This window comes from Nitrospirota bacterium, from assembly GCA_040752355.1.
Lineage (GTDB): Bacteria > Nitrospirota > Thermodesulfovibrionia > Thermodesulfovibrionales > Dissulfurispiraceae > JBFMCP01.
Genome location: JBFMHE010000013.1, coordinates 57,672 through 108,547, shown reverse-complemented (window position 1 = coordinate 108,547; position 50,876 = coordinate 57,672). Strand labels below are relative to the sequence as shown.

The following is a 50,876-nucleotide window of genomic DNA, read 5'->3' as shown; positions in this document are numbered from 1 at the left end:
GCTCGACTCAACTGTACCCCAAAGATCATACGATCTTCGGGGACCCCGTTCTCGGTCGATGCGACCTCCGAGGAGGCTCGCCATTTATCAGATAAGGGGGACATCCCTGTCCTCCTGCAAGCTCACCATACCGCTCGCATACCATACCCCGCCCCCTCCCCCAGTGCTCTCTCTAGTACTCAGCTTTATTTCTTTACTCATCACTTACTCCGATCGTCCTATGTACCTCGCGGGGTTCCCGGTGATAAAGTCCATCGCCGCGCTGCGCCCGCACCCGAGCGCCACGAGCCGCTCGGCAGCTTCGGTAATGCTCATGCTGCCGCCGATAAGGCTGCCGTGCCGGTCTGCAACCGCCTCCGTCCGCGATGAGGATTTCGACTCCCTGACCATGTCGGAGACGAGAATGACCCTGTCTGGACGTTTCGCCTTCAGCACCAGCTCGAGCGCCCCGGGATGGAGGTGATAGGGATCGGCGATCACCTCGACATAGACTTCGGGGTTCATGAGGCCGAACCCGGCGAGCCCGGGCTCACGATGATGAAAGCCGCGCATCGCATTGAAGAGGTGGGTGATGCCCTTTGCCCCTGCGTTGAATCCTGCTTCGGCCTCGGCATAGGTCGCATCGGAATGGCCCATGCTCGCAACGATGCCGCGGTCCGCGAGAGCCCTGATAAGTCCTGCCGCCCCTTTCAGCTCAGGAGCGACCGTCACGATCCTGACCATATCCTCGAACCCCTCGAGCAGTTCCTCCAGTCGATACTCCGCCGGCTCGAGGAAGGTCATCGCATTCAAGGCGCCGCACTTGGCGGGATTCAGGAACGGCCCTTCGAGATGGACGCCGACAATCCGCGCCGCATTTGAAGACCGTGATGAGTGATGCGTAATGCGTAATGCGTCCAAGGATTCTTCCTTATTCTTTAACTCATCACTCGTTACGGATAACGCGTTACCGTCTTCTTGTCTCTCCATCGCCCTTTTGACGACCCTCATCTGCTCGCGCATCACCGGAACGGAAGAGGGATAGAGGGTAAGGACGATCTCGTCGACCCCTGCAGCCGCCTGCAGCTCCGCTATCCTGAGGAGATGCTCCTCGTCGGAGGTCCGGACGTCGTACCCTCCGAGCCCGTGGACATGGATATCGATGATGCTCATTGAGCTATGATACCACGCTTGAAGGTATGGCTAAAAGCGCGGCGAATGCAGCATAATGTCAAGGGGAAGAAAAGTGAGAAGTAAGAGACGGGAAGTGAAAGGCAAGAAGGAAATAAGCATCAATTTAGGCCCTTGGACCGAAGCATCGTTGGAAGGCCTGCTCCGCGCCTCCTCCGGAATAAGGGATACCGGCGACCGGATCGTCTCTCTCTCCCGCCCCTTTATCGGCACGCCCTACCGGGAATCGACGCTGACCGGTTCTGCCTCGGAGCCGGAAGTCCTGACGATCGATCTCGCTGGCGTCGACTGTTTCACCTTCATCGATTACATCGAGGCCCTGCGGCGGGCGCGCTCCTTTGAGGAGTTCACGGCGATGGTGAGGGAGGTGCGGTACCGGTCGGGGATTGTCGCGTACAGCAACAGGAACCATTTCTTTACCGACTGGTCCGTCTTCAATGCCGGCTCCGTCAGCGATGTCACGGGCGTTATCGGCGGAGAAAAGGCCCGGAGCGTCCGGAAATGCCTGAACCGGAAGGAGGACGGGACCTCCTTTCTGCCCGGCATGCCGCCGGTCGAGCGGGACATCACCTATCTGCCTTCCGGGCATGTCGATAAAGCGGTGCTCGATGCCTTGAGGAACGGAGACTATATCGGGATATACTCCCCGCAGCCGGGCCTCGATGTCTCCCATGTAGGCATTCTCGTAAGAGAGGACACCTCCCTCCTTTTACGCCATGCGTCGTCAGCGCAGACCAATCGGAAAGTGGTCGACCAGGAGTTCAGCGGCTACATCGCCGGCAAGCCGGGAATCGTCGTGCTCAGGCCGAAGTAAATTACGCTGTCTCCCGTACCAGCCGGGCAACGGTGGCGCGCATCTGCCAGAGCAGCCAGAGGCCCGGCAGGGCGGCGAGGGTGGTGATGAAGAAGAACGGGGCCCACCCGATCGACTCGACCAGGAAGCCCGATGTCGGCGCGATCACGATGCGCCCCAGGGCGGCGAGGGAAGAGAGGAGCGCGTACTGCGTCGCGCTGTAGCGCTGGTTGCAGAGCGACATGAGCAGGGAGACGAAGGCCGCGGTGCCCATACCGCCGCTCAGGTTCTCGAAAGCGACGGCAAAAATCATCATCGGGTAGCTCTTGCCGATCCAGGCGAGCAGCATGAACGAGAGGTTCGAGACCGCCTGGAGCGCGCCGAACAGCAGGAGCGACCGGAGGAGCCCGAGCCGCACCATGAGCGCGCCCCCGAACATGGCGCCTATCACGAGAGAGACCAGGCCCAGCCCTTTATTGATAGTGCCCACATCGGTAGCGGTAAACCCCAGCCCGCGTATGAGAAAGGCCGTGGTCATCGTACCGGCATAGGCGTCGCCGAGCTTGTACAGCACGATCAAGAGCAGCAGCACCAGGGCCGAGGAGCGGGAGAAGAAGTCCTTCAGCGGCCCCCCCACCGCTTCCTGCAGGCTCTTCGGAGGCGCCACCGCCTGCTCCGGCTCCGGTCCCCATAACGCAGAAACCATCCCGAGCGCCATCAGGACCGCCATAACGAGATAGGTGTTCTGCCACCCGATAGTATCCGACATGATGAGCGCCAGGGCGCCGGAGACGAGCATAGCGATGCGATAGCCGAGCACGAATACCGCCGCGCCCACACCCCGCTCTTTTTCGTGGAGCACGTCCGTTCTGTAGGCGTCGATAACGATATCCTGCGATGCGGAGCTGAAGGCGACTGCGAGGGCGAGGATGCCGAGCAGCAGGGGCGCCTGCTCCGGCGTGCTGAACGCCATTGCCGCGATACCGGCCATGAGGGCGATCTGGGTGATAACGATCCAGCCGCGCCTTCTCCCGAGCAGCGGAGGGACGAAACGGTCCATGAGCGGCGACCAGAGGAACTTGAGGGTATACGGCATGCCGACCAGCGCAAAGACGCCGATGGTCCTCAGGTCGACGCCGGCCACCGCCATCCATGCCTGGAGGGTGCCGCTGGTCAACGCAAGGGGCAGGCCGGAAGAGAAGCCGAACAGCATGATCGCGGAGATGCGGCGGCTCCGGAAGACTTCGAGGTACGGGGCAACGTCACGATGCATAACGGTTCTGATACTTCCTCAATCGATGGGATGTCATGGTGTGCGGCGCCGGGGTAGTATGGCCAGGGGGCTGAAGGCTTTTTCTAGGAGGCCTTTCTCCTTTCCGAAAAGAGGTGCTGCAGCACCGCCTCTATTTCCTTGTACGTCATCCATCCTTTCTCGAAAAAGATGCTGCCGATAATCCGGTGAGGGTTATGGGCGATATCGTCGTCCACCTGCTCTGCCAGAGCCTGCCTGAGCTGCTCCGGGGTTATAAACCCCATCTCGACGGCGATCTCGCCGAACCGGGGACAGCATTTCCCGGAAAGCGCTTTGAAGCTCTTATCCTCCTCCATGGCACGTTCCCCCGAACTTGTATAGTGCGATCACCCCGGATAAAGGGCGACCGGAAGCTCCCCTCTGAATACCGCCTCCCCTGTGAGGCAGGTGACCACCGCACTCTGCGCCTGCCTGGTTCCCTCGTACGCCGCAATTAGTATATCAGCTTCATCAAAATAGCGCAAAACGTAGGGGCTCCCGAAGGAGATGACGATCGATTTCCGGGCCCCTTTTATCAGCTCCGAGAGATAGTGCCGCTCCCGCTCCTCGATGCCCGAGGTCCCCTTCCATGCGGTAACGCTCGTAAAGAGGGCGATTATCACCCGCTCTCTCCGGGGCGGATAGTCCGAAGAGAGGGGTGCAACCGTTTCGAAATAAGCCCTCAGCGGCGCGATATCGTAGAACTTATCGCCGCCCAGGATAAGACATTCCCGGTCCCCGGCAGAGAGGGGCAGGCACCCGGGAGTACCCTTTACCAGGGTGATCGAACGCTCCGTGAGCTCTCGCGAGAGCGCCTTGCTCTTCTCGCTGTCGACAACACTTCCATAGCTGCTCTTCGCGGCATAGCGCTCCTTTGACGCGATAATCCGATCCACCGCCTTGTTCACCGTCTCTTCCGGCAGCCTGCCTGCTTCGATGGCACGCGCAAGGTCCGGAACGGTCGAATCCGCATCGTGCGGGTGGAGGAGTATATCGGCCCCCGCAGTAAGGCACTCGACCGGCACATCGCCGAAGTCGCGGAGCGCGCTCATATTCAGGGCGTCGGTAAGGACCAGTCCCTCGAAGCCGAGCTGCTCGCGCAGCAGCTCCGTGACGATCCGGCGGGAAAGGCTCGCCGGCCTGGTATCGAGCGCAGGGATCGCCAGGTGCCCGACCATGATGCTGCCTGCTCCGGCCCTGATCGCCTCGACAAACGGGGCGACATCCGTATCCCTCAGCTCCTCATACCTCTTCCCGATGACCGGCAGCTCAATATGTGAATCGGTGGCGGTATCGCCGTGCCCCGGGAAGTGCTTGGCGCAGCTCAGGAGCCCCGATGCCTCGAGCGCCCGGATATAGCGCGCGCCGAACCACGAGACGACGTCGGGAGAATCTGAAAAGGCCCTGGTGCAGATGATGGGATTATCGGGGTTGCGGTTCACGTCCATGACCGGGATGAGCGGCATCGTGATGCCCACCTCATGAGCTTCGGCGGCAAACGCCCTGAGCGCGTCCTCGAGCAGGATTACCTCATCCTGCCGCTCACGGCGGACCGCCGCTGCCATCGCCATGGGGCAGGGGAACGGGGTCGCTCCCCTGATCTGCTGCTCCACCCCCCGCTCGACATCGGAGGCGATGAACAGGGGTATTCGGGCGCGTGACTGGAGCTTCCGTACGAGCTCTGTTACCTCTTCCCGTTCGCCCCCGAAGATAATGAAGCCGCCGATGCCCTTCGCGACAAGCGCCTCGAGGCGCTCTCGATACTCCTCGGTCGCCAGGTCAGCACCGTTGAGCCTGCTGATAATGAGCTGGTAGAGCTTTTCCTCTGGAGTAACAGGAGCAGGTATGGTGCTGTATGGCATAGGGAAGTCTATCAGATATCGCGACCAGGAGACAATAGAACAGGCAGGAGCTATTCTCCGAGGCTTTTATCGTAGAGCTCCTTCTTGCCGAGCCCGTACTCCTCAGCCACTATCCTGACCGCCTCTTTGCGGCCCTTCCCTTTTTTCATGAGCAGCCTCACCTCTTCCAGCGCCTCTTCCATGCCCGCCCGTTCCCGGGCGCTGCCCTCCACCATGATCACATATTCTCCCGCTATCGTGGCTCTGCCGAGCTCGTCGAGAATGCCGGAGAGGCGTCCCCGCAGCATCGTCTCATGCATTTTGGTCAGCTCCTTCGCGACGACCGCCTGCCGGTCGCCGAAAACAGCATACAGCGCAGAGAGCGTATCGACCAGCCGGTGGGGCGCCTCGTAAAAAATCAGTGTCCTCGGCTCATGCTTCAGCTCGTCGAGTTTTTTCCGGCGCTGCATATCCTTGGGCGGCAGAAAGCCGATAAAGGTGAATTCATCCGTGGCGAGGCCCGATGCCGAAAGCGCGGCGATGAGGGCGGAAGGGCCGGGGACCGGCACCACCGGTATCCCCTCCCCGATCGCGCTCCTGATCAAGACCGCGCCGGGATCGGAGATGCCGGGCGTCCCTGCATCCGAGATGAGCGCCACCGAACGGCCGCTCCTGAGCGCCTCGAGTATCCGCACCGCCTGTATCTTCTCGCGCTCGGACCAGTAGCTCATGAGCGGCTTCGTAATGCCGTAGTGGTTGAGCAGTTTGAGGGAGTGCCGGGTATCTTCCGCGGCGATGAGGTCCACCTCCTTCAGAACCCTCAACGCCCGTAGCGTGATATCCTCGAGGTTGCCGACCGGCGTTGCGACGATGTAGAGCGTTCCTATCGCCATTCCTCCTCATTCATGGAAACTGACGGCAGGGGGGCTGCAGAAAAGCCTCTCCCAGCGATACCTTGAAGTATTAGCTAACCACATCTATAGCTTTACTGGAAAACCAGATATGCACCTTTAGCGATTAGCCTTTAAGGCCAAGTGATAAATATTTTCATCGCTTTGGAGAGGCTTTTCTGCAGCCCCCCTGCCGTCAGTAAAAACATCTCCGAACTATTCTTTCGAGAGGGTGCTCTTGAAGGCATTGAGCCACATGATATGACTCTTCTCCTCGTTGATGATCTCCTCGACCAGCTCCTTTTCTTTCACGGCATCCCTCACTCCGTAAAAATAGAGGAGCGTCTCCTTTTCGAAGCCGATGGCGAAGTCGACGGCGTCACGGACGCTCTTGATATGCTCCATCGACGGGAGCGACTTGTTCTTCCCGAGGAAGAACTCCGACTCGATGATCGCCCGCAGGTATTGAGCGACCTCGTCCCATCCCTCGGGCACTGCGTCTCCTACCATGCCCATCAGCTCACGGTAGGTCTTTTCATGGCGCACCTCTTTCTCGGCAAGAGTCCCGAAGAGCTTCGCCAGCCCTTCATCCTTTTTAAACCTTTCGGTCATCGCTGTATAGAATTGATACCCCAGCTTCTCCGTCTGTACCGCCTGTTCGAGCACCTCGCTGATCGTAAATCTCTCCATGAGTCCTCCTCGAAATGAAAAGTTAAAAGTAAGAAGTGAGAAGTGACAAGTAAGAAGTGGGAACCGAGAAGTAGGAAGTAAAAACAGGAGCCAGAATAAAAGAGCTCCCGTAAGCTCCCCCTTCTCCTTACTTCTTACTTCTTACTTCTTACTTCTTACTTCTTACTTCTTACTTGTCTTTATTATCTTCTACTTTCAATAATTTCCTCAAGCGCTCGTCGGCCCTGACGATATCATCCGGGTTGTCACCCGAGATATCCCACTGGTACTCGCCCTTCCCGTTGCGGTGAAGCTTTATCTTCACCGGCTTTCTCGGTTTTACCTGCTGTATCTGAGGGTTCTTGCTGAATTGGAAGGCAGGAGCCTTCGTATCCCCAGCTGAGGCAATTTCCGATGAAGCGAGTACAACCGAGAGACATAAAACGACAAAGAACCTCGCACGCGCTCTCGGTGCTGCCTCCATCTTCTGCGCTCTTTCTTCCGGTTCCTGATCTTTGACGCTCGACACGTGACGCCCGGCTTCCATAGCTAATAGCTCTTGTACCTGCTGGTTATCGGAAATCTCCTGTCCCTGCCGAAGGCACGGGGGGTGATCTTGACGCCGGGAGGCGCCTGCCTCCTCTTGTACTCGCTCGTATCGACCATCCGTATCACTCTCGCTATCCTGTCGGCGCTGAAGTCAGGGTTCAGGCCGACGATCTCGCCGAAGCTCCTGTCCTCTTCGATGTACGCTTTGAGAATGGGGTCGAGGATGTCGTAGGGCGGCAAGCTGTCGGTGTCTTTCTGGTTCGGCCGCAACTCGGCGGTCGGCTCTTTGACGAGAACGCGCTCGGGGATAACGTCACGCCCCTCCTTCCGGTTCTTCCACCTGCAGAGGCGGTAGACCAGCACCTTGGGAACATCCTTTATCACCGCAAACCCGCCCGCCATATCGCCGTAGAGCGTTGCGTAGCCCACGCTCATCTCCGATTTATTGCCGGTGGTCAGCACGAGCCAGCCGAATTTGTTCGAAAGCGCCATCAATATATTTCCCCTGATGCGCGCCTGCAGGTTCTCTTCCGCCTCATTGGCCGGCATATCCCTGAATTCCGGCTCGAGCATCGCCAGATAGGCCTCGAAAGCGGGCGTGATCGGCACCTCGAGCATCCTTATCCCGAGAGTGCGGGCGAGCGCCTCGGCATCCTCCCTGCTCTCCCTTGAGGAATAGGGAGAGGGCATGAATATGCCGGTCACGTTCTCCGCGCCTGCGGCATCGACGGCAACGGTCGCGACGAGGGAAGAATCGACGCCGCCGCTCAGCCCTATGCAGACCTTTTCAAACCCGTTCTTCCGCACATAATCCCGGGTGCCGAGGACCAGGGCCTGATAGACCTCTTCCTCGACCACGCTGCCCGGATGCGGCAGGCTGGACAGCGGGATGCGGGCAGGGCACTCCGGCCTCTCCCCGCGGGGCTTTCCGGCGGCCCTTTCGACCGTTATCCTTTCGACCATCGAATGCGGCAGCGCCCTCACCTGCTGCCTTCTCCGCGGGTCGTGGAGCCGCCGCATGAAGACCGCGTCGAGATCGAGATCGACAACGACCATGTCTTCTTCGAATGCCCTGCCCCTGGCGATGATATCGCCGTTCTGGTCTGCAACGAAACTCTGCCCGTCGAAAACCAGCTCGTCCTGCCCGCCCACGGTGTTCAGGTAAGCAGCAATGACACTGTTGTCCGCAGCGCGGGTGGCGATCATACGCTCCCTGAACGCGGGCTTGCCGATACTGTAAGGAGAGGCATTGATATTGATGATCACCTCTGCGCCGGCCAGCGCCTGCACCGCTGCCGGGCCCTCGGGAAACCAGATGTCCTCGCAGATAGTGAAACCGAAGGTAATGTCTTCCATCCGGTAGACGGGACACCGCGTTCCGGACTGGAAGTAGCGGTACTCGTCAAAGACGCTGTAGTTGGGGAGGTGTATCTTGTGATAGATGTCGACCACTCTCTTCCGGTGGAGGAGGGCCGCTGCATTGTATATATCATCCCGCCGGTCGACGAAGCCCACGATGACCAGGGCGTCCCCGGCGCTCTCCCGGATCTCTTCGAGGGCGCTCAGGTTGTCCCGGATGAACTGCGGCTTGAGGAGCAGGTCTTCCGGGGGATAGCCGGTGACCGCGAGCTCGGGGAAGGCGATGATATCGGGGCAGTACTTAGCCGCATGCCCGATATGATCGATGATCTTCTCCGTATTCCCCCTGAGATCGCCCACGGTGGGGTTGATCTGGCACAAGGCGATTCTTATTGATTTCATTTAACCATTTTACTCGCCGGCAGGATTCTTTGTAAAGGCGGGGAAGAAAGAAAAGGGCGGCAGCCCGTTCACGCCGGCTTCCGCCCCCCACTGCCTGCTTCTGCTCTATTGTATCGTTACGGTAACCGTCTTATCTCCATCGAGAGACACGGTTGCCGAGCCGCTCAGGCCGCCGCTGGCAGCGGTGACGGTGTGCGGTGTTTTGATGTCCTTGATCTCTCTGCTCACTACCACCCCGTTCTCCACGTTTGTATGGAAGTACTGGATTGTTCCGGGGGTAGTGCTTACTTTTCCGCTGCCGTCCGCAGTTCCGGTGAAGACGACGGCGCTGTCGACATCCCGGACCGTCACTGTGGCTCCGGCTGCCGGAGCGCCTCCACCGTCCTTTACGAAGACAGTCAGGTGCCAGCCTGCCTTGATCTCTTTCTTCTCTGTCGAAGAGAACTGCAGATTGATGCTATCCATGGAGGCGCCGCCCTGCATGTCGTTACTGATAAAAGCCCCGGTGCTCACATAATAGAGATAATCGCTCTTGATGGTCCGGTAGCTGCCGCAGCTGTCCTGCTTCACCAGGATGTTGTCGATGAACAAGGGATAGCCTTTTGAATAGCCATAGCTGTCGGAAAGCAGGGCATTGGCCCAGTTGCTGGTTACGGTATTGTTTCTGAATATGAGGTTCGGGGATTCATTCAGGCAGACCACGGCTATACCGGCCGCCTTCCCGACTCCGTCATTGTTATTGGCGACGATAACGTTGTCGTGGAATTCGGCCTTCTGTGTAGAAACAGGGAGGCCCACCCACAAAGCCCTCCCCCAGCTGATAAAGCCGGTGTTATTGTAATTTCCGGCTTTGACGACGAAGGTGTTGTACATGACTTCGATGTTGTCGGCGCCCCATGTCGTCCTGAACCCCGCCGACCCCGCATTGCCGTATTCTGCGCTCGTCTTCGTGTTCTGTGTCTCGGTGTAGTTCGAGTATATCGTTCCATTGCTGCACGCTGCCGGGGGTGTAACGCTCTGATCGCCGAGGCAGGCGATACCGATAGGATGCTCGCCCATACCAGCTATCTTATTGTGGTACACGACGAAATTGCTCACCGGACCGCATACTACCCCGAAGGAGTTGGTAGCGCAGCTGTCAATGGTGATTTCATTATTGTACGCTTCGGAACTGTTGCCCAGCCCTATCCCGATATGTCGGGTCCTCTTGATAAGGTTGTGGTGGATCCTTGACCCGATGATCGTTCCAGCCCTTATGGCTGCGACTCCCTGGTGGCGGTTCGTAACCACCGTACCCTGGTCGTTCAGGGTATTATGGTGCACATGGGCGCCGCCTATCGAGCCGCCCCAATGCAGATAGATGCCCCCGGTATCTGCCGCCCTCCAGGTAATATCGAGACCACCGACTTCAATAAAGAAGGTCTCATAGGCGTAGAGGGGGTTGCAGCCGTAGCCGTTCTGATTGCCGGAGCAGCTGCCCGCCCCCTGCTGAATCGTACCGTTGAGGATGGCGACATTGCTCCGGCTGTAGCCGTCGATGTGGACGCCGTAGGCGGTCGAGGCATTGGCGTTGAGGTAGGTGACCTTCTTGCCGTTGAGGTTCAGGGTGATGTTGGAGCCCTGGATGGTGAAGGCGGTGCCGTTAGCCACGACATCGTTCATCAGGACGTATTCGGTGTTGGACTGGTTCAGTACGCCCGGTGCGGTGATCTGTTTGGTGTAGGTGCGTGCGGGTTTGGGAACAGTGGCTGCCCCTGCCCCGGTGACCATCTCCTTGGTCCCTAGCTCATATCCCGTGTTCAGCACGATTGTATCGTGGGAGGGAGCTGACGACCAGTTTCCCATACCATCCTGAAACATCGCATATACGGTCTTTGTGCCATCACCGGGCAACAGAATCCATGTCCTCGAATCATCGTACGCCTCGGGTGTCGACCAGAATACCGCATCATTGCTGAATCTCATCCGTAAGCAGCCATTCGTGCCACTGCAGCTCAGAGTCAGGTCCACCGATGTGCTGTCGGTGGAAGCCGCATCGCCGTTGATCACTAGTGTACCCACCGGTGAAGGTGAAGGCGGAGGAGGAGCATCGCTGACCATCGAGATGGTATCGAAGTAGGCATTCTGCTGCGATACCTCGACCGAAAAGCTGCCGACCATAATGCTGCTGGTGTCCCCCTGTAACGTGAGCACTTGGCCAAAGGCCTCCACTATTGTCGATTCCGGGCTGAAGGTGATCATAACGGTATAGTTCATATTCTGGATGTACCCGTTCGTGAAAAGAGCCTTGTCCACCTCCTGGCCGTTGACCCGCTTGCTTATCCAGCCGGGAGCATATCCGTCCGAGTTGTACAGCTCATAGAAGGTATGCTCGTCTTGAATCAATCGTATATATATCCGCCCGCCGAGAGGAAACTTCTCAGCAGGGAGGAAATCCATGGTGAAGATACCGCTGTCGACCGTCGGCACGGGATGGGAGAACTGCAGCCCGATGTTATCTCCCGTCAGGACACGCATCCTCTGATTGGTGAGGTCATGGAGAACGCTGCCGGTCCCTCCCTCTGTCCAGGTGTTCACAATCGTGTAGTGACTGATCGTGTTGGTACTGAAATCATCGCTGAAGGTTACAGGAGCCGTCGGAAAAGGATCGGCTGCTGCAAGCGATACCGTCATATACAACAGGAAAAAAATTAAGAGTCCCGGCATCATAATCACTCGATGCGGTCTTTTCTTGCTCATCGCTTCACCTCTCCTGTGAGCACTGTTCATACGTTCGGACACCGGAAAGAGCATTCACCGGCAGCGTGGCGCATCTGATGTCCAGCTTACCAGCTCAGGCAACGGCATACCTTGAGTTTCGTCAAAACTTTCTTCGTTTTTTGCAAAAACTACGGGGAGGGTTTGCGATGCCGGGGAGAGGCGCCGGTGATCTTCTTGAAGATGGTGGAAAAGTAGTTTGCGTCATCATAGCCCACCATGCGGGCGATATCCGTTACGGAGAGATCGAGCTCCAGGAGAAGCTCCAGCGCCTTCCGGACCTTGATATGGTTTTGGTAGCTTTTGAGCGAGTGTCCGGTAAGCAGCTTGAAATAACGGCAGAAGTAGGTCCTGTTTATCGAGGACAATCTGCAGGCGCCGGGGAGGTCGAGCGATGCGGCATAATTATTCTCTATGAACTCCTTCACCCTTATCACTCCCCGGAGTATATGAGGCGGTATAGAGGGCGCTCTCTCGCTCTTTGCCGGAGCGGGAGTAACAGGGATATGTTTCCGTTTCTGGCTGTCGATGCCTATGGTCAGAAGCGCCTCGATAGCCATGAGCAGCTCTTCGGCGGTAAAGGGCTTTCTGATATAATCCCGCGCACCCGCCTGATACGCCCTCATGCAGAGCTCTTCTGTCCCGCATGGTGTCGTCACGATAACCGGTATCGAAGGGTACTCCCTCTTTATGCCCTCCAGCACTTCGATGCCGTCCCGGTCGGGAAGAGTAAGGTCGAGGATAACGAGCCTTACATCGGGAGAAAGCATGCGCAAGCCTTCAGCTGCAGAAGCGGCGAGCAACAGGCGATACGAGCTCCCGAACGTCTTTTCCAATACCTCCCCGGTAGCGCCGCACCGGTCGATGACGAGAATAGGTCCGACATTATGCCCGGCGTTTTCCATAATGGCCCCCCACTTCGATGCCGGAGTGATTACCTGCGTTGCTTCTTTATACCACGCCGTTCGAACTATTGTCATCCCACTTTTACCGGCCACCCTTGTCGGCCACTATTATTGGAAAGCGCGGCAGGGCGCCATCGCAGCCCGCCCGGCCTTGCGGGACTTCACCTTTCTCCGGCCGGGACGGTATAATCTCGCATGTGGAACATTCGCATGCGGGCATCGAAGAGGGCCGGAAGGAAAAGAGCCCCGGCCAATGAGGTACACGTCTCCGGCGCCGAGGGGCTCTACGAGGAGTCGGAGCTCTCCCCGGCGGTCCGCCGCTACCTGCAGAGAGCGCTGCAGCATCCGAGAGGAAAGCCTGACAAGGTGGTAATTACCATCGAGGAGGTCGGGGATAGCCCGCTCAGGGCGCCTCTTCTTCCGGTATCGACGGCATCCTGCGCCTCGCCGGATGAGGCGCGCAGCCTCATCGTTCAGATGCTGCGCTCTCTCGGCATTACCAAGAAGGCTGTTACGAACGCGCTGCGGGTAGTTACCGCTCAGCCGGTGATGCGGGGCGCCGCACTGGTACGGATTCGGTCAGGGGCTCGTGCAGAGCCCGACCGGCAGCGCGGGGTCAGGGTCTCCCGCCTCGGTATCGAAAAGAGCTCCCTGCCCCTGCTCGGCCGAAGACTCGCGTCAGCGCGCCTCAACACTTCCATAGTGAGAGAGGCCCTTACGCTCGCATCGAAAGTCGCCGCTCACCCCGACATCGTGGCAGAGCTCTGCATATCCGACGACCCCGGCTACACCACCGGCTATATCGCTTCAAAACAGGGAGGGTATGTGAGAATCCCTCACATAAAAAAGCCGGGCGACCTGCGGGGAGGGCGTATCTTCTTCATTCGTGAGGATACGGCGATAGCCCCTCTCATCGCCTATCTCGAAACCGCGCCCGTTATAGTCTGCGCCGGGAAAAAATAGTACTCCCTCTCTCCCGATGTAGGTACGTTCATACACCTCCCTATGAGGTAAATACGTCTGGCGGCGAAGCTCCTTCCCGCGGTGCAGCGCTTCCGTCTCGATGACGTCGTAGGGAAAACACTACAAAGAAGAGCCTTCCCTCACGTCTCGCAAGAACAGTCGCATGCGGGATCAGGTACTTACAGAGCCACTGTCCTCCTGGCACATACCTTGCAAGTCCTCCCGACAAGTGTTATTTCGATTCTGAAGGAGGAAAGGAATGAAGAAGTATCTGATCATCGGGGTTCTTGCGATGGTCCTGCTCGTGGCGGCATCGGTAGGGTATGCGTACGAGCTGGGCACCAGGGACATGGTCACAGGGGCAGGGGCAGCCACTGTTCCCAAACCCGCACGCACCTACACCAAACAGATCACCGCACCGGGCGTACTGAACCAGTCCAACACCGAATACGTGTTGATGAACGATGTCGTGGCTAACGGCACCGCCTTCACCATTCAGGGCTCCAACATCACCCTGAACCTCAACGGCAAGAAGGTCACCTACGGCAACGCCAACGGCACCCCCGCCTACGGCGTCCACATCGACGGCTACAGCCGGAGCAATGTCGCCATCCTCAACGGCACTATCCAGCAGGGCGCAGGCTCCTGCACAGGGCAGTCGGGCGTGGGCAAGAACTGCAACCCCATTTATGCCTACGACAGCTGGAATGTGGAGCTCGCCGGGCTCGATATCACCTACCGTGCGCCCGACACCACGGCCATCTTCCTGCACTGGGGCAAGGCCCCCCATGTGCACCACAATACGATCAATGACCTGGGCTCCACCGTCACCAACCGGCACCAGGGCATCGATTCGATCAGGGCGGCTCTGGCCAATGCCCATATCCACCATAACCTGATCAAGCGGACACGGCACGTCGGCATCCGGGTGGCCGGGTCCTCCCAGGTGTACAATAACGAGGTCACGGTCGACAGCAATGCCACCAACTCCTCGGGTATCGGGCAGTCCATGGGCACCAAGGGAGGGGCCATCCACCACAACAAGATCTTCGGCCGGGGAGTGCATCCGATCGGCATCTGGCCGGGCGATGACGTGAAGGTCTACTCCAACTACGTGGAGGTACAGAACACGAGGTGGGGCAGCGAGTACGGGGACACGGGCTCTGCGGGGCTCAGGATGACGTGGGGCAATAACAATGTGGAGGTGATGTACAACACCTTCATCGTGAAGGCCTCGAACAACTATAACGGCACGGGAGTGAAGAGCTGGGGCAGGGGACTGTTTGTGGGGCTTCCCAATCCTGCCCAGAAGGCGGAGTTTCATGACAACCTGATCATCGCCACCAATAACGACGGAGCAGGGAAGGCGGCCGGCATTGCGGTGGTCTGCCTGAACGAATCGCCGAACCTGATATTCAGGAACAACACGGTGATAAGCAACTGGGCCAACGTGCTGCTTTCGGACAGCTACGGGTGGGCCAACGGCTATCCGAAGTTCGTGGACAACACCTTTGTGAAGCAGGACAATCACGCGAGCTACCGGACCATCAAGAGCCAGTACTCCTCGTTCCCCAGCACCGGTGACTTCATCGGCAATAAATTCGAGGGTGGGGCCTCGATGAGCAGCATCGCCCTCGAGTTCTCGGGCACGGGGAAAAAGGAGGTCAAAGCGACCTGGCGTCTCGAGGTAGCGGTGAAGAACGCCTCGGGCGCCCCCCTCGGCGGCGCCACGGTAGTTGTGAAAGATAAGAACGGAACCGTAGTATACAATGGGATTACCGGCAGCACCGGCTCCATCCGGACCGATATCCATCAGTACACCCACACGAATGTTTCGAGTGGCGCCGTGGTGAAGAGGGAGATAAAACTCGACAGGTCACCGCATACGATCATCGTGACCAAGGATGGCCTCAGTGCGACGAAGACCGCCACCATCAGCGGCAACCAGACCGTACAGGTCGCTCTCGGCGCAGCGTCCACTCCTCCTCCGCCTCCTCCGCCTCCTCCGCCGCCGACGGCTCCTCCTACTACGAACCCTCCTCCGACCACAACGCCTCCCCCGACAGGCGGCGTCACTTTCACCGATGTCAATTACACTCACTGGACATCCGCCTTCATTACAGCCGTTGCCGAGAAAGGGATCGCTACCGGGTGTGCGCCCAGCCTCTTCTGCCCGTACGATAATATAACGAGGGCACAGATGGCGGTGCAGATCGTCAGGGCAAAGTTCGGTGAGAACTTCACCTACACCCAGACGCCGCATTTCAGCGATGTCCCGGCAACGAGCTTCTTCTTCAAGTACATCCAGAAGCTCAAGGACGCCGGCATCACCGAGTCCTACGGGACCTTCCGACCCAACGACCCGCTGACGAGAGATTCGATGGCAGCCTTCATCGTCGCGGCGAAATACGGCCAGAACTTCGCCTATCCCCAGACGCCGTATTTCAGCGATGTCCCGGCAACGAGCTACTTCTTCAAATACGTACAGAAGTTGAAGGCCGACGACATCACCGGAGCCAGCGGCGCCTTCTCTCCCCGGGGCACTATCGCCCGGAGCGAAATAGCCGTATTCATGGGCAGGGCCTTCCTGGGAATGCAGTAGCACCGGAAGCGTACAGCCCCACCCTGAGAGAGGCAGGCAGCGCCTGCCTCTCTCTTTTTTTCTGATCGCAGCCGGAGCCCCGCCTTCTGGTAAAATACCCTGTCCCGGCAAGAGGCACAGAGGAACAGACTCCCGATGGAAAGAGCATACAGGCAGATCGTGGTCATCGGCAATCCCGTTGCCGGCGGCGGCGCACTCGAGAAGGTCCGCAGGGCGGTACGCCTGCTCAACGACCGCGGCTGCGATGTCGAGCTGCTGCTTACCGAAAAGCGGGGCGATGCCGTGTCCTTCGCCCGCCGCGCCGCAGCCCGCCACTCCCGCGACAACCCGCTCCTGGTGATTGCCGCAGGCGGTGACGGCACCTACAACGAAGTGGCGAACGGCCTCGTCTTTTCGGAAGCGCCCATGGCGATACTCCCGCTCGGGACGACCTCGGTGCTCGCCTATGAGCTGTCGATCCCCCATGACCTCGAGAGCGCCCTCGACATCGCCCTCACCGGGACCCCGGTGAGCGTTCATCTCGGCAGGATTACGCTCCCCGGACGGTCAGCCTCCCGCTACTTCCTCCTGATGGCAGGTGCTGGGTTCGACGGTGAAGTAGTGATGAGGGTGAACGAAAAGCTGAAGAAGCTCTCGGGCAGGGGCGCCTATATACTGAGCGGCCTCAAAGTGCTCCTCGGGTACAGGCCGGCGCCGATCACCGTAAGAAACAGGGACCGCTCCCTGCTGGGCTATACGGCGATCGTCGGCAAGGCTGCGTGCTACGGAGGGAAGCTGCAGATCGCCAAAGACGCCCGTCTTACCGATCCGCACCTCTATGTCTTCGTAACGCACAAGCGGGGCAGGCTCTCTCTGATACGCTATGTGCTGGGCATTCTCAGGGGCGTGCACCTCGGCTTCAAGGATACCGCCTATTTCAAGACCGACCGGGTCGAGATCGACGGCACCACCCCTATACAGGTCGACGGCGACTATGTCGGCCATGCCCCTGCAACCATAGAGATAGCAGCCGACGCGTTACGCCTTGTCATGAGGAGCGGCCTCAATAAAGGCCCATAATCCTTATAGTGGAAACCTGGCGTATAATTATTGCATGGAATGCATCTGCGTACTATGCAAGGAGGAACGATGAAACGTCACTGCTTATACGCCCTTATTCTTTTCATTGCCCTCGCGGCAACGGCGGAACAGGCCCTGTCACAAGTGCAGTTGAGAAAGGGGCAGACCGTCTATGTGCCCGCCTATTCTCACGTGTATATCACCGACAGGGCGTACCCGTTCAATCTCGCCGTTACCCTGGTCATCCGCAATACGGACCCCCGGAATGCGATCACCGTCACCGCGGTCGAGTACTATGACGACCACGGCAAACTGGTAAGGCGCTTCATAAACAAGCCCCGGACGCTCGGCCCGATGGCATCCACCTCGTTTTTCATAAAGGAAAGCGACACGTCCGGGGGGATAGGAGCCAATTTCATCGTGAGGTGGAACGCCGAGCGGGAGGTGAATGCGCCTATTATCGAATCGGTGATGATCGGGGGCCGGTCGGGCCAGGGCATATCGTTCACGAGCCCCGGACAGGAAATCAGAGACTGAGCCTTGCCCGGGCACATCCCCATCGAATATATCTTACTCGGCGCAGCCGTCCTCCTGCTCCTGAGCATTATTGCGAGCAAGGCCTCGGGCAGGCTCGGCGTGCCCTCGCTTCTCCTTTTTCTCATCGTAGGGATGCTCGCCGGTTCCGACGGTCCGGGCGGTATTCATTTTAACGATCCCTATCTCACGCAACTGATCGGCGTAATAGCCCTCTCGCTCATTCTCTTCGCAGGGGGCCTGGATACCAACTGGGGGAGCGTTCGGCCTGTTCTGTGGCAGGGAATGGCCCTTTCCACGGCCGGCGTATTCATTACCGCGGTGCTGGTAGGGCTGTTTGCCGTCTCAGTTCTCGACTTCAGCATGCTCGAAGGTCTGCTCCTCGGCGCCATCGTTTCGTCCACCGATGCCGCGGCTGTTTTTGCTGTGCTGAGATCCAAAAAGGTGAGCTTCAAAGGACCGTTGAAGCCGCTGCTCGAGCTCGAATCCGGGAGCAACGATCCTATGGCGGTCCTCCTGACCGTAGGTCTCATAAATCTGCTCATGCGGCAGGAAGGCTCCCTTTTAGGCATTATTCCTACGGGCGCTCTTCAGCTGGCGCTCGGGGCCGGCATAGGCTATGTCATGGGCAGGGGGATGATCGCCTTGATCAACCACATCAAGCTTGAGTACGACGGCCTTTATCCGGTGCTGAGCCTGACCTTCGTGCTCCTCGTCTACGGCTTGACTGCGACGCTGAAGGGCAACGGCTTCCTCGCCGTCTATATCGCCGGACTCGTAATGGGGAACCGGAATTTCATCCATAAAAGGAGCCTTCTGAGATTCCACGACGGCCTCGCCTGGCTCATGCAGATAGCCATGTTCCTTACCCTCGGTCTCCTGGTCTTTCCCTCACGCCTCGTTCACGTCATCGGTGCAGGCCTGCTCATCTCAGCGTTCTTGATGCTCGCTGCCCGTCCCCTCGGGGTCTTTCTTACCCTGCTCCCTTTTCGGATGGGCTTCAGGGAGAAGGCCATGGTCTCCTGGGTCGGGCTGCGCGGGGCCGTACCGATCATCCTGGCCACGTTCCCCCTCCTGGCGGGCATTCCCAAGGCCGATATGCTCTTCAATATCGTCTTTTTTATCGTGCTCACGTCCGCGCTGCTCCAGGGCACCACCATTCCCCTGTTCGCCCGGAAGCTCGGTCTCGATGCTCCCCTGCCCTCGATTCCCCCCTCGCCGATCGAGTGCGAGCCTACAGGAACGATGCGCTGCGATCTTGCCGAGGTCGAAGTGCCCCCTGCTTCAGCAGTAGCCGGCAAGCAGCTGGTCGATATCAAGCTGCCCGAAGGGGCGCTGATCGTGCTCATCGGCCGGGACGGCGAATTCTTCATTCCCGGAGGCGGGACAGTGGTCAACCCGGGCGACAGGCTGCTCCTGCTTGCGGACAAGGAGGTCGCGGCGAGCGTGCGCTCCCTGATCGAGGCGGATGCGGGTACGCGACCTCCGAGAAACGGGTAACGGGATGCAGGGGAAGAGACATGAAGTTATGGTACTATACCGTTCATGGAGCTTGAATTCCTGAAATCTCTCGTCATCATCTTTGCGGTCTCAGCGCTCGTGGTCTTTGCGCTGGGGCGCTTCAGGATTCCCTCCATCGTCGGCTTCCTGATCGCCGGGGTCATACTGGGGCCGCACGGGTTCGGGTTCATCAACGACGTCCGCGAGGTCGAGATCTTCGCCGAGATCGGCGTCATCCTGCTCATGTTCACGATCGGGCTCGAGTTCTCCCTCAGGAATCTTCTCATGCTCCGCTCAGCGGTTATAGGAGGCGGCCTGCTCCAGGTGCTCCTGACCATAGCCCTGGTGACCGTCATCAGCTATCTCTTTTTCCAGCAGCAGCTGAATGCAGCGGTCTTCGACGGTTTCCTCGTGGCGCTGAGCAGCACCGCAATAGCGATCAAGCTGCTCATGGACAGGGCCGAGATCAACGCTCCCCACGGCCGGATGTCGGTGGGCATTCTCATCTTTCAGGACCTCTGCGTGGTGCCGTTCATGCTCCTCATCCCGGTGCTCGCGGGGAGCGGGGGCGGGCTCGCCGACATCGTCCTGAGCATGCTCAAGGCGCTCCTCGTCATCGGCATGGTGCTTCTCTCGGCGCGATGGGGGGTTCCGCACCTGCTCCACGAGATCGTGAAGACGAGGAGCCGGGAGCTCTTCGTCATCACCATCATCCTGCTCTGCATCGGCACCGCCTTCCTCACCTTCGAGCTGGGGCTCTCCCTCGCCCTCGGCGCCTTCCTTGCCGGCATCGTCATCTCGGAGTCGGAATACGCTGCCCAGGCGATCGCGGATATCCTGCCCTTCAAAGAGAGCTTTACCGGGCTCTTCTTCATCTCGATCGGCATGCTCGTGGATACCGGCTTCGTCGCGGACAATTTCACCGTCGTCCTGAGTATCGTCGTTATAATTCTCCTCCTGAAATTCACCACCGCCTTTGCCGCTGCATCCGCCACCGGCCAATCGATGAGGAGCTCGATCCAGAGCGGCGTCTATCTCGCGCAGATCGGGGAGTTCTCCTTCGTCCTCGCCGTGGCAGGCCGGGCCCAGGGGCTCATTACCGAGGCTCTCTACCAGGTATTCCTGTCGGCCTCGGTGCTCACCATGCTTTTGACGCCGTTCATGGTCGCCTCCGCCCCCTCCGCCTTATCCTGGCTCGCTTCGAAGCGCCTCTTCAAGAAGCTCGACAGGGCGCTCCGGAGAACGGAGCGGCAGGAGTCCCCGGCACGGAAGAGAGAGCACGTCATCGTCGTCGGGTTCGGGGTGAACGGCAGGAATCTCGCCAGGGTGCTGCGGGAATCGGGGATCCCGTACGTGATCCTCGAGATGAACGCAAATACGGTGCAGAGGATGAAAAAGAGAGGAGAGCCTATTTACTACGGCGACGGCACCTCCCTCGAGATCCTCCATAAACTCGGCATCCATACGGCAAGGGTGCTGGTGGTCGCCATATCCGATGCCGCGGCAACACGGAGGATCGTCCAGATCGCGCGCCACGAAAATCCCCGCCTGCACCTCATCGTCAGGACCCGTTATGTCACCGAAGTGGAGGACCTGGAAAAGCTCGGCGCCGATGAGGTCATCCCGGAGGAGTTCGAGACCTCCGTAGAGGTCTTCTCGAGGGTCCTTCATTACTATCACGTGCCGAGGAACATCATCTCCGAACAGATCGAGAACGTCAGGAAAGACAGCTACAAGTTCCTCCGGACGATGGAGCTGGCTCCCCGGCGGCTGGCGGAGCGGCAGGACATGCTGAAGGAGATAGAGACCGAAACCTACCTGCTAAAGGAAGGCTCCCCGGCGGCCGGCCGTTCGATCGGGGAGCTCCGGTTCCGCTCGGCAACGGGCTGCACGATCATCGCCGTACAGAGGGACGGGAGCATCCATCAAAACCCCGCGCCCGACTTCGTGCTCCAGCAAGGAGATACCGTGCTGCTCATCGGCAAACGGGAGGACATCGACCGCGCCATCGCCTCCCTCGATGCCGGGACCATTCCACCCGCAAGGGATTAAGAGAGGGCTTTTGTTCAGGATCACCGGTTCCGATCAATGCAGACCGGGCCCAATTCTCGGATATTTTCTTCAAATGCCGATCGCTGTATCGATCAGACGCTGCCTCTCCCTCTCGTTTTAAAGCCCGTTCTCCTTGATCCAGGCTGCCAGCTACTGCGACGATCCTTTCAGGATCGTCCTCCTGCAGATAGTGCGGGCCGGGATCGAAATCTTTCACCCCCAGCTGTGGCAATTTTTCTTTCAGTTCTGAAAAGATGATATACCCTGAGAGAGCCCTTACTTGCCGGCTTTCCCCTGCCAGAGTCCGAAGGCTGCTCCGGTCGGATCTATAATCACGCTGAACCATCCAAAATCCGTGATTTCGGTAACATCCTGAGCAATCGCAGCTCCAAGCGACTTCGCCTTCTTTGTTGAGGCTGCAATGTCATCCACCAGAATGTACGGAAGCCAATGGGACGGAGCACCCGGCATGGGGTTCTTCATCATTCCGCCGCCTGTGCCCTCTCCCACGCCGATCATCGTATAGTCCATACCCGGAATGTCTTCGAGCTTCCAGTCGAACAATCTTGCGTAAAACGTTTTGGCCTTATCCGGGTCCTGTGTCTGCAATTCAATATGCACGAATGGATTTGCCATGACAGCTCCCTCCTTTTTCTTCTTCTCTCCTGTTATTTCCCGCAAACACCTCTATACCGGTCAACTAATTAACGCATATCACCTTTCTTTCGGGTTATCAAGTCTCTCCGTAACAATGCTCCGGAGAGCCGCGCCAGTCTGGAACATCATTCGTACCCTCACTCTATCAATTACCTCCCCGAGCGTCAAGGCCGAGACTTTTGCCTTATCGGGAACGCAAAAAGCCCTTGCAAAGAGTCTTTGCAAGGGCTCCAGCCTGGAACTACGTTCTTAAAACTGTTACGCTATTTTCTCTTCCGCCTCTTTCGACCCCAGCGATGCGCTGAAGGCCTCCTCCCTGAGCAGGCGGTCCCAGTAGGCGTCGACCTGCGCCTGTGCCTCGTTCAGGAGGTGCTCGTTTTCAGGGCCGAAGAGGTGCTTGAACCTGCCCTGGGGTTTCAGGAACTCGACGAGGGGCTTCTTCTCTTTCGGCTTCACCGAGATCGTGGTCACGCCGTTCTCGATCTCGAAGAGCGGCCAGTAGCAGGTCTCGACCGCGAGCCTGCTCAACTGGATGGCGTCGTCGTTCCTCGACCTCCAGCCCCTGTTGCAGGGAGCGATGATATTCATGAACTTCGGACCCGGCGTTGCGAGGGCCTTCTTCACCTTCTTCATAAGGTCCTGCCAATGGCTCGGCGACGCCTGGGCGACATAGGGGATGCCGTGGGCAGCCATGATCTTGGTGAGATCTTTCCGGTGCTGCAGCTTTCCCGGGATCGCGCTTCCCGCCGGGCAGGTCGTGGTATCGGCGCCGAAGGGCGTTGCGCTCGAACGCTGGATACCGGTGTTCATGTACGCGCCGTTGTCGTAGCAGATGTAGAGCAGGTCATGGCCGCGCTCCATCGCTCCCGAGAGGCTCTGGAACCCGATGTCGTAGGTGCCGCCGTCGCCGCCGAAAGCGATGAACTTGATGTCCTTGTCGATCTTGCCCTGCTTCTTGAGGGAGCGGTACATGGTCTCGACTCCCGAAGCGGTCGCCGCTGCGTTCTCGAAGGCGTTATGGATCCAGGGAATCTTCCATGCCGTGAACTCGGAGATGCAGGTCGAGACTTCGAGGCAGCCCGTCGCATTGGCTGCGACCACGGGCTGTTCGGCAGCGAGCAGCACCATCTTGACCACGATCGGAGCGCCGCAGCCGGCGCACATACGATGGCCTCCGGTCAGCAATACTTCTTTCTTCGAAAGCTCTTTCAGACTCAATGGTGTCGCCATGTTATTCCCTCACTCCTATATATTCTTTAACCGTTTTTACCTTCCCTGTCTTCAGGGTCTCGGCAAGCTCGGTGAGCACCAGCTCCGCCTGGTCGGGGAGATAGTCCCTTCCGCCGAGGCCGTAGACCTTATTGAACATCACCGGCCTCTCCTTGTAGGGATAAAGGCTCGCCGCGATCTCCATGAAGAGCGGGCCGTAGGAAGCGCCGAAGGCGTCGGCCCTGTCGAGCACGCAGACCGCCTTCAGATGCTTCAATGCCTCGCCGACCTCCTCGTAGGGGAACGGCCTGAAGAGCCTCGGCTTCAGGAGCCCCGCCTTGACGCCTTTGTCCCTGAACATATCGATGGCATCCTTGGTGGTGCCCGCCGCGGAGTTCAGGACAACGATGCCGACCTCCGCATCCTCGAGCCTATACGTCTCGAAGAGACCGTACTCCCTGCCCGAGATCTTCTCGAAGTCCTTCGCCACGTCGAGGACCACCTTCTTGACCTTCGACATGACTTCGGCATGGGCCCTCCGGTATTCCATATAGTAATCCGTCAGGATCAACGGGCCGTAGCTCACCGGGTGCTCGACATCGAGCAGGGGATTGACCGTCTTGAACTCCCCGGCGAAGTTCCGCACCGTCTCGTCGTCCAGATACTCCATCCTCTCTATGGAGTGGCTGATGATGAAGCCGTCCATGCAGACCATGGCCGGCATCCTGATGTCCCCGTGCTCGGCGATGCGGAACGCCTGGATCATGTTATCGTAGGCTTCCTGGGCGTTCTCGGACCAGAGCTGTATCCAGCCGCAATCGCGCGCGCCCATGCCGTCGGAGTGGTCGCCGTGGATATTGATCGGCGCGGAGAGCGCCCGGTTGACCAGCGACATCACGATAGGCAGGCGGTTGCCGGAAGCGATATACAGCTCCTCCCACATGAGGGCCAGTCCCTGGGCGGACGTGGCGGTGGCGACCCTGCCGCCCGCGGCGGAGGCGCCGATGCAGGCGCTCATGGCGCTGTGCTCGCTCTCGACGAGGACCATCTCGGTCTTGACCTTGCCGTTCGAGACGAAGCTGGTGAAGCGCTGCATGATATCGGTGGCAGGCGTGATGGGATAGGCGGCGCAGACATCGGGATTGATCTGGCGCATCGCCTCGGCAACAGCCTCATTGCCGGTGACGGCGACTATCTTCTTTCCGTTGGTTCCCATTACTTGCCCTCCTCTTCCATGACGATCGCCTTATTGCCCTTCTTGCCGGGGCACTCGAGGGCGCAGATGCCGCAGCCCTTGCAATAGTCATAATCGAATTCCGCTCTCTTTCCGTCCTTGACCTTTATCGCCATGTCGGGGCAGTAGGCCCAGCAGAACATGCACTGAATGCAGTTTTCCGGGATCCATCTAGGTTTAAAGGCCCTCCAGGAGCCGGTCTTGAATTTCAGGGCGCTCCCGGGCTCGGTGATGACCGCGCCGGGGTTGAGTTCTTTCCATCCCTTCAGTTTCATCCTTCCTTTACCTCCTCGTACCCTCTCCGCGTCGCTTCGAGGTTACCGTCTATGATCTTCTGCGAAAACTTTTTCCCGAAACTCTTTTTGACATCCTCGAGGATGTTCTCGAGGCTCACCAGTCCCGACACCTTCGCGAGCGTGCCGACCATCGGGGAGTTCGGCATGGGCCTGCCGAAGCTCTCGATGGCGATCTTGGTGGCGTCTACGGTAAAGACCTTCTGCGACGGCTTCGCCTTGAGCTTCTCCCGGATCTCCTTCGGGTCCTTTGCGGTGTTGATGATGAAGGCCGCGTCATCCGGCGCGCCGTCGGCTACATTTATGGCGTCGAGCAGGGTCGCATCGACCACGGCGACAATATTCGGTTTCAGCACAGGGCAGTGCATCCTGAGCTCCTTCGAGCTCACCCTGTTGTAGGCCCTCAGCGGGGCTCCCGAGCGTTCAGGACCGTATTCGGGAAAGGCCTGCACATAGCGCCCTCCGCTCAAACATGCATCGGCAAAGACCTTGGCAGCAGTAACCGTACCCTGCCCGCCGCGGCCGTGCCATCTGATTTCCAGCATTTCAGCCATCTCATTACCCTCCTCTATTTTTCTTCCCGCAACAAGTGAATTTTATTAGCTTAGCCCAAAATGTTACGGATTTCAACAAATTAAAGTAACAATTAATAAAATTAATAGGCAGTACAGCTGCTGCGCCATGCATTCCACAAGGACAACCACGGGAAAATCCGGGAGAAACCAAGATATCCGGCATTCGGTATGGCGGAGCACGATATACGCCGCCTCTGAAACAGGCTCCCGGCGAGGCCCTCACTGCCGGGGGAGGTATCTTCCTTACGCACGTTTTATTATAACATAGTAAAATTAGATCAGAGGTATGCGCGCACGGCAGCGCCTGAGAACGGAGGGCCGCAGAGGGGCAGAGGGAATGACTACGATACGAGCTTTCATCCTGCTGTTTTCGCTCATCGGCATCGTTCCTGACGCACTGCCGCAGGAGTTCAGCGAGGTCACCGCGGAATCCCGGCTGCAGTTTCCCCGGGACTTATATCACAACAGCGCGTATCGGGTTCAGTGGTGGTACTTTACCGGGCATCTCTTCGATGCCGGCGGCAGGGAGTTCGGCTATGAGCTCACCTTTTTCGTCGTGGGCGTCCAGAAGAGAGACTACTCCTCCCAATTCGGGGTGAGCACGATCTATATTTCCCATTTCGCGGTATCCGATATACAGGACAGGAAATTCCTCTTCCACGAGAGGGCGGACGCAGGGGCCTATGGCTTCGCCGGGGCGCGCAGCGACCGCCTGCACGTATGGGTCGGGGCGAGCAGCCTGGAGGGCTCAATGGAGAAGATGCAGTTGAAGGCTTCCGGGGAGCGGCATGCGCTCGAGCTGACCCTGACCCCCCTGAAGCCGCTCGTCCTTCACGGAGAGCAGGGCTACTCGCGGAAATCCCGGGCATCGCCCCTGATCGCTTCCTACTACTTCTCTTATCCCCGGCTCGCTGCCGAGGGCACCCTGCGGATCGGCAGCGCCACCTTCACGGTGAGCGGTACGAGCTGGTTCGACCGGGAGCTCTCGTCCCGGGGGCTCGATGCAGGCAAGGCCGGGTGGGACTGGTTCTCGCTCCAGCTCGACGACGGCAGGGATGTCATGCTGTATCTCATCAGGAACAGGGACGGCTCGCATGACCCCTACTCCTCCGGCACGCTCGTCTATCCCGACGGCAGTTACCGCCACCTCGCGAAAAAGGAGTTCACGATCAAGACGCTGCGGCATTATACCTCGGAAAAGACCGGCGCGCGCTATCCCGCGCAGTGGGAAATCGCCCTTCCTGCCGAGCGGCTGGCGCTCACCGTCACGCCCCTGATCGAGGACCAGGAGGTGCTCTCTACGAAAACGACCAGGAACTACTACTGGGAAGGCGCCTGCACGGTAACGGGGAACGCGACGGGAAGGGCCTATGTAGAGCTGGTGGGATACTGAATGATCACGCTCGAGAACGTCGATAAATATTACGGGGATTGCAAGGTCCTGAACGGGGTGAACCTCGAGGTGCGGACAGGAGAGTTCCTCGCGGTCATGGGGAGCTCCGGATCCGGGAAATCGACCCTCCTCAATCTTATCGGCGGCATGGACCGGCCCGACGACGGCACGATCGTTGTCGACAGCGAGAAGATCACCGCCTACACCGACCGGCAGCTGACGCTCTACCGGAGAAAGAAGATCGGTTTCATATTCCAGTTCTTCAACCTGCTCCCGAACATCACCGTCTTCGAGAACATACAGATGCCCCTGCTGCTCAGCGGCGCCGAGGGCGAGGAGCAGGTGCATACGTACATCCGCCGCGTCGGCCTGAAGGGCAAGGAGGCCGGTTTCCCCTTTCAGCTCTCGGGCGGACAGCAGCAGCGCGTCGCCATAGCCCGTGCGCTGATCCATAATCCCGATATCGTCCTCGCGGACGAGCCTACGGGGAGCCTCGACAGCGTGACGGGCGAATCGATCATGGACCTCCTCAAGCAGCTCGTCGAAGAGCTGGGGAAGACCGTCGTCCTGGTGACGCATGAAGCGCCGCTGACGCGGTACGCCCAACGGGTCGTGCGGATCAGGGACGGCGCTATCCTCCTATGACCCTGCGGAAGCTGGTCCATCTTTTCGTCCTCAGGTCCATTCGCGGGGAGAAGTTCCTCACCCTGCTCTCCATACTCGGGGTCGCTCTCGGCATCGGGCTCTTCATCGGGGTGAAGATCGCCTCCGACCGGGCCATCGCCGCCTTCGAAGCAGGGATCAAAGGAGTAAACCAGTACGCCACCCATGAGGTCTTCGATATCTCGGGCATCGATTTCGACGAGAAGGTCTACCGGGATATCCGCGCCGTCGAGGAAGAGAGCTTCCCCCTCCTCCGGGTGAACGCCTTCGTCCCGCAGCTCCGGGAGTCGGTCGATATCCACGGTGTCTATACGGTGACGGCCGCCCGCGCGCTCCCTGCGGATGTCCAGGGCGGCCTCGATATCGAGCGCTTCATGAGGACCCCGAACGGCATCGTCATTACCAGGCAGTTTGCGGCCCGCCACGGCCTCGCCAAAGGCGCACCACTCAAGGCGCTCGTCTACGACAGGGCGTACGACCTGCAGATCGCCGATATCCTGGATTCCGCATCCGTGGCGGCGAATACCGTCATCATGGACCTCGGCAACTACCAGGACCTTTTCGGGAAGGTCGGCGTGCTCTCGCGCGTGGACCTCGCGACCGACGAGGCGACGGCAGAGCGGCTGCGGGAGCAGCTCCCTTCGCATCTCACCATCGAGCGCAAGGAGGAGCTGGTGCGCAACCAGAAATCCCTCCTCGCCTCCTTCAGGTACAACCTCCAGTTCGTCAGCTTCATCGCCATTCTCGTCGGCATCTTCCTCCTCTACAACACCATCTTCATCTCGGTCGTCAAGCGGCGCACCGAGATCGGCATTCTCCGGGGATTGGGCGCGGACAGGAAGACGATCGTCATGATCTTCACGATTCAGGGGGTCCTTCTCGGCCTGATCGGTTCGGCCCTCGGCATCCTGCTCGGCCAGGCGGTCGCCTACTTCTCGGTGATGGCGGTGGAGCGGACTATCTCGACCATGTACGGGACGCTCTCCATCTCGGACTATTTCATCACTGCCGGCGATGCGCTGCGCGCGCTGGGACTCGGGCTTCTCGTATCGCTCATCGCGTCGGCGGTGCCTTCGTTCGAGTCAGCGCGGATCAGGCCGAACGAGAGCTCGCGGGAAGGCACCTTCGAGAGCAAGTACAAGCGGCACCAGCATCTCTTCTTCCTGGCCGGGATCATCCTCATCCTCCTCGGGGGCATAGCGTCCTATATCGATTACGCCCTGACCCCCTTCGAATTCCCCTACCTGGCATATCTCGGCATTCTCCTCATCATCGTCGGGTTTACCTTCACCTCGCCCTTTTATCTCACCCTGATCCTCAGGGTGATCAGGCGTCCGGCGGAAAAGCTGTTCAAGGCAACGGCAACGATAACCATAGGCGACATGCAGGGCAACATCTACCGGTTCTCCGTAGCCTTAATGAGCGTCGCCATAAGCAGCGCGCTCATCGTCTCGCTCCTGACGCTGATCTTCTCGTTCAAGAACTCCCTCACGTCGTGGATGGCGAGGAACGTCTCGGCCGATCTCTACATCAAGCCCGCCTCCTGCACCTCGAACTTCTGCTTCTACCCTCTCTCCGATGACGTCGTCTCTCTCGTGAAGAGCTTTCCCGAGGTATCGGGAGTGGACCGCTTCAGGACCCTGCAGGTGACCCTTTTCGGGAGGCGGGTCGTGGCAGGCTTCGGCGATGTCGCGGTCCAGAGGAGACACTCGCCGACCAACTATTTCGGCATAGAGGAGCAGGGGCGGTTCAAAGACCTGCAGGAGCAGCAGCAGGTGGCTGTCTCGAACTATCTCAGCATAAAGTACGGCCTCAAGAGCGGCGATCTGATCGAGATCCCGACGCCCAAAGGCCCGCAGCGCTTTGTCGTGAACGAGACCTTCAGCAGCTACTCAACGACATCGGGATTCATCTATATGGACAGGAAGTGGCTGAGGACCTACTGGGGGCTCGACGATACCAGCCAGATGGGCGTGTATCTCAGGGAAGGGACCGACGTGAACGCCTTCGCGCAGAAGCTGAGAGAGCGGCTCGCGTCGCGCTTTTCCCTCGAGATCATGAACAGCAGGGAGCTGCGGGAGAAGGTCCTGGCGATCTTCGACCGGAGCTTCGCCATCACCTACGCGATCGAGCTCATATCGATCGTGGTTTCGCTCATCGGCGTGGTCAATACCCTTCTGGCCCTGGTGCTCGAACGGAAGCGGGACATCAGCATTCTGCGTTACCTGGGCGGCGACTGGGAACAGATACAATGTATCCTCATCTTCGCCGCCGGAATCGTCGGCGCCGCGGGCGCCCTCCTGGGCACGCTGATGGGCCCCCTGATGAGCATCATCTTCATCCATGTCATCAACAAGATCTCTTTCGGCTGGGAGATACATTTCGGCGTGCCCTATCTCTGGCTCACCCTCATTCTCCTCATCGTACTCGCGACGACGCTGCTGGCGGGGCTCTTTCCTTCACGGGTCGCCCGAAAAATCGACCCAAAACGGTTCATAAGTTTTGAATAAGGCGAGAGACACGGCACTGAACAGGACAGGATGCGGCTGCCGGAGCCCGGTCTGAAAGACGGTGTCCGATCAAGCGGAGTCTTCTCAGATTACTTAGAGCTTCTAACAAAATGAAAGGACTTAGAGTCGGACGAGGCATAGTACATGAGCGGCATGGGCAGCCCAAGAGAAGCCCCGCCCCAAAAAGACAACGTCTTTTTGGGGACCCCATAGAGATGCAGAGGGCTCCCGGAAAGTCGTAGACTTTTCGGGAATTCCGGAGCGGGTCGGTACGACTCGATTCCGAGCTGCCCTAGCCTCGGAGGTCGCATCGACCGAAAATCGGGGTCCCCGAAGATCGAAGGTCTTTGGGGTGGCAGTTGAGCGAATGTACTGTGCCTCGTCCGACTCTCTCCACTCCTTCTGTCAGACGCCCTTGCAGCAAGTATCGATGCTCCGCCTTACCGGTCCTTCAACAAGCTTTTATAGAGCGCTTCCGTTGTGGGCGAAGGCGCGATGCCGAGATGGGCGGATAATACGGAGCGGCAGCGATCGTACACGGCCATTGCCGCGGCATGCTGTCCGAGCTGCCGGTGGCACACGATCAGGCGCTGATAAAACTCCTCTGCGAGGTCATCGACGTGAGTTCCCCTGGTGTAATATTCAATTGCCTTTTGCCACGCCCCTGTCTGCTCAAAGTGGCCTCCTGTACGTGCAATGAGGCGAAGGTATTTATCCCGCAAACGCTCGCGGAGAGAGGCAGTCCACGGATGACCGGCGTCGGCCTGAAGAAAATGTCCTTTGTACATCGCTATGGCCCTCTCGGCCAGTCGCATCCCCTCTTCTATGCCAACCCCACCTTTGCCATTCCTTTGTTCTTCCTTCCAGATCGCATCAGCCTGCCCGGAAGCGCGCTCAAATGCCCAGGCATCCACCCAGCAGTACCGGGAGTCGAGCGTCGCTCTTCCGTCCTGGAACCGTATGGCCTTTTCAATCCCCAAAAGTTGCCGAAGGCGTGAGAGCGCAGTAGTGAAGGCGCTGTGCGCAGCATCTCCCTCTGCGTCGGGCCAGAGCAGGTCGGCTAATTGCTCCTCGCGCACCTCTCTTCCTCCAAGGGCGATCAACGCCTTGAGCAGGGCAAGCGACTTCTGCTGCACCTTGCCGGAAAAGCCGACAGGCATATCTTCCCTTACCAGGCCGAACCGCCCCAACGTATAAATTTTCAACGGCCAGGGCCACTGCCCGATCTCGGTCGACGGAGGGTGGTCGTAAAGAGCGCACCGCCGGATGATGTCCCGCACGTAGTCGACCTCGATGCCCGCCTCCAATGCCTTTGCACAAAGCTCCCCTGCAATCGCAGGACATATACTAGGGAAGGTCATGATGCCCTTCGTTTTTCCCACGGCAAAGGCCTGCCGCAGCAGGCCCAGGCACTGCTCCTCATCCCCCTGCTCCAGTGCAAGCCGCGCCTCTGTCAGGAGTGCCACGAAGCTGATAAATGTGCTCTTCGTGTCCTGACCGATACTGCGTACGCAGGCGATATGGGGCGCGGCTGCGGGATACTCCCCGAGCGTTATCAAGAACTGCGCCAGATGGAGATTCGTCAGTGCCTGCGGAAAGGGCGATCCTGCTTCATCGGCAATAGCTACCGACTCCCGTGCATGAGCCAGTGCGTGGCGCACCTCATCGCGGCACGCCGCTTCCCACCCTGCCAGGCAATGGTACTGAGCGACATCCAGAAGGCGGGCAGGGTTCATTACCGCTTTCATACGGCCCAGAAGCTCAGCGCCGGATGCCGGATCACCGGAGCTCAAGGCGCTGGGAACACCCAACGCCAGCAAAGCGAAGTCAAACAGGTGAACGCCTCTGGTCTCCGCTATGGCAAGACTTTCGGTGACCGCCGTGCGGCAGTTCATGAAATCTCCGTTGAGCAAAAGATAGCTCGCCTCCTGGAACCGCCACCAAAGAAGCCGCAGGGGGTCGACATCCCCGCTGCCGGGATCGGGTCTCAGGACATCGATAAGCACCTTCATTCTGGTGAGCTCCCCTGTCCAAAGATAAAAACTTACAAGGCTGCTGCCCATCATAATGCGCGCCCGTCCGTCAGGCATGGCGCGCAGCAACGCATTGACGCGATCTTCCCATAAGGAACACTCGGGGTGCTGCGGTTGCCGGAAGATCAGGGCGATGAGCATGCTGCCCGTCACACGGGCCTCGATCTCGATAGAAGGAAAACCGCCATGCCGCGCCATAAGCTCCCCGATCACCGTTATCCAGTAGTCCAGGGGCGCGAAGTCCGACCATTCATAAAGAAAGGAATCCACAATGCTTGCCCATGACAGAAACTCCCCGGCAGGGTCGCCTTCGGTCCCGAACAGGGCAAAGGCCTTTTCAAAATACCGCCGTCCCTCAGAGGGATTGACCGGGGTGCGACACGCACCCTTCCAGTAAAGCGCCCACGGAGTCTTCTCGACGGCCTCATCCGGAATGCCTGCAAGCCACTCCTCGATCGTAGCGCTTCTTCCCTGTGTCAGCAGGCGCTGGGCATGCGCCAGGATCAACCGGAGTATAGACTCCCCGTTACCTGTCTTGAGGTAAAGCGCAGCGGCATCTTCGATCTGGTCGGATTCCTCCAGAAGTCCTGCGGCTCTATCCTGGATCAGGGCGACCTTTTCAGGGGCGAATGTCTCTTCTGTCCTGGAGAGAAGGAATTCCCTGAACAGCGGATGATATTGGTACGAGGAATGGTCATTATGATGTCGTTCGGTAAAAAAGTGGTTCCGGCTGAGGTCATCGAGTATCTTCCGTGCAGAGGCAAGCCCGGTAAGCTTTTCTGCCATGGACGATGTCATCCTCGGCAGAAAAGCGGTCTTCAATAAAAACTCCTGCAGCTCCGGCGAGCTCTTCCCGAAGATCTCGCTCGCGAAATAATTGAATATCTCCTTATGGGCGCGGTGCCCGAGCGCCTGATACTCAGGTCCCCCGCTCTTCATGCTCTCCAGAAGCAATACAAGCCCGGCAGCCCAGCCTTCGGTATCTTTGTATAGTTCGCTCAGGCTCCCTTCGGACAGGTCTTCGAGTGCCCGTTCCCGGGCAAGCTGCCTCGACTCATCGAGAGAGAACCGCACTTCGTTCCACCCCAACACCGCCATCCTGTTGTTTGCATGCAGGCGGGCAAAGTGCTGCGCGGGGTCGTTCCTGCTCAGCAGCATAACGTTTATGCCTTCAGGCAGCGCGTCAAGCCCGAGGGCGAGCACCTCATGAAACAGCGCATGCTCGGGCACATGCTGGCAGTTGTCGAAAACAATGGTGAACGGCGCCTTCAGCCTGCCGCAGAGGTTCTCAAAAAAACGCTTGGTAAAGACCGGGATCCCTCCCAGGTACTCCGGGGTAAGGAGGGGAAGAGGCTGCTTCTTTCTCGGCGCCGCTTTTTGAGCGGCCATCCCCATATAGTAAAAAAACGTGGCGATATCCGCATCACCCTCATCGACCTGGTACCACAGGCAGGGACGCTTGCGCGCAGCGAGATAACTTGCCGCCAGGGTGGTCTTACCCGATCCCGCAGGCCCCGACACCCAGATGACGGAACGGCCCTGTTCTGCATCGAGTATTTTGAACAGCCGCTCTCGGGGGAAGACGCCTGAGATCTTCGGGCGAGACAGCTTGACAGGAAGCGCATCGCTCATGGTGGGAAGCATACCTCTTCTTTATCGGAGTTTTGTGCATTGAGTGTACCATACCCCCCTAGACATTCCCAAGGGGATCCGGGACATCATTGGACGTACGCTCCAGCATCTGCCTGTCGCTCCGCCGCCGCACCACCTTTCCGATGGGCGATGCAGATTCCCGTGCATTCAGAATATCCCAAAGCTCATCGAGGGTGGTAAACGCCCTTTTGCCCTCGGCCCCTACCTCTTCCACAATCCCCACCAGGCCCCGGGGGTTATCCCGCTCTTCCCGGTAGACACGGATAATGTAGCTCTGCACGTACACCTCCTTTGTATTCCTTGCTATTGATCGTTCCACTCTCCGGCAGCAAGAATCTGAAGGGCCCAAGATGAGGCAGGGGGATAGCCGCCCTGCCCCTTCCCTTATAGTAGTGCTCCTGATGTTTTGGAACCCTTACTTCTTGCGATTTTTTCTAAACAGTACGAGTCCGGCTAATCCGCTCCCGACAAGCAGCATTGTCCCGGGTTCCGGCACCGGCGTCGAAGGGGTATCCGGGGAATAGGTGCTTCCCGAGGCAGACGTAAAGGTTACGCCATCCGGCAGCTCAATGATAAGCGGGTCATCCATGTAGGCGCTGCCGCCGTACTCTGCAATGGCTTTTACGCTGTACCCGAATTGGTACGTGGCATCGTCATATATTGTCCATGGCACATCAAAGTACCAGGTGTTAGTATCAAAAGTACCCTGCCCGAAACCATAACAACGGCCTATACTACTATCACACCCATATGCTCCGCCCGAGTAGTAGGTTGAACCCAAACCGAGCCCGAATTCGACCTGTTTCTGACCAGTGCCTCCCCAGTTTCCCGACATACGCACATTTACCAAAGCCGAACCTCCGCCAAGGACATTAAAGGTCAAATGATCGGTGAGCCCCGCAACGGCTATAATTCCATAATTTCCGGGATTGGTTTGAACAGAAACAGAAACAGAGGGTGCGCCAAAAAAGTCGGCCCCGCCTTCGCTATACCCCGACACCGTTGTCTTCGAGGCAGTAACCGATGATACGCCCGAGCCTCCGTAAAAAGAATCCCCATAATTTGCAAAGTAGATTTCTGCACTTATAGCTCCCGCTGATGCTTGTGTCGCAGCGAAGAGCAGGATGCCGACCAAGATAACAAACAAAGAGAGTGTTTTATTCATTTGTTGCCTCCTGATATGTATTGTCCTTTTTCAATGATTCCAACTCCGCTATATAAATAAAATTTGTCCGCCGGGACTTACTGGCAGCTTGTATTGAGTACGACATAGCTGCCGTTGTACGCCCCTACACAGGTAAGGGTCCCTGCATTGGAGACTGCCCCTCCATCCAGTTGGGTATTGCCTACCAGGATTGTTACCCCTGTTCCATTATCAATCGTCTTAGTATCCCCTTTGATCACTGAATGGTTGATCCTGACTGTTCCTGCGTAGCCGGCTGTTATGCCGTAGTGGAAGCATTCGTAGCATGTCTGTCCAGAAGCGGTCACCACCGAATTCGTTATGGTAGCTGGGGAGCTGTTGCTAATATCAATGCCATAGCTGTATTTTCCCCCCAAAGTTTTTACCATGATATCCATCATGGTCGACGAGGAGTCGGTATCAAAAATGCCGATATTGGCATATTCCCCAGAAGCGGTTACCATGACATTCTTCATGACCGTCGAGGATCGAGCGTTTTGGATGCCGTAATTGTAAGACCCGCCTGATGCGGTCACCATGACATTTATCATGGTCGGCGAAGAGAGAAAGTTAACAATGCTGTCGTTGTAGTATTCTCCTGAAGCGATTGCAGTGATGTTTGTCATGGTAGGCGAGGAGGAATTTGCGTTGTAGACGCTATAATTGTATCCCTTCCCCGAAGCGATTGCAGTGACATTTGTCATGGTAGGCGAGGATGTTTCATTGAAAATGCCATTGCTGTGTTCCCCCCCCAAGGCGGCCGCAGTGACATTTGTTATCGTCGGTGAGGATTTGTAGTTGAAGATACCATAGCTGTACTCCCCACCTGAAACGGTTGCGGTGACATGGGTGATCGAGGGTGATGCAGAAGAATTCATTATTGCTACTGGGTATTTATCTGTAGCGGTGTTCTCAACGGCAAGGAATCGCAACTCAGCGTTATCAGCGCCAGTAATTGTACCTACGGTCAGAGGCGATGTTGTGTTAGTCAATGCCGAAGTAATCTTCGTGGTCTTTTCCCCTGATCCTTCGATATCGATATAGGGCTGCATCATCAAGGACTCTCCCTTTAAATCATAAACTCCCGGCATGATCTTCAGCAGACAGGGATTCGTGGCCGAAGGCTTGCCGCACCAGGCCTCAACATCTTTCATCGCCTCAAGAGGATGTTTGTAATTACCTCCGCTCAGTGCTACTACCGCCACCCTGCCATATTTGGCAGCCGGTCCCTGCGGCCCCGTCGGTCCTGTCGGCCCTGTTGGGCCAGTCGCTCCTGCTACGCCCTGTGCACCAGTGTCACCCTTTGCTCCTGTTGCTCCAGTATCACCTTTCGGTCCCTGTGCTCCGGTATCACCCTTCGGCCCGGTCGCTCCTGCTACGCCCTGTGCTCCGGTATCACCCTTTGCCCCGGTCGCTCCTGTTGCACCCGTGTCGCCCTTGGGTCCCGTTGGGCCAGTAGGGCCTGCTGCACCCTGCAGTCCTGTCGGGCCGGTTGCGCCGGTGGGTCCCGTTGCTCCTGGCTCACCCGGTATGCCCTGAAGCCCCGTAGGTCCGGTAGGCCCCGGCACCCCCGGCACATCACTCGTTGCGCTGAACAGCGCATACGGCACTACCCCCAGCTTCTCCCTCGTCCCGATCACCGTTCCATTGCTCTCCACCTGCACCCACAACTGTTGAGCGAACATATCAGTGTACAGCTGGCTGGTGTCGCCAAGGTACGTGCTGATCACCCGTGTCGTGCTGGTAACCGGTATGCCTTTTGTCTCATACCATACCCTGTTCACTGCCTCGCTTCCGCCCGTCTCTACATCCCACAGACTGAAGGTGTAGCTCACCGTTATTGTCCCCGTGCCGCTCACGGGTGCGCTGCTCAGCTTCTTCTGGTAATAAAGCTGCTTTACCACTGCATCAGCCGACGCACTTTGCGCTGCCATAAAGATCGTACAAAGAATGAATACACTGAGCACCACTATCTTCCTCATCTTTTTTCCTCTTTCGTATATAAAATTGAAATACTCCTTTGAGTATTTTCTATCACCCCGCACGCATGCTCATATCCAGCAGGTTTAAAACGCCCCTGACACTTCCAAAATATTCGCGGAGCGAGGGACAATCTCAACGGTTTCGACAACCGGGGCCGTGCTGCCTTTATCCAGGCCGGTGAGCGTATACGCGGTGATGAAGGAATAAAAATAAATGCGCGTAGCAGGATTGCTTCCCTTCAACTCCGAAATTTGCAGGTCCTGGTACTGTCCTACCTCACCACTTACCATGGCAGTGAGCCACTGGGCCAGATACGGCCGTCCTCGATGGGCATAGAGCCCCACCCGCGCGCAGCGTACCTCCACCGAAGAGAGGACAGGCACGGAATTCTGGGTTGGCTGATACGCAACGGGGGTACATTGTTGCAAAACATAACGGACTTCTCTATTCGGCCCAAGATCGATGATGATATCCTTCCGGACGTTGGCACCCGCATAGACATCATTCACCCACTTCAGGATGGCCGTATCCGTGCCCTCGATGCCGAAGGAGATGGTCTCGTAGTGCGGCTGCCCAGGCATGTAAGCTACTTCGGGGTCTTCGTTAGTAGGTATCTTTATTTTGTCGATCTTAATCGTTATCGGCGAAATGGTCCGTATGTTCTCTGAAAGGTCGGTACGAAACTGGTTGGCAGAGATGGGAGAAGCAACCTTCTCTCCTGCAGGCATCTCGCCCTCAAGGATGAGGTTGTCCCACTCAACCTCAAACGTCTGTGTAGGGAATTTGTCGCCACCTATTATGATTGTCTCCTCCCGAAAGTGAACGCCGCCCCCTGATAATTTAGACCATAAGGGGTCGGCATCAGCGCTACCAACCGCCACCACGAATTTTGCATAGGTTCCCGAGCTTGTCCCTCCATTGCTACAGACCCATGCGGTGCCATTATAGGAAACAGCATCACCCGCTTTACACGCCAGGGAGCCGAGCGTATCTGTTCCGGCTGGCCCTTGCGGAACTCCAAGAGCAAGAACACCCCCACTGAGGGTTGCTGTTGCCGGTGAGCCTGCCGCAAGTGTTGTCGCCGTTGCCGATGTCACGCCTGCCGGTCCCGTTGGCCCAGTAGGTCCAGCTACGCCCTGTATTCCCTGTGGCCCGGTCGGTCCGGTTGCACCTGTTGCCCCGGTATCTCCTTTCGGCCCTGTCGCTCCAGCTATACCCTGTGCTCCGGTATCACCTTTTGCACCCGTTGCACCTGCAGCGCCGGGATCGCCCTTTGCCCCGGTCGCTCCTGTTGCACCCGTGTCGCCTTTGGGTCCCATTGCTCCTGGCTCACCCGGTATGCCCTGCAGTCCCGTAGGTCCGGTAGGCCCCGGCACCCCCGGCACATCACTCGTTGCGCTGAACAGCGCATACGGCACTACCCCCAGCTTCTCCCTCGTCCCGATCACCGTTCCATTGCTCTCCACCTGCACCCACAACTGTTGAGCGAACATATCAGTGTACAGCTGGCTGGTGTCGCCAAGGTACGTGCTGATCACCCGTGTCGTGCTGGTAACCGGTATGCCTTTTGTCTCATACCATACCCTGTTCACTGCCTCGCTTCCGCCCGTCTCTACATCCCACAGGCTGAAGGTGTAGCTTACCGTTATTGTCCCCGTGCCGCTCACGGGTGCGCTGCTCAGCTTCTTCTGGTAATAAAGCTGCTTCACCACTGCATCAGCCGACGCACTTTGCGCTGCCATTAATAATGCACAAAGAATTGATAGGCAAAGTCCTGCTATCTTCTTCATCTCTCTTCTCCTCTTACCTCTATAGTTTGGTCTTTATCTCTGCTGCAACACCCGGAACATCCTTCTTGCCCCTATGGCGCCGATCAGTCCTGCCCCAAGAAGCACAATGGTGCCCGGCTCAGGCACCGCAGAAGGAGGATTGTCAGGACCCGTCACCGACACCTCATCAAGGTTGATGAACGACTGTGAATCGAAGAGGCCGAAGGTGAGCAGTGATCCGGTTGATGCTGCCTGTACGGTGAAGGAATACAACGTATAGTCCTGCTCAAAGAAGTTTCCCCTGTCAAGCACAGGCACGCCGTCCCAAAGGGCCATGAACCAGTTGAACGGCTCTTCAAAAGGACTGCCCTGCGGGTCCCTGCTCATCCAGAAGCTCAATGTATACTCCTGCCCAGCTACGGTCTGAAGGCTCTGATCGAGAAAGGCCATGTCGCTCGTCGGACCGGCATAAAAGCCATACCTGCCGGTGTGCGGCTTAGCGCCGTCCACGCCTGAATAACTCGTGTCGCCGTAATGGGACCAGCCCGTCAGATCCCCGGTCTCAAAGCCGCCGTTCGTCATCAGCTCAAGGGCATGGGCTCCCTCAGTCCCGCATAGAGCCATTGCCAGAACGACTGCACAAAAAAAGATGAATAACGTCCTCATAATGCCTCTCCTCCACGTTGCAATGATCTTAGAACCTGAGTGGATGATACCAGAGAGGAAGTCACGGATCAGTCACGGATTCCCCTCTGCTCCAAGATGAAAAAAGGGGCTACAAATGCAAGTATCTTTTCAATTAGTATCACTATATGCTAGTATCATTGCATATGGTACAAAGGCGCTTTTGGCTTGAGAGAATAAAAAAGGGATTAAGAGAGCGGCCAATCCTCTGGCTTTCCGGCGTCCGCCGTGCCGGCAAAACCATGCTTTGCCAGAGCTTCCCCCACATCGAGTATTTCGACTGCGAGCTGCCGAGGGTCCGGCGTATGATGGAGGATCCGCAATCGTTCCTGGACGATGTCAAGGGGCGTACGCTCGTGCTGGATGAAGTCCACCGCCTTGACAACCCCTCCGAAATCCTGAAAATCGCAGCAGACCATTATCCCGGCACGAAGATACTGGCTACAGGGTCGTCCACGCTCGGCGCTTCGGCAAAGTTCAAGGATACCCTGGCCGGCAGAAAATATGAGCTATGGCTGACACCTATGGTTTCTGCAGATCTCACTGATTTCGGCCGTACTGAGCTCGCGCGCCGTTTTTTGCACGGCGGCCTCCCGCCGTTTTTTTTGGAGGAAAAGATACCCGAACGTGATTTCCAGGAATGGATGGAGGCGTACTGGGCAAAAGACATCCAGGAGTTGTTCCGGCTTGAGCGGAGGCACTCGTTTCTGAAATTTGCAGAGCTGCTCATGGTCCAAAGCGGGGGGATCTTTGAGGCGACCGCTTTTGCCCGTCCCTGCGAAGTCAGCCGGACGACCATATCCAATTACCTGGCCGTCCTCGAAGCGACTTTTGTCGTCCATGTAATACGCCCGTTCAGCTCCCATCGCCCTGCGGAAATCATCTCGGCGCCCAAAGTGTATGCCTTCGATACCGGCTTCATGTGCTATTCACGGGGATGGCATGAGTTGCGCAATGATGACTTTGGTACGCTGTGGGAGCATTTTGTTCTGAACGAAATGCATGCACAGACGCAATCCCGCAGCATTTTCTACTGGAGAGATAAACGCGGCCACGAGGTGGATTTTGTGCTGGCACGGCGCAAATCCGAGCCGGTCGCCATTGAATGCAAGTGGTCGGCATCCGACTTTGATGTGACAAATCTCAAGGCCTTCAGAAGGCAGTATCCGAAGGGGAGCAACTTTGTAGTCGCCTCCGATGTCCAGAGGGCTTTTTCCCGGCAGTATGACAGCATACAGGTGAGATTTACAGGCTTGGGGGACCTGATCAAGGCGATACTGGATACAGAGCAAAATCGGTAATTCCTGCCGAGAGAGCAGAACTTTCCGACGTGTGCGTCCAGAGGGCATTCACTGTGCTCCCTCAGCCTTCCTCACCTTGACAACCCTGCCCTTGAGGCGGTCAGCGGAGATGAGGCCGAGCCTGCCGCTGTCTCTGCTGTTGCGGGGGTTGTCGCCCAGTATGAGATAGTGCTGCTCGGGTATCCGATGGCCATGAAATTCGATCTGCTTGATGGTCGATTGCCACCGCTGCCGGTCGATCTCGCGGACCTTCCGCCCGTTTACCCATACGGCGTTGTCCCTGAATTCAATCCTGTCTCCCGGGACAGCAGCCACCCGCTTCACCATGGGAGTCGATGAGGTGCTGAAGCCAATTGCTACAAGGTCGCCGCGCTGCACCGGACCTTTCAGGTCGGTGTCGACGACTACCTTGTCTCCGGATACAAGGGCAGGGGACATCGAGTCCCCTGCTACCGTGTACCCTCTGAACTCGGCCCTTGCGTTCCGTGGAAGAAGGTGGATCACAAGCATGAGCAATAAAACCAGCTTCATGTTCTCTTTTTCCGCTTAGGGTGCATGGTTGAGACCGGGGGTGCAGAATGTACATGTGCCCATGTTCAGGCCTGCACCGGGGCCGGATTGGCTATTGCCAAGGGCGAAATTCCCATCCACGAGGCAACGGCCATAGTTAATAAAATGAATGCCATCTTGGCCGTTAGAGCGAGCAGAATTGTTCTTCACTAAACTGTCTTCTGCCTCTATGCCATGGCTCTGGTTACCGTCTGCCGCATTGCCGATTATCGTTGAGCCTGAGGCATATATGCCGCTATACCCATTATCGGATGCAGTATTGCCGCTTACCGTTGAGCCGCCATCGACACGTATGCCATGAGCGTCATTATTGTATGCAGAGCAGTCACGTACAAGAACATTGTTGCCTTGTATAATACCGTTTCCAGCATTTTCCATAACCCTCATGCTTATGATTCTGTTTCCTTTTCCAGTAGAACCAGAGATTCCGGAACCTCGAAAACTCCTGACGGTGCCGTTTCTGACTTCTATGTTGCTTCCCCCCATACTGATGCCGTACCAGCTTGCGTAGTAACCCGACGTCTTGCCGGGGCCGGTGATGGTGAAGCCGTTGAAGTCTATGGTCACGTTGTCTGCATTCACCGTGATGCCTTTTCCTGTGGAGGTGAGATTGCCGGTAAGATAGTATGAGCCGGACGTGCTGATGGTGTAGGGCAATGAGGTGATCGCCGTTCTCTTCTCATCCGCCGCAGCGTTAATAATGTCGCTTGCGTGCTGACCATCAAGGGTTTCGGCGTTTACCTTGCTGAGCCCCGATCCATCGCCGCTGAAAGTTTTCCCCGTGATTGTCCCCTGCGAGGTGATATTGCCGGATACCGTCTGCTCACCATACACACTGGTATTGCCAATGAAGTATCCTGCAAGGCCTGATCCACTCGCATAGCCATATACACCGTACCCATCTGTAGTACTGCCTCCCACACCTATATAATTGGTGGATGACCCATATATTGCAGTATAATTGGTAGATTCCCCCCGTATTACATGCCCGGAGTTATTGCTAAGCCAAAAGGCAGTGGAAACTGTGTTTGCAGTCGCCGCATAGGGCAAGGTTACGAAGCCAGCCGGTCCCTGCGGGCCAGTCAAACCAATAGGGCCTTGAGGACCGGTATCACCGGTCAGTCCCTTCGGACCTTGTGGCCCAACTGCTCCGGTCGCACCGGTATCACCCTTTGGTCCAATCGGTCCTGCTACTCCTTGAGGACCTGTTGCACCTGTTGCCCCGGTATCACCTTTTGGACCCTGTATTCCCTGTGCTCCTGTATCGCCTTTATCTCCCTTTACTCCCTGTATGCCTTGCGGTCCTTGAGGTCCGGTATCTCCTTTGGGTCCCTGCGGACCAGTGGCTCCAGTCAAACCGGTATCACCTTTGAGTCCTTGAGGCCCCACGGGTCCTGTCTCACCCTGTATACCTCGTATACCCTGGGGTCCCATCGGTCCGGGCTCTCCCTGCGGCCCCGGCACTCCCGGCACATCGCTCGTTGCACTGAACAGGGCATACGGCACGACCCCCAGCCTCTCTCTTGTCCCGATCACCGCTCCACTACTGTCCTGCACCTGCACCCACAGCTGCTCGGAGAAATCCACCAGCCGTGAATCAAAAGAAACCGTGTCCCCCAGATACGTGCTGATCAGACGTGTCGTGCTCGTCACTGAAATGGCCTTGGTCTCCTCCCATACACTGGTCCCCGCTGCCGGATCATCCCAGAGGCTGAAGGTGAAGTTCACCGGCGTTGAAGTTGTGCTGCCTGCCGGCGCTGTCGTCAGCTTCTTCTGGTAATAGAGCTGCTTGACCACCGCTTCAGCCGATGCACTCTGCACTGCCATAAAGATCATACAAAAAATTAATACACTGAGTACTCCCATCTTCCTCATCTCTTTTCTCCTCTTTTTTAAAATTGAAGTAGTCCTGCTCTTTATCTTTCTGCTACGCCCTGGATATCCTGCGTGCTACGATGATGCCGCCCAGCCCTGCTCCAAGCAGCACTATAGTGCCCGGCTCAGGCACCGCAGAAGGCGGAACATCGGGACCCGTCACCGAGACGTCATCAAGGTTGATGAACGACTGTGAATCGAAGAGGCCGAAGGTGAGCAGGGATCCGGTTGATGCTGCCTGTACGGTGAAGGAATACAACGTATAGTCCTGCTCAAAGAAGTTTCCCCTGTCAAGCACAGGCACGCCGTCCCACAGGGCCGTGAACCAGTTGAACGGCTCTTCAAAAGGACTGCCCTGCGGGTCCCTGCTCATCCAGAAGCTCAATGTATACTCCTGCCCAGCTACGGTCTGAAGGCTCTGATCGAGAAAGGCCATGTCGCTCGTCGGACCGGCATAAAAGCCATACCTGCCGGTGTGCGGCTTAGCGCCGTCCACGCCTGAATAACTCGTGTCGCCGTAATGGGACCAGCCCGTCAGATCCCCGGTCTCAAAGCCGCCGTTCGTCATCAGCTCAAGGGCATGGGCTCCCTCAGTCCCGCATAGAGCCATTGCCAGAACGACTGCACAAAAAAAGATGAATAACGTCCTCATAATGCCTCTCCTCCACGTCAAGATGATCTTGGTGAAATTCTGCTGCGATACCACGCCTCCTCTCTCTACCTCCTCTGCTCAGACTTCGAGGCGTTTATGCGCACGAGAAGGAGGAACGCTCACTTCTCGAAAACTTGCCCTTTCAGGAATGAAGATACCAGAAGGGGGGTCACGGATTGGTCACGGATTCCGGAAGGCTGTTGAGGGGGCACACGAGGAGAGAGCGTCCGGCAAGGCAGTCGTTGCACTATTCATGAAAAGCCACACGCGCTTACCGGGGTCATTTTATTGAGGAAAAACAGGCATCTCTTTTCACCTTGCCCCCTCTTCTTTTTACTGCAGGTCATTCAGCAAGGCTTCATAGTTTAAGGAAGAGAGCACGCCTGGTTTCGATTGAGGATTGATGATGACCGGTTTCTGTGTACTGGCTGAAACTTCGTCGATTTTTCAATCATCAACCGTACACCTGAAGTTCAGTAGAGGAGGTGCTTTATGCGGACAAGAGTCGTTTCGATCTTTATCGTTATGCTTTTTGCGCTGAGTGTCCTCGGTTGTCAGAGCATTCCGCAGCAGCACAGAGGAGCGGCGACAGGGGCGGGAATCGGGGCCGCAACCGGCGCGGCTGCGGGCGCACTCTTGGGCAGCGAAGGTGCGAAGACCGGATCAGCGGTAATCGGCGGGCTCGTCGGCGCCCTGGTGCGCGGCGCCATCGGGCATTACACGCAGGACGTTAAGAGGGACAGGCAGACGACCGCGCGGCAGTACAACTACCGGCCTGCCTCAGGGTCCGTGCTCAGGATAGAGGATGCTTTCGCAACCCCGGCAGCAGTGCGACCGGGAGATGCGGTCAGCCTGAACACCACCTATGCAGTGCTCACGCCGAATCCCGCCGACACGGTGAGCGTGACCGAGGCGAGGAAAATCAGACACAACGGAGCGGTTATCGGAAATCCGCGGGTAACGGTGAAGCGCAACGGCAGCACCTTTACTTCATCGGTACCGTTGATGTTGCCGCCGAATGCCGACAGAGGGACCTGAACGGTCGTCACGACCGTTCAGAGCGGAGGGATGAGAGACTCGAAGGAAACAATGTTCAACGTTCAATAAAAATGGAAAGGGGGGCCGGCCGAGTCCGGCTCCCGTTCACTCCTCCAGCTTGTGAATGATCCTCTTCTCTTTCAGAACAGTGACCGAGCTTGCCTGGGGTCCCTTTTCTCCCCGCTCTTCGGCAAAGCGCACTTCAGTGCCTATCTCGAGGTGCTTCAGGTCGTGGTTCAGCAGGCTGTGCTCGTGAAAGTATACTTCGGTGCCGTCCGGCGTCATGAGAAGACCGTACCCTTTCTCGGGGAAGACGGCGCTCACCCGGGCATGGGGAGGCTCCTCGTGCTGCTTCACCTCGCCGCGCCGGCGTTGTGAAAAGTCCTCGAGCTGCCGGTATGCCGCATCAAAGGCGTCTCTGATAGCCGCCTGAAAGTCCTGGTTGGGCTCCCGCTCCACGTTGATCTCACTGCCCGGCACCAGGATGAAAATACGGACGTTATACGGCGCTCCCTCTCTGCGGTGGCGGTGCGGGGCCTCGACCACTACCCTGCACCAGATGATCCGGTCGTAAAATTCGTCGAGCTTATCGGCCTTCCTGGTTATCTCGTCTCTGATCCAGTCGCTCAGCTCCATGTCGCGAGCGGTAATCTGCAAGCGGGGGCTCATTAAGATACCTCCGAACGGCCTCATGAGACACGGTCTCGCTGCGTCTCCTACCCCCAGTCTAGCAACAGGGATGGGCTTTGTCAATTTGCCGCATCTATTCTTCTGTCTGGAGCTCGTTCTGGCCTTCGAACTGCTCGACGGTCCGGTCGAGGTAGTTAGCCTCAGGGCCCGAATCCGCACCTCCAGCTCCATTCCCGGCGCTGCTCTCGGCAGGACTGCCTGCGGCGTTGACCTTCGCCTGCTCTTTTTTCCGGCGGTCTCTCGAGCGCCGCCCCCTCCGCCGCGAACGCTTCGACGGGCGGCCCTGTGCCTCGGGCCCGGTCGCAGCAGCATCTTTTGTCTGAACCTCCCTCTCCTGCTCCGGGACCTCACCGGTCTGCTTTGCCTGCTGCCGGGGCTGCGGCGGGCACGGCTGCGCCTCTTTCGTCTCCTTCACTGCAGCCTCGCCTCCCTTTGCAGCCTCTCTCTGCAGATCGAGATCGACAGAGAACTGCCCGGGCGAGAGCTTCGTGTCGCCGATAACGGAGATAGCGATGCCGAACGACTTCTCGAGCTCCAGGATGTCGGCCCTCTTGCTGTTGATGAGGTAGTTCGCGCTCTCGACCGGCAGGCGGCAGGTGATGCCTCTCAAGGTACCCTCTGCCGCAGCATCGGCAGCGCGGTTGTGCATATCCCTGAGCGCGGCGATCGCGAGGCTGTCGTCGGCCTTCAGGACGCCGGCGCCGCCGCAGAGCGGACAGCTCCTGGTCATCGAGTCGGCGTAGGCGGTCCTGAGGCGCTCCCGCGTCATCTCGACGATGCCGAACCTCGATATCCCCGTAATATCGAAATGGGCCTTGTCCGTGCTCAAGGCGTTGCGGAACCGGCGCTCCACCTCCCTCCGGTTCTTCGAGGACTCCATATCGATGAAGTCGATAATCACCAGGCCGCCGATGTCCCGCATCCGCAGCTGGCGGGCTACCTCATCCGCTGCCTCGAGGTTGGTCCTGAACGCCGTGGCCTCGATGTGCTCCTCTTTCCTGCTCCTGCCCGAGTTGACGTCGATGGCGGTAAGCGCCTCGGTCCGGTCGAAGACGATGTACCCCTGGGAGGGAAGAGAAACGAACCGCTCGTTGATCTTGGCGATCTGCTCCTCGATGGCATAGGACGAGAAGATGGGCCGCCGGTCGCGGTAGTGCTTGATATTGACCTTGCGGCCCGGCATGGTCTTCCGCAGAAAATCCTTTATCATGCGGTACGCCTCCGCATCATCGACGAGCACCTCGGCCACATCCGAGGTGAGATAGTCCCTCACGGTCTTCACCGCTATATCATGCTCTTTATAGATGAGCGCGGGAGGAGCCGCCTTTTTCGACTCGGCCTTTATCTTGTTCCACAATTTGGTGAGGTACTTGAGATCGGTATCCAGCTCCTCGCTCGTCGTGTCGCCCGAGGCGGTCCTGAGGATGAAGCCTATGTTCTTCGGAAGCTTGAGAGAGGAAAAGAGGCCCTTCAGCCGCTCCCGGTCCTCGCGCCCCTCGATCTTCCGCGAGATGCCGATCATCCGCTCCTGTCCCGGCATCATCACGATGAAACGGCCCGGCAGCGAGATGTAGGTGGTCAGGCTCGCTCCCTTCGTGTCCCGCTCGTCCTTCTCGACCTGGACGATGAGCTCCTGACCCTTCACGAGGACGTCCTGTATCCTCGGACGCCTCCCCTCTTTCTTTTCTTTATCTTTATCTTTCTCTTTCCCTTTTCCCTTATGGTAATACTCGGGCTGCAGCTCGCGCATCTGGAGGAAGCCGTGCTTCTTCTGCCCGAAATCGACGAATGCCGCCTGGAGCCCGGGCTCGACGCGGACAACGACCCCCTTGTAGATATTGCCCTTGAGCTGCTCGCGCGCAGCGACCTCCACGTAGAAATCGATCAGCCTGTCGCCTTCGACAATAGCCACTCTCTTCTCTTCGGGATACAAGGCGTTTATCAGGATCCTCTTGCTCATTACTCGTATATCTCCTTATCAGTAGTGGGGCCGTCGGGCTCTCCCCTCCCGAGCTCGTGGTGCAGCAGCTGCAGCGACTCGGTCACCGGAAGCTCGGGGTATCTGACGATCGCGGCGATCATCTCGGCGAGCGGATAATCGGCATAGTGTTTATCCGGATAGACGACACGGATAAACTTCCTCTTCAGCAGGAAGCAGCGCCTCGGCCTGCCGTCGCTGCCGGTGAAGGGAATGATTACATGCTCACCGTCTTCCTCAAGCCCGTAACGGCTGATTAACTCGTTTACTTCGTCACCATCACTGGTCACAGTATGACCCCTCGCCCTCATGCCGCCGCCCGTTACGGCGCGACGAACGGCGCCAGGCGGTGCTATACCGCAGGGGCATCAGCAGCTGTTCACCCTGTCGATCAACGCCCGCAGTCTCCCGAAATCCTTCTTATTGAAGTCGAGCACCAGCCGGGGAAGCTGCGCCGTCTCGGGCTCGTCGGCCTCTGCAGGCAGCGGACCGGACGATTCGATGCTGCCCCCCGGCATCAAGATATCGTGAAACTCTTCGTTCAGCTCCCTGATCGCCTTCGGCTCGAGGGGAGCAGTCAGCCGCATGACCAGCTTCCTCTCCACGTAGCGCTGGCTGTGGTAGCGGCGGAAGAAGGTGGTGATCCGCTCCACAGCGGTCTCCACGGAATCGACGAGCTCGAAGAGCCGGAAGTCGGAAGGGCTTACGTACCCGCGCGGCAGCAGCTCCTCCCTGAAAAAGCGGAGCCACCACGCCCAATAGTTCCCGCCCGGCTCATCGATGAGCACCAGGGGCATGGGGGTGCGCTTGCCGGTCTGAATGAGCGTAAGGGTCTCCATCGCCTCATCGAGCGTGCCGAACCCGCCCGGGAAGAGCGCTATCGCGCTCGCCTCCTTGAGAAAGGCGACCTTCCGGTTGAAAAAATACTTGTAGGTGATCAGGCGGGGACTGCCCTCGAGCGTAGGGTTCGGCTTCTGCTCGAAGGGAAGGCGGATGTTGACCCCGAAGGAGTGCTCCGGCCCCGCTCCCTCGTTGACCGCCTGCATGATGCCGCCCCCTGCCCCGGTGATGACCATGTAGCTCTCCCGGGCCAGCGCTGCACCGAAGCTATGCGCCATCCGGTAGAGCAGCTCGTCAGGGGCGATCCGCGCCGAGCCGAAGACCGTAACCTTCCGGGCATCGCGATAGGGACCGAAAATCTTTGCGGTGAACCGCATCTCCTTGAGCGTCGTGTTCATCAGCTTCAGGTCTGCTTTGATATCTTCTTCCTGGCCCGCTTTCAGCGACGCGAGGATCATCTCCCTCACGAGCTCGGGATGGTGAACTCCTTCCACGAGCTCCATCAGACGATCGATCGTCTCGTCGATAGGGCCGTTGGTCCTCGTAAAGTGAAGCTCCATACCTACCTTCCCCCTCTCTTCCGTAACCGCTTCTGAAAACGACGGGTCCGCTCGTGATACGGCGCGCATGCCTCTCGAGAGATTCCATACACACCGCCGCGCAGTAAGCGCCCGCAGTGCGCCACGGCAGGGGCGGGACCGGCTGCAAAAGGACTTCCCTCGTGTGCCGTAAGCAGCGGTACGAGCTTCTTGCTTATCTCCAGGAGCATGCTCCCGATTGTTGAACGCGGCAGGACATCTTTTATACTAACAGAATCAATAGGGGAGTATCTATATCCTTCAGGAGAGGGCAGGGGAGAGTTCCTTTCGCGCTAGAGGCATAGCGGCGCTGACGCGTGATAGCGGGCGGCTACATGGAGACTCAAGCCGGGGCCGAGGACCGAACGGTGGGTCTCGAGGGCGAGCCGGGGCGTATTGTTCTGCTCCGAGAGATGGGCGAGGCAGGCCCAGCGCAGCCGGGGGCTCGCCTTGAGCAGCGCCGCCGCTTCCTCGTTCGAAATATGCCCCGCGGTTCCCTTGATGCGGCGCTTGAGCACCGCGGGATAGGGGCCGTGCTTCAGCATTTCGGGATCGTAATTGCTCTCGATGAAGACCCCGTCGAGGGTGGGCAGGAGGGCATGCAGCTCGTCGAAGGGATGGCCGAGATCGGTCATGACCCCGAGGCGCTTCCCGTCGCTCTCGACTATGAAGACGGCGCCGTCGATGGCGTCGTGGGGCGTGGGAACGGTCCTGACCGAGACGGTCCCGAAGTCGAGCGTTCCTCCGGCAAAGAAGAAGTTCACCTTCCGCAGTATCCCCAGCCGGTGGCGGGCGTCGGCCCGTTCGAGCGTCCGGGGGGTAATGTAGAGCGGCAGGCCGTATTTGCGCTGGTACACGCCCGCATACCGGACATGGTCGGCGTGGTCGTGGGAGATGATCACCCCGTCGACCTCCCGTATATCGCGCCCCTGCGCGGCGAGACGGCGGGCCGCCTCGATGCCGCAGATGCCGGCGTCGAAGAGCAGCTTCACCCTCCCCGCCTCGACATAGATGCAGTTGCCGTTGCTGCCCGACTGTAAAGAAATAGCACGCATGCTCGCCTTTAAAAGTATACCTTAGAACGCCGTCCCTCTATAGTCGCATATCGGCGGCGCATATAACAAGCGCCCGCGCCTATTCATCACCGCTCCGAATACTCTATACTGTGAGTATATGAAGACCCGTTCGAGCCGCAGCGGAAGAGGGACCATCCCCGGCGGGGGGACGATCAGGCTCGGCATCAGCGCCTGCCTCCTGGGGCAGAAAGTGCGCTATGATGCGGGGCACAAATACGACCCCTATCTCGTCGAGACCCTCGGCAGATACGTCGAGTGGGTATCGGTATGCCCTGAAGTGGAGAGCGGCCTGCCGGTGCCGCGCGAAGCGATGCGCCTCGTCGGAACTCCCGAAGCCCCCCGCCTCGTCACCCGGACCTCGGGCATCGACCATACCGGCCGGATGCTCCGGTGGGCCGAACAAAAGCTGACGACACTCGAACAGATGGATCTCTCCGGCTTCGTCTTCAAAAGCAGGTCGCCGAGCTCCGGGATGCAGGGAGTCACGATATACAATGCCTCGGGGATGCCGTCGCGCAGGGGCCCGGGCCTCTTTGCAGGAGCCTTCATGCGCCGTTTCCCGCTCATCCCGGTCGAGGATGAGGGAAGGCTCCACGACCCCGGGCTGCGGGAGAACTTCATCGAGCGGATATTCGTCTTCAAGCGCTGGCAGGAGCTCATGAGACGGGGAAGAGCGCTCAGGGACCTCGTCGCCTTTCACACGGAGCACAAGCTCCTGGTGCTCGCCCACAGCCCCCGGCACTACCGGCTCCTCGGCGCGCTCGTTGCCGGTGCGAAGAAGCTCCCCCCCGAAAAGCTCCATGCCGGGTATCTCGCCGGGCTCATGGAGGGGCTCCGCCTCATCGCAACGGTCAGGAAGAATACGAATGTGCTCCACCATATGCTCGGCTACTTCAAGAAGCGGCTCTCGGCGGACGAAAAGCAGGAGGTCCTCGGGATAATCGACAGCTACCATAAAGGGGATATCCCTCTCATCGTCCCTGTCGTGCTCCTGGAGCACTTTGCGCGGAAATACGATGAGCCCTATCTCATGCGGCAGCACTACCTCAACCCCCATCCGCTGGAGCTCACGTTGCGAAACCACGCCTGAGCCGCTGCCGCAA

The 50,876-nt window shown here is 58.2% G+C and carries 42 protein-coding genes; 13 read left to right on the top strand and 29 right to left on the bottom strand.

Features of this window, described 5'->3' with window-relative positions:
• Window positions 1–204: 204 nt before the first annotated feature.
• Window positions 205–1,152, bottom strand: coding sequence for an amidohydrolase family protein (locus AB1805_10805; GenBank protein ID MEW5745909.1), 948 nt, complete (start codon window positions 1,150–1,152; stop codon window positions 205–207).
• 73 nt (window positions 1,153–1,225) lie between these two features.
• On the opposite strand from AB1805_10805, the gene AB1805_10800 reads away from it, so the two are divergent.
• On the top strand, window positions 1,226–1,984 hold the full coding sequence (locus AB1805_10800) for an N-acetylmuramoyl-L-alanine amidase-like domain-containing protein (protein ID MEW5745908.1): 759 nt from the start codon (window positions 1,226–1,228) through the stop codon (window positions 1,982–1,984).
• Between the two features lies 1 nt (window position 1,985).
• Here the strand turns inward: AB1805_10800 and AB1805_10795 are convergent, their stop codons facing one another.
• The 9 genes from AB1805_10795 to AB1805_10755 all read right to left on the bottom strand — a co-directional run bounded on the left by AB1805_10795 (window position 1,986) and on the right by AB1805_10755 (window position 12,626).
• Window positions 1,986–3,236 carry an MFS transporter gene (locus AB1805_10795; protein ID MEW5745907.1) on the bottom strand — a complete coding sequence of 417 codons (1,251 nt, stop codon included), beginning with the start codon at window positions 3,234–3,236 and terminating at the stop codon, window positions 1,986–1,988.
• Window positions 3,237–3,319: 83 nt separating this feature from the next.
• Window positions 3,320–3,571: a hypothetical protein gene (locus tag AB1805_10790; GenBank protein MEW5745906.1), complete on the bottom strand. Its 252-nt coding sequence runs from the start codon at window positions 3,569–3,571 to the stop codon at window positions 3,320–3,322.
• Window positions 3,572–3,601: 30 nt separating this feature from the next.
• Window positions 3,602–5,116 (bottom strand): glycoside hydrolase family 3 protein, encoded by a 1,515-nt coding sequence (locus tag AB1805_10785; GenBank protein MEW5745905.1) that lies wholly within the window; start codon window positions 5,114–5,116, stop codon window positions 3,602–3,604.
• A 50-nt stretch (window positions 5,117–5,166) separates the two neighbouring features.
• Window positions 5,167–5,988, bottom strand: a complete 822-nt coding sequence (rsmI, locus tag AB1805_10780) for a 16S rRNA (cytidine(1402)-2'-O)-methyltransferase (GenBank protein MEW5745904.1) — start codon at window positions 5,986–5,988, stop codon at window positions 5,167–5,169.
• A gap of 213 nt (window positions 5,989–6,201) precedes the next feature.
• Complete coding sequence (locus tag AB1805_10775; protein ID MEW5745903.1) at window positions 6,202–6,675, bottom strand: ferritin family protein; 474 nt, start codon at window positions 6,673–6,675, stop codon at window positions 6,202–6,204.
• Between the two features lie 169 nt (window positions 6,676–6,844).
• Window positions 6,845–7,201 (bottom strand): hypothetical protein, encoded by a 357-nt coding sequence (locus AB1805_10770; protein MEW5745902.1) that lies wholly within the window; start codon window positions 7,199–7,201, stop codon window positions 6,845–6,847.
• A gap of 2 nt (window positions 7,202–7,203) precedes the next feature.
• Complete coding sequence (locus tag AB1805_10765) at window positions 7,204–8,964, bottom strand: NAD+ synthase (GenBank protein MEW5745901.1); 1,761 nt, start codon at window positions 8,962–8,964, stop codon at window positions 7,204–7,206.
• Window positions 8,965–9,069: 105 nt separating this feature from the next.
• The gene (locus AB1805_10760; GenBank protein ID MEW5745900.1) at window positions 9,070–11,703 is read right to left on the bottom strand and encodes a hypothetical protein; all 2,634 of its coding nucleotides are present in this window, start codon (window positions 11,701–11,703) and stop codon (window positions 9,070–9,072) included.
• Between the two features lie 149 nt (window positions 11,704–11,852).
• Complete coding sequence (locus AB1805_10755) at window positions 11,853–12,626, bottom strand: DNA-binding response regulator (GenBank protein ID MEW5745899.1); 774 nt, start codon at window positions 12,624–12,626, stop codon at window positions 11,853–11,855.
• Window positions 12,627–12,821: 195 nt separating this feature from the next.
• On the opposite strand from AB1805_10755, the gene AB1805_10750 reads away from it, so the two are divergent.
• The 6 genes from AB1805_10750 to AB1805_10725 all read left to right on the top strand — a co-directional run bounded on the left by AB1805_10750 (window position 12,822) and on the right by AB1805_10725 (window position 21,336).
• Window positions 12,822–13,589 (top strand): 6-carboxyhexanoate--CoA ligase, encoded by a 768-nt coding sequence (locus tag AB1805_10750; protein ID MEW5745898.1) that lies wholly within the window; start codon window positions 12,822–12,824, stop codon window positions 13,587–13,589.
• Window positions 13,590–13,848: 259 nt separating this feature from the next.
• Complete coding sequence (locus AB1805_10745; GenBank protein ID MEW5745897.1) at window positions 13,849–16,191, top strand: S-layer homology domain-containing protein; 2,343 nt, start codon at window positions 13,849–13,851, stop codon at window positions 16,189–16,191.
• A 135-nt stretch (window positions 16,192–16,326) separates the two neighbouring features.
• Entirely contained in the window at window positions 16,327–17,250 is a 924-nt protein-coding gene (locus AB1805_10740; protein MEW5745896.1) for a diacylglycerol kinase family protein, read from the top strand.
• Window positions 17,251–17,319: 69 nt separating this feature from the next.
• Window positions 17,320–17,787: a DUF3124 domain-containing protein gene (locus AB1805_10735; GenBank protein ID MEW5745895.1), complete on the top strand. Its 468-nt coding sequence runs from the start codon at window positions 17,320–17,322 to the stop codon at window positions 17,785–17,787.
• A 3-nt stretch (window positions 17,788–17,790) separates the two neighbouring features.
• Window positions 17,791–19,284, top strand: coding sequence for a potassium/proton antiporter (locus tag AB1805_10730; protein ID MEW5745894.1), 1,494 nt, complete (start codon window positions 17,791–17,793; stop codon window positions 19,282–19,284).
• 45 nt (window positions 19,285–19,329) lie between these two features.
• Window positions 19,330–21,336 carry a cation:proton antiporter gene (locus tag AB1805_10725; GenBank protein MEW5745893.1) on the top strand — a complete coding sequence of 669 codons (2,007 nt, stop codon included), beginning with the start codon at window positions 19,330–19,332 and terminating at the stop codon, window positions 21,334–21,336.
• A 276-nt stretch (window positions 21,337–21,612) separates the two neighbouring features.
• Here AB1805_10725 and AB1805_10720 read toward each other — a convergent pair whose 3' ends face one another.
• The 5 genes from AB1805_10720 to AB1805_10700 form a co-directional block, all read right to left on the bottom strand.
• Window positions 21,613–21,972, bottom strand: a complete 360-nt coding sequence (locus tag AB1805_10720) for a VOC family protein (GenBank protein MEW5745892.1) — start codon at window positions 21,970–21,972, stop codon at window positions 21,613–21,615.
• 279 nt (window positions 21,973–22,251) lie between these two features.
• A complete protein-coding gene (locus AB1805_10715) occupies window positions 22,252–23,223 on the bottom strand; it encodes a thiamine pyrophosphate-dependent enzyme (protein ID MEW5745891.1) in 972 nt (323 codons plus the stop codon).
• Window position 23,224: 1 nt separating this feature from the next.
• Complete coding sequence (gene porA / locus AB1805_10710) at window positions 23,225–24,418, bottom strand: pyruvate ferredoxin oxidoreductase (protein ID MEW5745890.1); 1,194 nt, start codon at window positions 24,416–24,418, stop codon at window positions 23,225–23,227.
• The gene (locus tag AB1805_10705) at window positions 24,418–24,711 is read right to left on the bottom strand and encodes a 4Fe-4S binding protein (GenBank protein MEW5745889.1); all 294 of its coding nucleotides are present in this window, start codon (window positions 24,709–24,711) and stop codon (window positions 24,418–24,420) included. The genes porA and AB1805_10705 overlap by 1 nt, the downstream gene beginning before the upstream one ends.
• Window positions 24,708–25,283 (bottom strand): 2-oxoacid:acceptor oxidoreductase family protein, encoded by a 576-nt coding sequence (locus AB1805_10700; protein ID MEW5745888.1) that lies wholly within the window; start codon window positions 25,281–25,283, stop codon window positions 24,708–24,710. Before AB1805_10700 ends, AB1805_10705 begins: the two co-directional genes overlap by 4 nt.
• A 358-nt stretch (window positions 25,284–25,641) precedes the next feature.
• Between AB1805_10700 and AB1805_10695 the strand changes: the two genes are divergently transcribed.
• Genes AB1805_10695 through AB1805_10685 form a run of 3 tightly spaced genes read left to right on the top strand, consistent with a single transcriptional unit; the run spans window position 25,642 to window position 29,870 of the window.
• On the top strand, window positions 25,642–26,697 hold the full coding sequence (locus AB1805_10695) for a lipocalin-like domain-containing protein (GenBank protein ID MEW5745887.1): 1,056 nt from the start codon (window positions 25,642–25,644) through the stop codon (window positions 26,695–26,697).
• Window positions 26,698–27,342, top strand: a complete 645-nt coding sequence (locus tag AB1805_10690; protein ID MEW5745886.1) for an ABC transporter ATP-binding protein — start codon at window positions 26,698–26,700, stop codon at window positions 27,340–27,342. It abuts the gene before it with no gap.
• Complete coding sequence (locus AB1805_10685) at window positions 27,339–29,870, top strand: FtsX-like permease family protein (protein ID MEW5745885.1); 2,532 nt, start codon at window positions 27,339–27,341, stop codon at window positions 29,868–29,870. The genes AB1805_10690 and AB1805_10685 overlap by 4 nt, the downstream gene beginning before the upstream one ends.
• Window positions 29,871–30,310: 440 nt before the next feature.
• On the opposite strand, the gene AB1805_10680 is transcribed toward AB1805_10685, so the two are convergent.
• The 6 genes from AB1805_10680 to AB1805_10655 all read right to left on the bottom strand — a co-directional run bounded on the left by AB1805_10680 (window position 30,311) and on the right by AB1805_10655 (window position 39,157).
• Window positions 30,311–33,535 carry a BTAD domain-containing putative transcriptional regulator gene (locus AB1805_10680; GenBank protein ID MEW5745884.1) on the bottom strand — a complete coding sequence of 1,075 codons (3,225 nt, stop codon included), beginning with the start codon at window positions 33,533–33,535 and terminating at the stop codon, window positions 30,311–30,313.
• A gap of 58 nt (window positions 33,536–33,593) precedes the next feature.
• Window positions 33,594–33,836: a hypothetical protein gene (locus AB1805_10675; GenBank protein MEW5745883.1), complete on the bottom strand. Its 243-nt coding sequence runs from the start codon at window positions 33,834–33,836 to the stop codon at window positions 33,594–33,596.
• A 135-nt stretch (window positions 33,837–33,971) separates the two neighbouring features.
• Window positions 33,972–34,721, bottom strand: a complete 750-nt coding sequence (locus tag AB1805_10670; protein ID MEW5745882.1) for a PEP-CTERM sorting domain-containing protein — start codon at window positions 34,719–34,721, stop codon at window positions 33,972–33,974.
• A gap of 77 nt (window positions 34,722–34,798) precedes the next feature.
• Window positions 34,799–36,784 (bottom strand): hypothetical protein, encoded by a 1,986-nt coding sequence (locus AB1805_10665; protein ID MEW5745881.1) that lies wholly within the window; start codon window positions 36,782–36,784, stop codon window positions 34,799–34,801.
• Between the two features lie 21 nt (window positions 36,785–36,805).
• On the bottom strand, window positions 36,806–38,512 hold the full coding sequence (locus AB1805_10660) for a hypothetical protein (protein MEW5745880.1): 1,707 nt from the start codon (window positions 38,510–38,512) through the stop codon (window positions 36,806–36,808).
• 33 nt (window positions 38,513–38,545) lie between these two features.
• Complete coding sequence (locus AB1805_10655) at window positions 38,546–39,157, bottom strand: carbohydrate binding domain-containing protein (protein ID MEW5745879.1); 612 nt, start codon at window positions 39,155–39,157, stop codon at window positions 38,546–38,548.
• 146 nt (window positions 39,158–39,303) lie between these two features.
• Here AB1805_10655 and AB1805_10650 point away from each other — a divergent pair, with 146 nt between their 5' ends.
• Entirely contained in the window at window positions 39,304–40,476 is a 1,173-nt protein-coding gene (locus tag AB1805_10650) for an ATP-binding protein (GenBank protein ID MEW5745878.1), read from the top strand.
• Between the two features lie 48 nt (window positions 40,477–40,524).
• Here AB1805_10650 and lepB read toward each other — a convergent pair whose 3' ends face one another.
• Genes lepB through AB1805_10635 form a run of 3 tightly spaced genes read right to left on the bottom strand, consistent with a single transcriptional unit; the run spans window position 40,525 to window position 43,573 of the window.
• On the bottom strand, window positions 40,525–41,007 hold the full coding sequence (gene lepB / locus AB1805_10645) for a signal peptidase I (GenBank protein MEW5745877.1): 483 nt from the start codon (window positions 41,005–41,007) through the stop codon (window positions 40,525–40,527).
• 15 nt (window positions 41,008–41,022) lie between these two features.
• Window positions 41,023–42,921: a right-handed parallel beta-helix repeat-containing protein gene (locus AB1805_10640; GenBank protein ID MEW5745876.1), complete on the bottom strand. Its 1,899-nt coding sequence runs from the start codon at window positions 42,919–42,921 to the stop codon at window positions 41,023–41,025.
• Between the two features lie 52 nt (window positions 42,922–42,973).
• Window positions 42,974–43,573, bottom strand: a complete 600-nt coding sequence (locus tag AB1805_10635; protein MEW5745875.1) for a carbohydrate binding domain-containing protein — start codon at window positions 43,571–43,573, stop codon at window positions 42,974–42,976.
• 492 nt (window positions 43,574–44,065) lie between these two features.
• Between AB1805_10635 and AB1805_10630 the strand changes: the two genes are divergently transcribed.
• A complete protein-coding gene (locus AB1805_10630) occupies window positions 44,066–44,611 on the top strand; it encodes a hypothetical protein (protein ID MEW5745874.1) in 546 nt (181 codons plus the stop codon).
• A gap of 105 nt (window positions 44,612–44,716) precedes the next feature.
• Here the strand turns inward: AB1805_10630 and AB1805_10625 are convergent, their stop codons facing one another.
• The 5 genes from AB1805_10625 to AB1805_10605 all read right to left on the bottom strand — a co-directional run bounded on the left by AB1805_10625 (window position 44,717) and on the right by AB1805_10605 (window position 49,752).
• Window positions 44,717–45,280: an HPF/RaiA family ribosome-associated protein gene (locus AB1805_10625; GenBank protein MEW5745873.1), complete on the bottom strand. Its 564-nt coding sequence runs from the start codon at window positions 45,278–45,280 to the stop codon at window positions 44,717–44,719.
• A gap of 94 nt (window positions 45,281–45,374) precedes the next feature.
• On the bottom strand, window positions 45,375–47,261 hold the full coding sequence (locus AB1805_10620; protein MEW5745872.1) for an Rne/Rng family ribonuclease: 1,887 nt from the start codon (window positions 47,259–47,261) through the stop codon (window positions 45,375–45,377).
• The gene (locus AB1805_10615) at window positions 47,261–47,569 is read right to left on the bottom strand and encodes a hypothetical protein (protein MEW5745871.1); all 309 of its coding nucleotides are present in this window, start codon (window positions 47,567–47,569) and stop codon (window positions 47,261–47,263) included. The genes AB1805_10620 and AB1805_10615 overlap by 1 nt, the downstream gene beginning before the upstream one ends.
• Window positions 47,570–47,647: 78 nt before the next feature.
• Window positions 47,648–48,679, bottom strand: a complete 1,032-nt coding sequence (locus tag AB1805_10610; protein MEW5745870.1) for a TIGR00730 family Rossman fold protein — start codon at window positions 48,677–48,679, stop codon at window positions 47,648–47,650.
• A 311-nt stretch (window positions 48,680–48,990) separates the two neighbouring features.
• Window positions 48,991–49,752: an MBL fold metallo-hydrolase gene (locus AB1805_10605; GenBank protein MEW5745869.1), complete on the bottom strand. Its 762-nt coding sequence runs from the start codon at window positions 49,750–49,752 to the stop codon at window positions 48,991–48,993.
• Between the two features lie 118 nt (window positions 49,753–49,870).
• On the opposite strand from AB1805_10605, the gene AB1805_10600 reads away from it, so the two are divergent.
• The gene (locus AB1805_10600) at window positions 49,871–50,863 is read left to right on the top strand and encodes a DUF523 and DUF1722 domain-containing protein (GenBank protein MEW5745868.1); all 993 of its coding nucleotides are present in this window, start codon (window positions 49,871–49,873) and stop codon (window positions 50,861–50,863) included.
• Window positions 50,864–50,876: the final 13 nt, after the last annotated feature.

Coding starts and splice junctions, on each gene's coding strand:
- AB1805_10760 (MEW5745900.1), bottom strand. CDS start 11,703: ATGAGCAAGAAAAGACCGCATCGAGTGATTATGATGCCGGGACTCTTA.
- AB1805_10660 (MEW5745880.1), bottom strand. CDS start 38,512: ATGAAGAAGATAGCAGGACTTTGCCTATCAATTCTTTGTGCATTATTA.
- AB1805_10650 (MEW5745878.1), top strand. CDS start 39,304: ATGCTAGTATCATTGCATATGGTACAAAGGCGCTTTTGGCTTGAGAGA.
- AB1805_10600 (MEW5745868.1), top strand. CDS start 49,871: ATGAAGACCCGTTCGAGCCGCAGCGGAAGAGGGACCATCCCCGGCGGG.
- AB1805_10805 (MEW5745909.1), bottom strand. CDS start 1,152: ATGAGCATCATCGATATCCATGTCCACGGGCTCGGAGGGTACGACGTC.
- AB1805_10670 (MEW5745882.1), bottom strand. CDS start 34,721: ATGAATAAAACACTCTCTTTGTTTGTTATCTTGGTCGGCATCCTGCTC.
- AB1805_10790 (MEW5745906.1), bottom strand. CDS start 3,571: ATGGAGGAGGATAAGAGCTTCAAAGCGCTTTCCGGGAAATGCTGTCCC.
- AB1805_10640 (MEW5745876.1), bottom strand. CDS start 42,921: ATGAGGAAGATGGGAGTACTCAGTGTATTAATTTTTTGTATGATCTTT.
- rsmI (MEW5745904.1), bottom strand. CDS start 5,988: ATGGCGATAGGAACGCTCTACATCGTCGCAACGCCGGTCGGCAACCTC.
- AB1805_10605 (MEW5745869.1), bottom strand. CDS start 49,752: ATGCGTGCTATTTCTTTACAGTCGGGCAGCAACGGCAACTGCATCTAT.
- AB1805_10745 (MEW5745897.1), top strand. CDS start 13,849: ATGAAGAAGTATCTGATCATCGGGGTTCTTGCGATGGTCCTGCTCGTG.
- porA (MEW5745890.1), bottom strand. CDS start 24,418: ATGGGAACCAACGGAAAGAAGATAGTCGCCGTCACCGGCAATGAGGCT.
- AB1805_10795 (MEW5745907.1), bottom strand. CDS start 3,236: ATGCATCGTGACGTTGCCCCGTACCTCGAAGTCTTCCGGAGCCGCCGC.
- AB1805_10750 (MEW5745898.1), top strand. CDS start 12,822: ATGTGGAACATTCGCATGCGGGCATCGAAGAGGGCCGGAAGGAAAAGA.
- AB1805_10740 (MEW5745896.1), top strand. CDS start 16,327: ATGGAAAGAGCATACAGGCAGATCGTGGTCATCGGCAATCCCGTTGCC.
- AB1805_10720 (MEW5745892.1), bottom strand. CDS start 21,972: ATGGCAAATCCATTCGTGCATATTGAATTGCAGACACAGGACCCGGAT.
- AB1805_10755 (MEW5745899.1), bottom strand. CDS start 12,626: ATGGAAAACGCCGGGCATAATGTCGGACCTATTCTCGTCATCGACCGG.
- AB1805_10705 (MEW5745889.1), bottom strand. CDS start 24,711: ATGAAACTGAAGGGATGGAAAGAACTCAACCCCGGCGCGGTCATCACC.
- AB1805_10635 (MEW5745875.1), bottom strand. CDS start 43,573: ATGAGGACGTTATTCATCTTTTTTTGTGCAGTCGTTCTGGCAATGGCT.
- lepB (MEW5745877.1), bottom strand. CDS start 41,007: ATGAAGCTGGTTTTATTGCTCATGCTTGTGATCCACCTTCTTCCACGG.
- AB1805_10690 (MEW5745886.1), top strand. CDS start 26,698: ATGATCACGCTCGAGAACGTCGATAAATATTACGGGGATTGCAAGGTC.
- AB1805_10620 (MEW5745872.1), bottom strand. CDS start 47,261: ATGAGCAAGAGGATCCTGATAAACGCCTTGTATCCCGAAGAGAAGAGA.
- AB1805_10695 (MEW5745887.1), top strand. CDS start 25,642: ATGACTACGATACGAGCTTTCATCCTGCTGTTTTCGCTCATCGGCATC.
- AB1805_10655 (MEW5745879.1), bottom strand. CDS start 39,157: ATGAGGACGTTATTCATCTTTTTTTGTGCAGTCGTTCTGGCAATGGCT.
- AB1805_10700 (MEW5745888.1), bottom strand. CDS start 25,283: ATGGCTGAAATGCTGGAAATCAGATGGCACGGCCGCGGCGGGCAGGGT.
- AB1805_10765 (MEW5745901.1), bottom strand. CDS start 8,964: ATGAAATCAATAAGAATCGCCTTGTGCCAGATCAACCCCACCGTGGGC.
- AB1805_10610 (MEW5745870.1), bottom strand. CDS start 48,679: ATGGAGCTTCACTTTACGAGGACCAACGGCCCTATCGACGAGACGATC.
- AB1805_10725 (MEW5745893.1), top strand. CDS start 19,330: ATGGAGCTTGAATTCCTGAAATCTCTCGTCATCATCTTTGCGGTCTCA.
- AB1805_10630 (MEW5745874.1), top strand. CDS start 44,066: ATGCGGACAAGAGTCGTTTCGATCTTTATCGTTATGCTTTTTGCGCTG.
- AB1805_10785 (MEW5745905.1), bottom strand. CDS start 5,116: ATGCCATACAGCACCATACCTGCTCCTGTTACTCCAGAGGAAAAGCTC.
- AB1805_10770 (MEW5745902.1), bottom strand. CDS start 7,201: ATGGAAGCCGGGCGTCACGTGTCGAGCGTCAAAGATCAGGAACCGGAA.
- AB1805_10775 (MEW5745903.1), bottom strand. CDS start 6,675: ATGGAGAGATTTACGATCAGCGAGGTGCTCGAACAGGCGGTACAGACG.
- AB1805_10625 (MEW5745873.1), bottom strand. CDS start 45,280: ATGAGCCCCCGCTTGCAGATTACCGCTCGCGACATGGAGCTGAGCGAC.
- AB1805_10715 (MEW5745891.1), bottom strand. CDS start 23,223: ATGGCGACACCATTGAGTCTGAAAGAGCTTTCGAAGAAAGAAGTATTG.
- AB1805_10680 (MEW5745884.1), bottom strand. CDS start 33,535: ATGAGCGATGCGCTTCCTGTCAAGCTGTCTCGCCCGAAGATCTCAGGC.
- AB1805_10735 (MEW5745895.1), top strand. CDS start 17,320: ATGAAACGTCACTGCTTATACGCCCTTATTCTTTTCATTGCCCTCGCG.
- AB1805_10685 (MEW5745885.1), top strand. CDS start 27,339: ATGACCCTGCGGAAGCTGGTCCATCTTTTCGTCCTCAGGTCCATTCGC.